The following is a 57,671-nucleotide window of genomic DNA, read 5'->3' as shown; positions in this document are numbered from 1 at the left end:
GGCGCCTCAGTACGGCCAGCAGCAGTACGGCCAGCAGCAGTACGGCCAGCAGCAGTACGGCCAGCCTGGCTACGGCGCCGGCGCCCCCCTGGGCGGCGGCCCTCCCTACGCGGCTGCGAGCAAGCCCGGCATCGTCCCGCTGCGCCCGCTCACGCTCGGCGAGATCTACGACGGCGCGTTCGGGGCGATCCGCTCGAACCCACGGGTGATGCTGGGGCTGAGCGCGGTCGTCATCGCCGCCGCGACGGTCGTCGGGATCGCTCTCGGCTGGCTGCTCTCGGGTATCGCCGCTCCGTACCTCGTCGAGCTCGACGAGGCCCTGGCCATGGCCGGTGAGCTGAACACCGCCACCACGCTCCTGGTCACCGCCCTCACCACCAGCGTGACGCTCGGTCTCGCGATCCCGATCGTCAACGGCCTCCTCATGGTGTCGGTCAGCCAGTCGGTGATCGGTCGACGGATCAGCCCGAGCGACGTGTGGACCCAGGTCCGCTCCAAGGTGTGGCCGCTCATCGGGTTCTCGCTGCTGACGACGCTGCTCGTCTTCGTGGCGCTGGGCGCCTACGTCGGCCTCGTCGTGCTCGCAGCGACGGCTGACGGCGGGCTGGCCGTCCTCGTCGGGATCCTCGGGTTCTTCGCTCTCATCGCCGGAGTTTTCTGGTTCTACACGCGCATCCTGCTGATCCCGCCGGCACTGGTCCTCGAGGGACAAGGGCTGTTGGCGGCCGTCCGTCGAGGCTGGCGCCTGACCCGCGGCACGTTCTGGCGCCTGCTCGGCATCTACCTGCTGACGTCCCTGCTGCTCGCGGTGATCAGCGGCCTGGTGAGCGTCCCCTTCGAGTTCGTGTCCATGTTCATGGTGTCCGTGACGACGTCCGAGGTCGCCTACCTCGCGCTCATGGCGCTGAGCCAGATCGTCACCGGCGTCATCACGACCGTCTTCCTCGGCGGCGTGGTCGCGCTGCTCTACATCGACGTGCGCATGCGCCGAGAGGGTCTCGACGTCGAGCTGGCCGCCGCGGCGAGCGAGCAGCCCACCCCGTGAGCCCCACGCTCCTCGCGTCCCTCGGGACGTCGGCCCCTGCGCTGCGCGGTGAGGTACCGGTCGACCCGGACGCCTCGACCGCCCGGCGGTGGCTGCTCGAGGAGCTCGCGCTGCCGGAGTACTCCACCGGCCCGTCGCTTCTCGAGCGGTTCCTGAAATGGCTCGGGGACCTGTTCGACGGCGCACCCAGCCTGGACATGGACCCCCTGACCGCCGCGGTGGTCATCGTCGTCGCGCTCCTCGTCGTCGGCGCGATCGCCTACTACGTCGCGGGGCCGGTACGTCTGTCGCGTCGGACCCGTATCGCAGGCGCTGTCTTCGAGGACGACGAGCGGGACGCCGCCGAGCTGCGAGCGGCCGCCGACGCCGCGGCCGCGGCGGGCGACTGGGCGACGGCCGTCGTCGAGCGGTTCCGCGCCGTCGTCCGGTCCCTCGAGGAGCGTGTCGTGCTGGAACCGCAGCCCGGGCGGACCGCGCACGAGGCGGCGGCGTCGGCCGCCCAGCGGATCCCCGGCCTGACGGCCGAGCTGGAGCAGGGCGCTCGCCTCTTCGACGACGTGCTGTACGGCAAGGTCACCGTCGGCCCCGACGCCGACCAGGTCCTGCGGCACCTGGACTCCCGTGCGCTCGCCGCACGCCCCGAGCCCGCCGCGACGGGTCTCGCGGGAGCCGGCCGATGAGCGTACCCGCACCGCCCACCGCACCGTCGGCGGGCACCGCGCTCGGCTCCGGCCTCGGGCCGGGAGCCGGCGGTCGGGTGGTCTCCACGGTCCACGAACCGGTGACCGGCGACGGGACGACGTTCGCGTCCCGGTCCCGGTCGCGGTGGCGCTCTGCCCGCTGGCCTCTTGTCGTCCTCCTGTCGATCGTCGTCGTCGCGGTGCTGGCAGCCCTCTCGCGCCCGCCCGTCTCGAGCATCCCCCTCGCCCCTGACAACCCGTCCCCCCAGGGCGCGCAGGCGCTGGCCCGTGTCCTCGAGGACCAGGGGGTGCGCGTCGACCACGTCCAACGCGTGTCCGCAGCGGTCTCGAAGGCAGGGCCCGGGACGACGCTCCTCGTCACGTCGGACGTCGAGCTGCTGCCGGAGCAGGTCGACGTCCTCGTCGCGACCGGCGCCGACCTCGTGCTCGTGGCGCCCGACCAGTACACGCTCGACTCGGCGACCGGCGGCGCAGCAGACGTCGCGTACTCGTGGGGCGGTGGGGACGCCGTGCGTCCAGCAGGCTGCACCGACGTGGACGCGGTCGCGGCGGAGGGCATCCGCAGCAGCGGATCCGGCTTCGTCGCAGACTCCCCGGACGCGATGGTCTGCTTCCCGCACCCCGACGAGCCGGGGTCGGGTGCCTACCTCGTCGTCCAGGACGGAGACCGTCGCGTCGTCGCCCTCGACGACTCCCGGACGCTCGCGAACCAGACCATCGGCCAGGACGGGCACGCAGCGCTCGCCCTGCGCGCTCTTGGCCACCACGAGGACCTCGTGTGGCTCGTCCCCGACTACCGGGACTTCTCGACCGGCGCCGACGGCGTCGGCACCGGCATCGCGGCGCTGCTCCCTCCGTGGGTCGGTGTGGTGGGCCTCCAGCTGCTCGTCGTGACGATCGCCGTCGCGCTGTGGCGAGGCCGCCGTCTCGGGCCGCTCGTCACCGAGGACCTGCCGGTCGTCGTCCGCGCCTCGGAGACCACCCGCGGACGCGGCCGGCTGTACCGGCGTGCCCGGTCCCGGGGCCACGCGGCCGCCGGCCTGCGGGCCGCGTGCGCGGACCGGGTCGCCGGGCGGCTCGGCATCCCCCGATCCGCCGCGGCACCGGCCCTGGTCGACGCCGTGGTCCGCGCCACCGGCCGCCCTGCGGACCAGGTCGCCCACCTGCTGTACGGTCCACCACCAGCCGACGACGCGGCACTGCTCGAGCTCGCGCGTCACCTCGACCAGATGGAGAGCGAGGTCTACCACCCGTGACGCAGCACCCCGAAGGCCCCACGCCCGTGCCGCAGCCGGCAGCCGACCGGTTCGCCCCGCGCGACCACGACGCGGCACCCGCCCCGCACCAGGGCGTCCCGGCACCCGAGCGGCCGGCACCGGGCGCCCCGCCCGTGCCGCAACCCACGGCACCGCAGCCCGCAGGCCAGCAGCCCGCCGACGCGCCGCCCGCACCGTCGCCCGAGCTGCGCCACGCCCTGGCGGCGGTCCGGACCGAGGTCGGCAAGGCCGTCGTCGGGCAGGACGCCGCCGTGACGAGCCTGCTCATCGCGCTGCTGTGCAAGGGGCACGTCCTGCTGGAGGGTGTGCCGGGTGTCGCGAAGACGCTCCTGGTGCGCACCCTCGCCGCGGCGCTCGACCTGGACACCAAGCGCGTCCAGTTCACCCCCGACCTCATGCCCGGCGACGTGACGGGCTCGCTCGTGTACGACGCCCGCACGGCCGAGTTCTCGTTCCGCGAGGGCCCGGTGTTCACGAACCTCCTGCTCGCGGACGAGATCAACCGCACACCGCCCAAGACGCAGGCGTCCCTCCTCGAGGCCATGGAGGAGCGCCAGGTCTCCGTCGACGGCACACCCCGGATGCTGCCCGACCCGTTCCTCGTCATCGCGACGCAGAACCCCGTCGAGTACGAGGGCACCTATCCCCTGCCCGAGGCGCAGCTCGACCGGTTCCTGCTCAAGCTCGTCCTCCCCCTGCCCGAGCGCGAGCAGGAGATCGAGGTCCTCGCCCGGCATGCGGCCGGGTTCAACCCGCGCGACCTCGCCGCCGCGGGCGTGCGGCCCGTCGCCGCACGCGAGGTGCTCGACCAGGCCCGCGCCGAGGTGGCGCGCGTCCAGGTGGCGCGCGAGGTGCTCGGGTACGCGGTCGACGTCTGCCGCGCGACGCGCCACTCGCCGTCCCTGTCCCTCGGCGTCTCGCCGCGAGGCGCGACCGCGCTGCTGGCGACCGCACGGGCCTGGGCGTGGCTGTCCGGGCGCTCGTACGTCACGCCGGACGACGTCAAGGCCCTCGCCCACCCGACGCTGCGTCACCGGGTACAGCTGCGGCCCGAGGCCGAGCTCGAGGGTGTCACCGCCGAGAGCGTGCTCGACACGGTGCTCGCCTCCGTGCCCGTCCCCCGCTGAGCGAGGGGCTGACCGCATGGTGGTGACCTGGCGCACGGCGGCGCTCACGGCCCTGGGGCTCGTCCCGGTGCTCGTCGTGCCGACGCCCGGGACCGTGCTGCTGTGGACCCTCGTCGTCGTCGCGCTCTGCGGGATCGACGTCGCCCTCGCTGCCTCCCCACGGCAGGTGGCCGTCGAGCGGCGGGTTCCCGGGTCGGTGCGGCTGAGCGAACGCACGACCTCGCAGCTCGTCCTGACCAACGTCGCGCGCCGGCGCCTGCGCGGCCTGGTGCGGGACGCCTGGCCGCCGTCCGCGGGCGCCGACGCGAACCGGTACGAGATCGACCTGCCCCCGGGCGAGGCGACCCGGCTGACGACACGGCTCGTCCCGACGCGCCGCGGCGACAGGGTCGCCGACCGCGTGACCATCCGCTCGTTCGGGCCGCTGCGGCTCGCGGCACGCCAGGTCTCGCTGCAGGTGCCCGGGCGGCTGCGCGTGCTCCCGGAGTTCGCCTCGCGGCGCCACCTGCCCAGCCGGCTGGCCCGGCTGCGGGAGATGGACGGCCGGGCCGCCGTGCAGGTGCGCGGCGAGGGCACCGAGTTCGACTCCCTGCGCGAGTACGTCATCGGTGACGACGTGCGCTCCATCGATTGGCGGGCGTCGGCGCGACGCGCGGACATGGTGGTGCGGACGTGGCGTCCCGAGCGGGACCGACGGGTCCTCATCGTCATCGACACCGCGCGCACCTCGGCGGCCCGGCTCGGCGACGAGCCGCGGCTCGACGCGAGCATCGAGGCCGCGCTGCTGCTCGCTGCGCTGGCGGGCAGGGCCGGCGACCGGGTCGAGCTCATCGCCTACGACCGCACCGTGCGAGCCCGCGTCGCCGGAGCCGCCGGACCGCGGCTGATGCCCGCGATGGCGGACGCGCTCGCACCGCTGACCCCCACCCTGCTCGAGACGGACTGGCCAGGCCTCGTGGGCGCCGTCCACGAGCGCCTCTCGCAGCGTGCGCTGGTCGTGCTGCTGTCGACGCTGGACCCGGCAGCCGTCGAGTCGGGGCTCCTGCCCGTCGTCGGGCAGCTCACGCAGTCGCACCAGGTGGTCCTCGCCGCGGCGCACGACCCCCAGGTCGCCGACCTGCTCGCCGCGCGAGACAGCGCGCACGAGGTCTACGACGCCGCGGCCGCCGCCCGCACCGAGCTCGAACGGACCGCCGTGACGACGGTGCTGCGCCAGCGCGGAGCCGAGGTGGTCGACGCCCTGCCCGAGGACCTCGCGCCCCGGCTGGCGGACACGTACCTCGCGCTCAAGGCCGCCGGCAGGCTGTGACCGACCAGCGGCCGCTGGCTCAGACCGGCGATCTGTCCTGACCTGGCCCGCTGGTCTGACAGGATGGACGACCGACGTCGCACCACCTGGAGGCATGACCTGTGAGCTGGCCACCGACCCGTCCCGGCGACCGCGAGCGCCGCAACCGGCGCATCGCGATCATCGTCATCTGCGCCCTCGCCGCGACGTTCGTCATCCCGGTCCTCGGCCTGCTGCTCTTCTCCTGAGCGCACGGGACTGAGCATGGACCGGGAGGACCTGGGTCGCGCTCTGCTGGCGCGCCAGCACCTGCTCACCCCGCACGACGGCGGCGTCCTGGAGACGACCGACCACCTGGTGGGCCTGCAGTCGCAGGTGCCGACCAGCCCGTACGTGGGCCTGTGGACGCGGCTGTCGGCGTTCGACCCGGACGACCTCGGCGACCGGTTGCTCGACCGCAGCCTCGTACGGGTCGCCACCGTGCGCAGCACCGTGCACCTGGTGACGGCCGACGACGCGTTCACCTTCCACGCGCTCATGCGCGAGCACAACCTGCGGTTCCTGCGGTCGCGCAACACGCACGGGATCGCCCTGGCGGGCGTCGACCTGCCGGATCTGGAGCGCGTCGCCGAGGAGCTCCTCACCGCGTCTGCGTTGACCTCCGTCGAGCTGGGGCGACGCCTCGCCGAGACCTGGGACGACGTCGACCCCACGCACCTCGCGTACGGCGCACGCTGTCTGCTCCCCCTCGTGCAGGTGCCCCCGCGGGGTCTGTGGGATGCGAACGGTGCCGGCACGCGGACGACGTGGACGACGGCGGACGCCTGGTCCGGTCGTGCGCGGTTCCTCCTCGAGGACCCTGCCGAGATGCTCGCGGCCCGGGCCCGGATGCTGCGGCGGTACCTCGCGGCGTTCGGCCCGGCGACGGTGGCTGACGCGCAGCGCTGGTCCGGCCTGACCGGCCTGCAGGCGGCGGCACGCCTCCTGGCGGACGAGGTCGTGACGTTCGCGGGTCCCGTAGGCACCACGCTGCTCGACCTGCCGGACGCACCGCGGCCCGGGCGGGAGGCCGCTGCGCCGCTGCGCCTGGTCGGCGACTTCGACAACCTGATCATCGGGCACGCCGACCGGACCCGCGTCATCTCCGACGAGCGCCGACGGCGTGTGTTCTCGGTGAACGGCCAGGTGGCCGCGACGGTGCTCGTAGACGGCCAGGTCGTGGCCCGCTGGGCGGTGCGTCGCGCGGGCCGGCGACCGGATGCGACGGCGCACCTCGAGGTCGAGCCGCTGGGCTTCACGTTCACGGCAGGGCAGCGTGCCGAGCTGGAGGAACGCGGCCACGAGCTCCTCGCGTTCGTCGCGCCACAGGCCCCCACGCACACCATCACCCTCTCCACCCCCTGACCCACCTCCACCCAGAACGCCGAACAGGCGATCTCTCGGCAGGATCGTGATCCTGTGCCGAGAGATCGCCTGTTCGACGACGCGGGGTGACGCCGGGGCGGCGCCGGGTGTCAGGCTCCGATGGCCTTGTTGTTCACGCGGATGAACCTGGGGTTCGACTGCCAGATCTGTCGGACCTGGATCGTCTTCCCCGGGCGAGGGGCGTCGACCTGCTTGTTGCCCCCGAGGTAGATCGAGACGTGACCCGGGGTCCAGATGAGGTCGCCCGGCTTCGCCTTCGACTTGGACACCTTGGTGCCGACGCTGCCCTGAGCGGACGACGTCCTCGGCAACGTCTTCACACCGGCCTTCTTGTAGACGTAGGAGGTGAAGCCGGAGCAGTCGAAGCCGCTCGGAGTCGTGCCGCCGTACCGGTACGGGGTGCCGACGTGCTTGAGCGCTTCCTTGACGACGGGTGAGCCGGCCGACTTCACGGTGAGCCAGCTCGCCTTCCAGGAGCCCGCGACCGACGACGAGCCCGACCGGTAGACCACGGAGACCTTGCGCTTGCCTGCGCTGAGGTTCGGGAAGCGCGCGGTGGCGACCCCGTTCTTCAGTGCGACGGTGCGCACGACCTTGTTGTCGATCTTGAAGAGAATCTTGCCGGTCGCGGCCTTGCCGCCGACCTTCACCGCTGCCCGGAGGCTCGCGGGCGCCTGGCCGACGGTCTGCGTGGTGCGCGAGTACTTCACCGAGAGTGTGGACGGCTGCTTCCAGGTTGTGGCCGTCATGCTCGGCACGGCCGATGTGGCGGCCGGGCCGACAGGAGTGGCACTGGCGGGTGCCGTCGTCACGACGGTGCTGGCGCCGGTGATCAGAGTCGCGGCGAGCAGGGACGACAGGAGGACTCGGGTCCGGCGGCGAGCGCTGCGCGCGGGGGCGTCGGGCTCAGGGCAGAGTCCACCCTGGGACGGGGTGTGGTTCATCTGAAGTTTCTCCGGACGCCTGCGAGGTGAGCTGTCGGGTTCGGGCGGGAGGTGGCCCGGTCGACGTGAGTCGACTTCACCCCGAGGACGACGTGTGGTGCACGTCGCCCGAAAAGTGGTTCCCCCGTCACTGCCTGAGGTCATGGATCCTTCGTCGGCGGCAGTGCTCGGCGGTCCGACGCAGGAGCGGCCCCGCACGGGGACGCTTCCTCACGGTAAGCGCCATCCCCTGTAGATCACAATTGCGTAACGCATGTTCGCCACAGGATCTTGTGAAGGTGTTCTACGTGTCGGATATGACTCCTATGTCATCACAGACCGCTCAAACCCGCACGAACCTGCAGCCGTCTCACCCCGCGACCGGTGCCACGTCCCCGGTGTGGTCGGATGACAGGTCGCCGGTCTCGCCGGCCGCCACGGCGCGTCGGCCGAGCAGGATCGTATAGGTCCAGAAGCCCGCCAGGGTGATCGCGCCGATGATGATCTTCAGCCACCAGGCCATCCCCGAGCCGGTGACGAAGCCCTCGACGAGCCCCGAGACCGCGAGCACGAGGACGAGCCCGATCGCGACGGTGAACAGCGCACGCGCCTCCTCGGCGACCGCACGGCCTCGAGGTCGTGGACCCGGGTCGACGACGGTCCAGAAGATCCGCAGCCCGGCGGCTCCCGCCACGAAGATCGCCGTGAGCTCGAGCAGGCCGTGCGGTGCGATGAGGGTGAGGAAGACGTCGAGGCGGTCGTAGGCCGCCATCATGCCGCCGGTCGCGCCGATCATGGCGGCGTTCTGGAAGAGCACGTACACGGGCCAGATCCCCGTGATGCCCAGCCCCACGCACTGCGCGGCGATCCAGGCGTTGTTCGTCCACACGACCGTGGCGAACTGCACCCCGGGGTCGTAGTAGGCCTCGAAGGCCTCCTCGACGTACGCCTCCCGCTGCGACGGCGGACCCATCGCCGCCAGGCCCTCCGGCGTCGTCGCCACCCACACGCCCGCCACGACCGCGATGACGAGGAACGCGAAGGTCACCCCGTGCGTCCACCACCGGATGCGGTACAGCGCGGCGGGCAGCGACACGGTGAGGAAGCGCACCACGTCTCGCCAGGCCGGCTCGTGCGCGCCGGCGATACGCGTGCGGGCACGACCGAGGACGTCGGACAGCCGGGTGATGAGCACCGGGTCCGGTGCGACGGACCGCACCGTGGACAGGTGCGTCGCGACGGCCTGGTACAGCCGGACGAGCTCGTCCGCCTCGGCGCCGTCGAGCGAGCGCTGCTTCGTGAGCACCTCGAGGCGGTCCCACTGCTCGCGGTGCACGTCGGTGAAGGCATCGAGGTCCACGCCCGCTACCCTGCCATATACCGGCGCGAGACCGGCATCTCCCCACGACCAGCACCGACCAGCACCGACCAGCAGCCGAGCACCGCCCGGCACACCACACCACGGAGGAGCACCCGTGCGAGACGGCATCCTGATCGGCGAGGGCGTCATCCTCGACGCCCGCCCGGCGTCCTTCGCGACCCGGACCCTCGGCGCGCTGCTGGACCTGCTGGCGGTGGGCGTGCTCACCCTGCTGATCATCCTTGCGCTGTTCGGCGCCCTCGATCAGGTCGACCCCGGCTACGCACCGGTGATCTTCATCGTGCTCGCCGTGACGATCATGGTCGTCATCCCGACCACGGTGGAGACGCTCACGCGAGGCCGGTCGCTGGGCAAGCTGGCGACGGGCACCCGGATCGTGCGCGACGACGGCGGCCCGGTCCGCTTCCGGCACGCCTTCATCCGCGCGCTGGTCGGCGTGGGCGAGCTCTGGCTGACCCTCGGGTCCGTCGCGCTCATCACGTCGCTGTCGAACGACAAGGGCAAGCGTCTCGGCGACATCGCGGCAGGGACGTACGCGATCCGCATCCGCGGTGGCCGTCCGACCCTGGCGCCGATCAGCATGCCGCCGTACCTCGCGTCGTGGGCCACGCACGCGGACATGCGCCGGCTCCCGGACGGCCTCGCCCTCGCCGCCCGCCAGTTCCTGGCGCGTGCCGATCGCCTCAACCCGGCCTCACGGGTGCGCCTCGGCCGTGAGCTCGCCGGCCAGATGGAGCGCTACGTCGCGCCCGGGCCGCCCCCGGGCACTCCCCCGGAGATCTTCCTGGTGGCCGTGCTCGCCGAGCGCCGCAACCGCGACTGGGTCACGGCACGGCGCGGACACGCCGCCGAGGGCGAGCAGGCTGCGATGCTCCACCGCCTGCCGTACTCGATCCCGGACCCTTCGCAGTAGTGCCCGGCGCCGTCAGGCCTTGAGGTAGCGCAGCACCGCGAGCACCCGGCGGTGGTCCCCTGCGTCCTGCGGGAGGCCGAGCTTGCCGAAGATCGAGGTCACGTTCTTCTCGACGGCCCCGTAGGACAGGAACAGCGTCTCCGCGATGGCGGTGTTGGACCGGCCCTGCGCCATGAGCTCGAGCACCTCCGTCTCGCGGGGGGTGAGTCGGCCGAGCCCGTCGTCGGACCGGGAGGCGCCCATGAGCTGGCTCACGACCTCCGGGTCCAGGACGGTCTGACCGGCGGCGATCCTCGTCAGCGCGTCGACGAACTCGCGGACGTCCGCGACGCGGTCCTTGAGCAGGTAACCCACTCCGCGCGCACCGCCGGTGAGCAGCTCGGTCGCGAACCGCGTCTCGACGTACTGCGAGAACAGCAGCACCCCGAGGTCGGGGTACGCGGCGCGCAGTGCCAGCGCGGCACGCAGCCCCTCGTCGGTGTATGTCGGCGGCATCCGGATGTCGATCACCGCGACGTCGGGCAAGGCGTCCGCGGCCGCGAGCCGGTCGACCTCCACGACGAGATCTCTCCCGTCACCGACGGCCGCGACCACCTCGTGATCGCGCCGGGTGATGAGGGCGACGAGCCCGTCACGCAGGATGGCGGAGTCCTCCGCGATCACGAGCCGCATGGTCGTCAGGTGCCTTTCGTCGAGGGACAGGTCGCGCGCACTCGTGCCCGACGCCGTCCGCTCGCCCGCTGCCACCGGGCTCATACCCGCACGGGCAGGGTCACGGTGACCACCGTAGGCCCTCCGAGGGGGCTCACGAGGTCGAACGACCCGTCCACGGACCGAACCCGCTCCGAGAGCCCGGCCAAGCCGGTCCGCTGTCCTGAGGCATCCGGCTCGGAGAGCCGCGCGCCCCCGTGCCCGTCGTCGCGCACCCGCAGCCGAAGCTTGCCCGCCACCTCCTCGACGAGGACGTAGACGCCGGTCGCGCGCGCGTGCTTCGCGGCGTTCGTGATGAGCTCCGCGACGCAGTAGTAGGCGATGGTCTCGACCGCTGGTGCGGGGTCGACTCGCGGGTCCACGTCGACCGTGACCGGGAGCGGGGAGCGGGCGGCGAGCGTCTCGAGTGCCAGGGCCAGACCGTTGTCGAGGGCGGGCGGGTGGATGCCGCGCGCGAGCTCACGCAGCTCGACCAGGGCCTCCTTCGTCGAGGCGTGCGCGTTCTCCACGAGGCTCAGCGCCTCGGTGGTGCTCCCTCCGGCCGCGAGCTGCTCCTTCGCCTCGCCGAGCTGCATCGCGACCGCGACCAGTCGTGCCTGCGTGCCGTCGTGCAGGTCGCGCTCGATCCGGCGCAGCCTGGAGTCGGCGTCCTGCACCGTGCGGCCGCGCGACCGTTCGAGGGACGCGACGCGCAGGCTCGCCCGGGTGGGACCGAGCAGGTTGACGGTGAGCACGCGGAAGAGCTGCGCGAACCCGTGCGTGACGGCGGCCCAGAACCACAGGAGGACGAAGGAGATGACGACGAGCCCGATGTGACGGGACGGCGTGTCGACGAACCAGTCGGTCCCGAGCTGCGCGCCCTGGTGCAACGTCCCGTCGCTCGCCTGCTGGACCGGCAGCCAGCGGAACCACAACCAGTGCGTCATCCCGCCGAGGGACACGGCGAGGACCGTCGTGGACACGACGAACGAGAAGATCGCGAGGGGGAACGTGACGAGCAGGAAGGACAGCGCGCGCCAGCCCGGCCCGTCCGAGAGCCCGCCCCAGAGGGAGCGCCAGAACCCGGTGGGGCGGTCGTACGGCGTCGGGGGCGCGACGTCGATGTCGAGGAGGTAGCGCGCCATCTGGCGGTACATCCCGCCCCAACCACGCCCGCCGAGCGCGAGCGCACCGGACACGAAGAGACCCACCACCGTGACGAGCACGGCTGCGGTGAACGAGACCGTGAAGACCACGTAGGCGAAGCCGAACGGGGCGAGGATCACCGCGAGCCACAGGTAGCCGAACTCGCGCCAGGTCCGACGGTCGAACGGGGTGCGGACCAGCGAGACCCCCTCGCGGTGGTCGACGAACCGTGGGTCGGGCCGCGTGCCGGTGAACACCGGGATCACCGCACGCGCAGGAGCGCGGTCGGGTACCCCCGACGTCCCGGGGTCACCCGGTGGCGAGGCACCGGTCTGTTCGGAGGGCGTCACGATGGCCATGCTCCCAGTCTGGCCGGACGAGTCCCGTCCGCCCAGGGTGCGCACCGCCCGGCCGGGGTGGGGCAGACCCCCCGGCCGGACGATCCTGCTCAGTAGCGGTAGTGCTCGGGCTTGTACGGCCCCGCGACGTCGACGCCGAGGTACTCGGCCTGACTCTTCGAGAGCTCGGTGAGCCGGACCCCGAGCGCATCGAGGTGCAGGCGGGCGACCTTCTCGTCGAGCACCTTCGGCAGGCGGTACACCTGACGCTCGTAGGCACGCTCGTCCGCGGGGCGCGCGGCGTCGCCGTAGAGCTCGATCTGCCCGATGACCTGGTTCGAGAACGAGTTGCTCATGACGAAGGACGGGTGCCCCGTCGCGTTGCCGAGGTTGAGCAGCCGACCCTCGGAGAGCACGATGATCGACCGGGTCGCGCCCTCGCCGTCCGCGGGGAACGTCCACTCGTGGACCTGCGGCTTGATCTCGGTGCGGGTGATCCCCGGCGTCGCGGCGAGCCCCGCCATGTCGATCTCGTTGTCGAAGTGACCGATGTTGCCCACGACGGCCTTGTCCTTCATCGAGGCCATGTGCTCGGCCGTGATGACGTCCTTGTTGCCGGTCGTGGTGATGAAGAAGTCCGCCTCGCCGAGGACGTCCTCGATCCGGGCGACCTGGTAGCCGTCCATGGCGGCCTGCAGGGCGCAGATGGGGTCGACCTCGGAGACGATGACACGCGAGCCCTGCCCACGGAATGCCTCGGCCGCACCCTTGCCGACGTCGCCGTACCCGGCGACGAACGCGACCTTGCCGCCCATGAGCACGTCCGTGGCGCGGTTGATGCCGTCGGGCAACGAGTGGCGGATCCCGTACTTGTTGTCGAACTTCGACTTGGTGACCGAGTCGTTGACGTTGATCGCCGGGAACAGCAGCTCACCGGCCTCGGCGAGCTGGTACAGACGGTGGACCCCGGTCGTCGTCTCCTCGGTGACGCCGACGATGCCCTGGGCGACACCGGTCCAGCGCAGCGGGTCCGCCTCGAGCGCACGGCGCAGCACGCTGCGCACGACGTTCATCTCGTGCGTGTGGTCCGGCTCGCCCGGCAGCGTGTCCGGGGGCACGATGCCCGCACGCTCGTACTGCAGTCCGAGGTGGACGAGCATCGTCGCGTCGCCGCCGTCGTCGAGGATGAGGTTCGGCCCGGACTCGGCGCCCTCACCCGGCCACAGGAGGATCTGCTCGGTGCAGTCCCAGTACTCCTCGAGGGACTCACCCTTCCAGGCGAAGACCGGCACACCCTGCGGGTCCGCGGGCGTCCCCTGGCCGACGACGATCGCCGCTGCCGCCTCGTCCTGCGTCGAGAAGATGTTGCAGCTCGCCCAGCGCACCTCGGCGCCGAGCGCCGTGAGGGTCTCGATGAGCACGGCGGTCTGGACCGTCATGTGCAGGGAGCCGGCGATGCGCGCGCCCGCGAGCGGCTGCGCGGCGCCGTACTCTGCGCGCAAGGCCATCAGGCCCGGCATCTCGTGCTCGGCGAGGCGGATCTGGTGGCGGCCGGCCTCGGCGAGCGTGAGGTCGCGGACCTTGTAGCGACCGGGGACCTCGTCGAACGAGGCCCTCTCCTGGTCGGCGGTCGATGCTGCGGTGGTGGCTGAGGACATGGTGCTCCGAACCGAGATCTGTAGGTGTCGACCCAGCCTACCGTCGGCACGCCGACGGTGGCCGCTTCGTCCGGCGCGCGCCCGCGCGTTAACACGATTCCTTGACCATCTCAAGATCACAAGAGGGTAACGATTCGCCAGGGCCCCGAATCCGCAGGCCAGCCCGGGAATCCGGGTCAAGAACACGTCCTCGAACACCCCCGCCGGACGAGGGGTCGGTAGAAGTTCGGCCTGGAATAGGGCAGGGTTCATCAGTACCGATTGACTTCGGACCAGCCTGAGGTCTCATGTGCCGCCCTGCGGCACTGGTTCGGGAACGGGTGCCGCGATCTGCGACACCGCCCCCGGAGCCTCGCTCCTTGCTCCCCTCTCTGGCGACGTCGCCGCCGGCATCCGCTGGCGCCGTCCGCCGGGGAGCGCGTGAGCATGGTCCCCGAACGGAAGGTGGCGAGAACCGCCCGCATGACCACCAGCACCGAGCCCGCACCCGCGGACGGCACGGGCGCCCCGGCCCCCGACCCGTCCACCACTCCCACGGACCGACCCACCGCGGTCAGCGTCCAGGGCGTCTACAAGGTCTTCGGGCGCAAGCCGGCCGAGGCCGCCCGTCGCCTGGAACAGGGCGCCGGCCGTGACGCGGTCAAGGCGCTCGGCACGGCCGCCGTCATCGACGCGTCGTTCGACGTGAAGCAAGGCGAGATCTTCGTCGTCATGGGCCTCTCCGGCTCGGGCAAGTCGACGCTCATCCGCATGCTCAACGGGCTGTGGAAGCCGACGGCCGGCCACGTCCTGCTCGGCGACGCCGACCTCGCGACCGTCAGCGCGACCCGGCTGCGCGAGCTGCGCCGGACCAGGGTGAGCATGGTCTTCCAGCACTTCGCTCTGCTGCCGCACCGCACCGTCCTCGACAACGCGGCGTACCCGCTCGAGATCCAGGGCATGGGCAAGGCCGAGCGACGCCAGAAGGCCCAGACAGCCCTCGACCTCGTCGGCCTCGGCGGCTGGCAGGACTCGCTCCCGTCCCAGCTGTCCGGTGGCATGCGTCAGCGCGTGGGCCTCGCCCGTGCGCTGGCCGCCGACACCGACGTCCTGCTCATGGACGAGGCGTTCTCCGCGCTCGACCCGCTGATCCGTCGCGAGATGCAGGAGCAGCTGCTCGAGCTCCAGCAGAAGCTCGGCAAGACCATCATCTTCATCACGCACGACCTCAACGAGGCCATGCACCTCGGCGACCGGATCGCGGTCATGCGTGACGGTCGCATCGTGCAGATCGGGACGGCCGAGCAGATCCTGTCGGACCCTGCGAACGACTACGTCGCCCAGTTCGTCGCCGACGTCGACCGCACCCGCGTCCTGACCGCCTCCTCGGTGATGGTCCGGCCGACCGCCGTCGTCCCGCTCGCCAGCGGGCCACGCGTGGCGAGCCGCACCATGCGCGAGGCACAGGTCTCCGCCGCGTACGTCGTCGACCGCCAGCGGGTGCTCCAGGGCGTCGTCCGGGACGACGACGCCGTGGCAGCTCTCAAGGCCGGCCAGGAGACCCTGGACGGGATCGTCCACGACGGGGTCGCGCCCGTGAGCGTCGACACGCCGCTCGCCGAGCTCTTCGCGCCCGCCGCCGAGTCGTCGCTGCCGGTCGCGGTGACCGACGACGACGGCCGGCTCGTCGGTGTCATCCCCCGCGTCACGCTCCTCGAGGCGATGGTCCCACCGGAGCAGGTCACCACCAGCGATCTCCCGGTGGACGCCGAGGACCAGCTCGTCACCGAAGGAGCACGCCCATGACCGACACGATGATCCCCCGGGTCCAGCTCGGCGACTGGGTCGCGACGTTCGTCGACTGGCTCACCAGCACCTTCCGGCCGGTGTTCGACGTCATCAAGACTGTCCTGCTGGCCGTCTACGACGCCCTCGAGACGGTTCTCCACGCTCCGCCGTTCTGGGTGGTCGCAGTCCTGCTCGCCGCCCTCGCGTACGCCGCGAAGGGCTGGCGGCTCGGCCTCGGCACGCTCGTCGGGTTCGTGGTCATCGCGAGCGTCAACCAGTGGGGCAACGCCATGGACACCCTGGCACTGGTCCTCCTCGCATCCGCGATCGCGCTGGCCATCGCGATCCCGCTCGGCATCTGGGCAGCACGCAACGACCGGGTGTCGGCGGTCGTGCGCCCCGTCCTGGACTTCATGCAGACCATGCCGGCGTTCGTCTACCTCATCCCTGTCGTGACCATCTTCCTCACCGGAGCAGTCCCCGGGATCGTCGCCACGGTGGTCTTCGCGCTCGCCCCCGGCGTCCGGTTCACCGAGCTGGGCATCCGCCAGGTCGACAAGGAGGTCGTCGAGGCGGGCCACGCGTTCGGCTCGACCCCCGGCCGCATCCTGCGCCAGATCCAGCTGCCGCTCGCGATGCCGACCATTATGGCCGGCGTCAACCAGGTGATCATGCTCTCGCTGTCGATGGTCGTGATCTCCGGACTCGTCGGCGCCGGCGGACTGGGCGGCGACGTCGTCGCGGCCCTGCAGCGGATCAACATCTCGCTCGGCTTCGAGGCCGGCCTCTCGGTCGTCATCCTCGCCATGTACCTCGACCGCGTGACGTCCGCGCTGAGCTCGCGCTCGCCGGTCGCCAAGGCGCTCGCCACCACGTCGGCATGACGCCCGGGCCGCCGTCGGCGGCGTCGGGCCTCATCGCCCTCTGCAGCACCAGCACGACCCCAACCCAGGCGAGCACCCTTGCCCGCCGCAGGAAGGAACACATGTCCCCCGCACGCAAGCACACCTCCGCCGGGCGCCGCACGGCTTTCGTCGCCGCGACCCTCGCCCTCGGACTCGGTCTGAGCGCCTGCGCCTCGGACGACACCGACGCCGGCGGCGACGCGACGACCACCGAGGGTGGAGAGTCGCAGGAGCTCAGCATCGCCATCCACTCGGGCTGGGACGAGGGCATCGCCGTCTCCCACCTGTTCAAGGTCATGCTCGAGGACGAGGGCTACACGGTCACGACCGAGACGGCCGACCCGGGCATCGTCTACACCGGCCTCGCCGGCGGGAACTTCGACGTGAACTTCGACATGTGGCTGCCCGCCACCCACGCCGACTACCTCGAGCAGTACGGCGACGACCTCGAGCAGCTCGGCGTCTGGTACGACGACGCCAAGCTCACCATCGCGGTGAACGAGGACGCCCCCATCGACTCGCTCGCCGAGCTCGCGGACAACGCCGACGTGTTCGGCAACCGCATCGTCGGTATCGAGTCCGGCGCGGGCCTGACCCGCATCACGCAGGACGAGGCCATCCCGGCCTACGGCCTGGAGGACATGGACTTCGTCATCTCCTCGACGCCGGCCATGCTCGCCGAGCTCAAGGGCGCGACCGACGCCGGCGACGACGTCCTGGTCACGCTGTGGCGCCCGCACTGGGCCTACGACGAGTTCCCCATCAAGGACCTCGAGGACCCCGAGAACGCCATGGGTGACGCCGAGGAGATCCACACGGTCGGCCGCACCGGCTTCGGCGAGGACTTCCCCGAGGTCGCGTCGTGGATCGCCGCCTTCGAGCTGACCGACGAGCAGCTCTTCTCCCTCGAGAACATCATGTTCAACGAGAACGAGGGCTCGGACAACGACGGCTCGGTGCGCGAGTGGCTCGAGCAGAACCCGACGTTCGTCGACGACCTCAAGGCTGCTGCCGGGGCCTGATCGCTCGCACCCGCCCGATGGCGATGGCCGGCTCCCCTCGGGGGCCGGCCATCGCCGTGCACAGGGCCATCAATATCCGGGAGAATTCGCCCCCGGGCTGCGGAATTCACCCGGCAGCGACGGCCCGACCACCCTCCGGTGGGCTCTAGTCTTCTGATCTGTCTGACCACGGGGGTCAGCGATGACGTCGAGGAGCCACCATGGCCCTGACCACATCGGCGGGGGCCACGACTCTCCCGCCGCGCCGCCCGGCCGCACACGCGGCCCGACGCACGACCACGGCGCTGGTCGCAGCGTTCGCTCTCGTCGTCGCCGGCCTCGGTTCGGCGCTGCCTGCCGCTGCAGACGACGACCCGCCCGCCGAGACGCTGACGGTGCTCGCCCCAGACGATCTGGCGATCACCGGCGAGCTGCGTGTCGGGAAGACCGTCATGGCGACGAGCTCGGCCTGGGACCCCGTCGACGCCGAACTCAGCTACGCATGGTTCGCCGACGACACCGAGATCGACGGCGAGACCGCTCCGGAGCTCACGCTCGCCCCCACGCACGTCGGGGCCACGATCGCGGTCGAGGTCACCGGGACCGCGCCGGAGCACACCTCAGCCACGACCCGGGCGACCAGCGAGGAACCCGTCGCGCCCGCACCGTTCACCTCGGCACCGACACCGAGCATCTCGGGAACGGTCCGGGTCGGCAACGCCGTCTCCGCGAAGGCCGGGACCTGGTCGCCCGATGCGACTCTGAGCTACCAGTGGAAGCTCGACGGCACTCCGCTCTCGGGAGCGACGACGTCCACCTACACCCCGACCGCCGCTGCCCACGGCAAGAAGCTCACGGTCACCGTGACCGGCAAGCGCACCGGCTACTCGACGGTCTCGACGACCAGCACCGCCACGACCGTCGCTGCCGGGAAGTTCTCCGGCACCCCCGCGCCGACGGTCTCGGGAACGGTCCGGGTCGGGAACAAGGTCACCGCGAAGCCGGGGACCTGGTCGCCCTCGGCGACGCTGACCTACCAGTGGAAGCTCGACGGCAAGGCGCTCTCCGGAGCGACGACGTCCACCTACACCCCGACCGCGGCGACCCACGGCAAGAAGCTCACGGTCACCGTGACCGGCAAGCGCACCGGCTACTCGACGGTCTCGACGACCAGCACCGCCACGACCGTCGCCGCCGGCACCTTCACCGTGGTGCCCACACCCAAGATCTCCGGGACGGCCCACGTCGGGAAGACCCTCAAGGCCTCCCCCGGCACCTGGTCACCCGCTGCAAAGGCGTCTTACCAGTGGAAGGCGAACGGCAAGGCCATCAAGGGGGCCACGTCGTCGACCTACACGCTCAGGGTGACCGACCACGCCAAGACGATCACCGTGACCGTCAAGGGCACGAGGACCGCCTACGCCTCGACGTCCGTCACGAGCAAGGCCACCGCCAAGATCGCCAAGCCGTTCACCAAGACCGTCGCACCGAGGATCAGCGGCACCGCACGTGTCGGCTCCACCCTCAAGGCCACCACCGGTGCCTGGTCGCCGAACGCCACGATCTCCTACCAGTGGAAGCGCAACGGCACGAACATCACCGGCGCCACGAAGTCCAGCTACAGGGTGGCGGCGGCAGACTACGGCAAGACCATCACCGTCGTGGCGACCGGCAAGCGGGCGGCGTACATCACGAAGTCGCACACGAGTGCAAAGACGGCGACCGTGGCAAAGCCCTCTCCGGCGATCACGAAGTCAGGCACGTACGCTGTGGGCAGCGGGATCGCCCCGGGTACCTACGTCTCCAGCGGCGGCGACTTCTGCTACTGGGAGCGGCGCAGCAGTGCGGGATCGTCCTTCTCCGGCATCATCGCCAACGACATCGGCGACGGGCAGCGCATCGTGACCATCAAGTCGACCGATCGCTACTTCATGACTGACGACTGCGGATCGTGGACGAGGCTGGTCGCGCTCGGAAGCCCGAGGACGACGATGCCCGGCGATGGGATCCAGGCGGTAGGAATCCACATCCGGCCGGGCCTCTACACCACGGCAGGTAGTTCCGACGGCTGCTACTGGGCCGTGCTCAGTGGCTTCAGCGGCTCGTTCAACGACATTCTCGAGAACGACTTCGCCTACGGTCGTCAGTACGTGGAGATCTTCTCCAGCGACGTCGGCTTCGAGTCCAGCGGATGCGGCACCTGGACTCGCGTGGGCTGACGAAGTACAGCTGTGGGCCGGCACTTCACCGAGGGCCGGCCCACAGTGCAACAGACCGGAGCGCGGGCCCCTTCGACCGCCCGACCTGCGCTCCGGGGAGTCGAGCGGTACGTTCACCCTGCGACGGGCGCTCACAAGGGCTTCCCGGGCACGGAACGTGGGGGCACGGATGAGGCATCGTCGATCTCGGGTACGGCTGGCACGGAGCGCCGTCGCCGCATTGGTCGCCTCGACCCTCGCGCTTGCCGTTCCCGGGGTCTCGGCGTCAGCGTCCGTCGGCGCCACGCCGGTGGCCACGCACCCTGACACCCCAGTCATCGACGACGAGCCGGTCCGCTACGACTCGCCGCTGGCCGACGAGGCGCCGTCCGGCTCCCTGCGACGGATGTCCGCGCCCGGCACGCACACCGCGCACGTCGTGGTGGTCGCCCCGGGATGGACGTCCACCTCGCAGGTCGAGGGCTGGGTGTCGGACGAGGCGGTCCACGATCTCGTCGACGAGGTCTCGTCCTTCTGGTCCGACCAGACGGGCGGCGCCGTGTCCTACGAGACGGGCAGCATCGAGCGGATCTCCCTGCCGAACGCGTCGTGCTCCACGACGAACAACATCCTGTCGTTGTGGGAGAAGGCCGGGGAGAGCCGCTACGGCACGGGCTGGTACAGCAACCGGACGTCGGGCCCTCGCCAGCGCGAGCACCTCGTGGTGCTCTCGCCGTACCGGGGCACGGACCTCGGCCGCACGACCTGTGGCGGCACCCTCGGTCTGGGGACGCTTCCGTCGACGCCGAGCACATCGAGCGGCGGCGTCGTGTTCGCGCTCCACGGCGGTGCGAACGCTTCGCAGTTCGACGACGGTGCCCACACCCTCGCGCACGAGCTCGGCCACAACAAGGGGCTCGAGCACTCGGGCTCGTTGTGGTGCTCCGGCAGCACGAACGACGCATCTCTGCGACCGCTCCCGTCGAGCTGCGGCTACCTGCCGTACGTCGACTCGTTCGACGTCATGGGTACCGCCTTGGCGCCAGGGGCCACGATCCCTGCACTGTCGACACCGGGCCGGGCCCGGCTCGGTGTCCTCGGCTCGGCCGGCACGACGGCAGGGGCGGGGGTCCGCACGGTCGACCTGTCACCCGTCGGCGGCTCCGGCAGCCGGCAGAGCGTGACCGTCATCGACCCGAAGACCAAAGACCGCTACTACGTCGAGTACCGCTCTGCCTCGACGCCGTGGCCCGGGCACCGCGTGAACCTCGCGACCGGTGGGCTCCCGCTCCGCTTCGACCACGGCGTCCGGATCCTGCGCCTTGCGCCGGCCACGACCTCGACGTTCTACCAGGGCGAGCAGGTCGTCCTCCCGCACGGCCCGTCGTCGGGCAGGACGTCGTACCTGCCGGTCGGGTCGACGTTCACCACCCGTTCGAAGGCCGTCTCGGTGACGACGCGATCCGTCGGCGCAACCGCCAAGGTCGACATAGCGGTCCGGAGCACGCCTGCGGTGACGGTCGCGGCAAGCCGCACCGGCACGCAGGTGCACCAGGACCCGAACGTGCTCACGATGACGGCGACCGTCGCCACGGTCGGCGGGGTCGTCCCGGCCGGGACGATGACGTTCACACGAGGATCGATGGCGCTCGGCCGCGTCACGGTCTCCTCGACGGGCACGGCGACGGTCCGGCTGCCCCGGTCGCTCAAAGTGGGCTCGCACACCGTCACCGCGACGTTCGTCCCGAGCAGCTCGTCGTCGACCACGGTGATGTCAGCCTCCGGCACCAGGTCCGTGCGCGTGACCAAGGCGACGCCGACGGTCACGGCCAAGCTCGCGAAGAGCACCGTCCGGACCTGGGAGAAGCCGAAGGTCACCGTCACCGTGCGGGCCACCGGGATCTCCCGACCGACGGGGAAGGTCTCCGTGTACGTCGGCAGCAGGAAGGTCCGGACCGCGACGCTCAGGGCGTCGGACCAGGGACGACTGACGATCACGCTGCCGGCCAGCACGACGCGGGGCAACCAGCGGATCAAGGCCCACTTCTCCGGGAACGACGTGCTCGTCGCGAGGTGGAGCCCTCGCGTGGACCTTCGCGTCGTCTGACGCCCCACCTGTCAGCGATCGGTCCTCATCGCCTCGTCGACGGCAGCCGCCACCTCCGGGCTCAGGCTCTCGGCGTAGGTCCTGGACAGGTGCCCGTGATCGAAGAACACGATCGCGCCACCCACCACCGGGTAGCACTCGTCGTCCGTGCACAGCATGTCGTTGAGGTCCGCCACGGTCACGAGGCCGCTCACGTCCTGGGCGCCCGCCTCGGCGAGCGGGTCACGCTCGAGCGCGAGACCGGTCGGGACCGCGCACTCCAGCGGGTCGTACGCGTGCTCCGCGACGCAGTCCGGCACGCTCTCCGGCCACGCGGGCGTGTCACGCAGCACGAGGACGGGGGTCCCGCCCGCCGTGACCTCCGCCAGGACGCGGGCGTAGGCCTCCTTGGCGACGTCACCGCGATCGTCGGGGTCCACACCCTCGATCTCCCGGAAGGTCCGGTTCGACATCACCACGAGGTCGTAGCCGCTCGACACCTCGTCCGTCACCCAGTCGTTCCACCCCAGGCAGTTGTCCGTCGCCTCGTCGGTCCCCATGTCGAGCGGCACGTCCACGGTGTAGCACTCCGAGACGAGATAGGTCGTCAGGGACCAGTCCCGCTCCTCGACGAGCTCGGTGAGCGGTGGCTGCCAGTGCCCCGCGTGCGAGTTCCCGACGAGCGCGACCCGGGTCTGTGCCACGTCGAGGCCGTAGGTGCACGTCCGGCGGGAGTCGAACGGGGTGTTGTTCCAGCACCCGTCGGCGTACACGTCGGGCTGGTCGTCCTGCACCGACAGCGGCGGCGTCACGAGGTCGTCACCCGGGAAGGTGCACTCCGGGTCGCGCGCCGCCGCGGCGGCGAAGCACGACGGCGGGTCCTCCAGCGCGGACTGCATCGCCACGTCCGCCGCGCGCTCGTCCGCCGCGGCCTTGGCCGACATCGCGCTCGCACCCACCACGACGACCAGCGCGCACCCGACTAGCACACCGAACGTGGCGAGGCGGCGGCGCGTGAGCAGCCGGCTGCGCCGCACCGGGTCCTCCACGAATCGCTTGCTCGCCCCGGCCAGCGCGCACGCGACCACCAGGAGCACGAGCTTGTCCGCCCATCCCAGCCCTCGCCCGAGGACGAAGGGCGTGATGACGATCAGCGGCCAGTGCCACAGGTAGAGCGAGTACGAGACGTCGCCGAGCCACGCGACCGGGCGTGCGCCGAGCGCCGCGCCCGGTCCGCCCCGCAGCCCGTCCGACGCGGCCACGAGGACGAGCAGCGTCCCCACGACCGGGACGGCCGCGGCCACCCCGGGGAAGGCGGTCGAGGCGTCGAACGTCGCGACGGCGTACGCGATCGCCCCCAGACCGGCCCATGCGAGCGCGGCACGGGCCGCGGACGGCATACGCGCCACACCGAGCGTCCCGACCGCGGCGAGCAGCCCGCCCGCGGCCAGCTCCCACACGCGCGTCGTCGACACGAAGTACGCCCGCGCGGGATCGGTCGCAGTGAGGTGCGCCGACCACGCGAGCGACACCGCGACGACCACAGCGATACCGACGGCCGGGTGGAGCACGCGGGTCCGGCGTCGGGCCGCGAGCCAGACGAGGACGGCGAGCAGCAACGGCCACACGACGTAGAACTGCTCCTCGACGGACAACGACCAGTAGTGCTGGACGGGGGTGTGCAGCTGGTCTGCGGCCAGGTAGTCGGTGGCGGACTCCGCGAGCGCCCAGTTCTCCACGTAGAGCGCGGCCGCCGTGACCTCCCGGGCGACGGCGCTCAGCACCGTGGCGGGCAACCAGATCGCGCTCGCGGCGAGCGTGGCGACGAGCACCACGGTGGCCGCCGGGATGAGCCGCCGGACGCGCCGCGCCCAGAAGGTCAGCAGGTCGCCGACCGACCGGACCGGGGTGCGCAGGAGGTGGCTCGTGATGAGGAAGCCCGAGATGACGAAGAAGACGTCGACACCCACGTACCCGCCGGTGAGGCGGTCAGGCCACAGGTGGTAGACGAGGACCGCGACCACGGCGACGGCCCGCAGGCCCTGGATGTCGGCACGTGCCGGAGTACCCGGTCGGGGCTCAGGACGCGATACCACCGCGGGGACGCCGAGCTCCGCTCCAGTGCGCTGGGTCATCCGATCCTCTCGTGCGGCGTGTGAGCAGGCCGGGCTCACCCTTCTACGGTACCGGCGCCCGTGCTGCTTGCCCGCCGACGAGCGATCGTCCCCGCGCCGACGCGTGCGGGACGGAGCGCTACCCCTCGAACGGGCCTGTCACCGTCGGACCCGGAGCCCGAACGACGGACGCGGCCGGTACCGCCGCACGCTCCGCGGAGCCCGCCTCGGGGACGGGCAGGTCCACGGGCATCCGGGTCCCGTAGGCGTAGCCGACCGGCTCGTCCCCGCGCAGCAGCGGGCCGGCCTGCTCCGGCACGACCTCGTGGTGCTCGGCCGCGACCTCGGCGACGATCCTGGCGGCCTGCGCGCGTGGTAGGTCGATCGCGGCGCGGACGATCGTCTCGACTGCAGGGAAGGAGGTCGTGCCGTAGGCGCCACGCAGGACGACGAGACGCTTGAGCACGCGGGAGTCCACCCGGTCGACGAGCAGTGAAGGATCGAGGTGGTGCAGCGCGTGGCACATGGACGCGAAGTGCGTCGGGGTGCCGACACGAGGAGACCACAGCGCGAGCCCGGTCCGCTCGTCACGAGGCGCGGTCTTCGCGTGCTTGTGCAGGCCGGTGGTGTAGCGAGCCGTGAACATCGTCTGGTAGTCGAAAGAACCGTCGACGTAGCCGCGGGAGAGCCCGAACACCGCGTACTCGAAGCACTTCTTGCAGTCGTAGCACCAGCGTCGGCCCGGCTGCGGCTCTCGCATACACATCACCACGCCGTCCAACGCCGCGGGATAACGCTCGAGGAGGGTCGCGAAGGAGAGGTACTCCGAGACGGCGTAGTGCGTCGTCGACAGCTCCAACGGACGGCCGAGGCGTACCTCGTAGTAGTCGCTGAGCGTCTCGAGCCACTCGGGCCGCAGCCGACGGTTGCCCCACATCGCCGGTTTGCCCACTCGGTCCTTCACCCAGTACCCGCCGGCCGTGTGACTGACCGTCGCGGCCGCGCAGTCTGCGGCGATCAGGCCGGCCAGCGCGGCACCGAAGTACAGCAGGACACCAGGCCGGACCTTGGCATGCGCCCGCAGGTTGGCGATGAAGTCGGTGCGGACGACCTTGATCTCGGCCCCGCGGCGACGCAGCGGTGCCAGGATCTGCCGTTCGGCACGACGCTGGGCCTGCGACGACGCACCGCGTCGTGCCGAGAACGGGTGCACCATGTGCACGAGCAGGACGCGGTCCGCGCCGAGCTTCTCCGCGAGAGCTTCGTAGGCCAGCGTCGAGTCCTTGCCGCCGCCGAACATCACCGCGGTCCGGCCTGCAGACGATCCACGACGAGGCAAGCCCTCGAGCGTGACGGGAGCGTCGTCGCTCAGCGGCCCGACCGTCATCGTGTCGAGTCGGTGGTAGGCGAGCCACCACTCCACGACGGCTCGAGGCATCGACATCGGCAGGCGGACCGTCGCGGCCGGGTCCTGCACGGCCCACACCGGGAGCTGCAACGCGAGGAAGTTCTCGAGCAGCAGCTCGCGCGGGATGCCACGCAGGGAGGTCCCGGGGAACGAGACCGACCAGCGGTTGCGGCGCTGCGTCGTCGTCGGCTCGGACAGCTCGAACCTGAAGTGGACACGGTGCCCCCACACACGCGGCGGTGCGACGACGACGTCCATACGACTGCTCCTGCTGTACGACGGGACCGGGGTCCCTCGAGATCGTTGGGGGCGCAGCCTAACACCCCACCTGCGGGGTCACAGTGCCCGCGCGTCGCCCTCCAGCAGCACGGGGATCCCGTCCCGCAGAGGATAGGCGAGCGGCCGCTCGGTGTCGGTCGAGTGCAGCTCGGGCTCGCCGTCCGGACCGGTGGCGTCGACGAGGATCGCGCCGGTGACGGGGCACCGCAGCGCGGCCCGCACCCAGGGGTCGATGGTCAGCTCTGCGCTCATGATGCACTCTCCTCGGTACCGTCGGTCGCACCGGCGTCGGCCGGTGCCTCGCGCACGAGCGACAGGACGTCGTCGCGCACCTTCTCCATGATGTCGACGTCGGCCGCCTCGACGTTGAGCCGCAGCAGCGGCTCGGTGTTGGACGCCCGGAGGTTGAACCACCACTGGGGGTGGGCGTCCCAGTGCGAGACGGTCAGGCCGTCGAGCTCGTCGACGTCGACGGGCCCGGCGCCCTGCTCGGTCACGTACGCGGTCACGACCCGCTCGCGCGCCGCCGCGACGTCCCGCACCCGCGAGTTGATCTCGCCGCTCGAGACGTACGGCTCGTACATCTCCGCGAGCGCCGACAGCGGGTGGGGCTGCGTGCCGAGGGCGGCGAGCACGTGCATCGCCGCGAGCATGCCGGTGTCGGCGTAGAAGAAGTCGCGGAAGTAGTAGTGGGCGCTGTGCTCGCCGCCGAAGACGGCGCCGTGCTCGGCCATCTGCGCTTTGATGAACGAGTGCCCGACGCGGGTGCGCACGGTCCTCGCGCCCGCGCCGCCGAGGAGGTCCGGGACGGCGCGCGACGTGATGAGGTTGTGGATCACGGTCGGTGTGCGGCCTGCGGCGAGCTCGGTGGCGACCTCCCGCAGCCCCACGAGCGCCGTGATCGCGGACGGGGAGACGGGGTCGCCGTGCTCGTCGACGACGAAGCACCGGTCGGCGTCCCCGTCGAACGCGAGGCCGAGGTCGGCGTCGTGCTCGACGACCGCGGCCTGCAGGTCGCGCAGGTTCTCCGGGTCGAGCGGGTTCGCCTCGTGGTTCGGAAAGGTGCCGTCGAGCTCGAAGTACAGCGGCACGATGTCCAGGGGCAGGTGCGCGAGGCCCGCGCCCGTGCCGAGCACGGCAGGCACGGTGTACCCGCCCATCCCGTTGCCGGCGTCGATGACGACCTTGAGCGGGCGGATCGCGGACAGGTCGACGAGCGACCGCAGGAACGCGGCGTAGTCGGTGAGCATGTCGCGTTCCGTCACCGTGCCCGGCGTGCCCGCGACGGGCGGGAAGTCCTCGCCGAGGTACTGCTCGGCGAGCCGGCGGACCTCGGTGAGGCCCGAGTCCTGACCGACGGGCCGTGCGCCCGCGCGGCACAGCTTGATGCCGTTGTACTCGGCCGGGTTGTGGCTCGCGGTGAACATCGCCCCCGGGACGCCGAGGGCGCCCGAGGCGTAGTACAGGCCGTCCGTGGAGCACAGCCCGATACGGACGACGTCGACCCCGGCGTCGGCCAGGCCCTGGGCGAACGCGTCCACGAGCGCCGGGCCGGAGTCCCGCATGTCCTGCCCGACGACGGCACGCGCACGGCCGTCCGCCCCGGCCTCGGTGCCCACGCCGTCGGGCACCTGACCGACCTCGGGGAGGACGACGGCGTGGGCGAAGGCCACGCCGATCGCGTGGGCGACGTCAGGGCCGAGCTGGTCCGGGACGGTGCCGCGGACGTCGTAGGCCTTGATGAGGTGCGAGAGGTCGATGGTCACGCGGGCCAGCCTAGCCGCGGGGTCGCTACTGCGCGTTCGCGGCGTACCGGGCCTCGGTGGCGGCCTTCGCCGGGCGCCACCACGGCTCGTTGTCGCGGTACCAGGCGACCGTGCGTTCGAGCCCGTCGCGGAACCGGGTGTACCGCGGGCGCCAGCCGAGCTCGTCGCGCAACCGGGTGGCGTCGATGGCATAGCGCAGGTCGTGGCCGACGCGGTCGGCGACGAGGTCGAGGTCGTCGGCGGGGCGGCCGAAGATCTCGAGGAGGTCGGCCACGACCTCGCGGTTGCTGCGCTCGCCGTCGGCACCGATGAGGTAGGTCTCCCCCGGTGTGCCGTGGTCGATGACGGTCCAGACGGCGTCGTTGTGGTCGGCGACGTGGATCCAGTCCCGCACGTTCGCCCCGGTGCCGTAGAGCCGCGGTCGCACCCCGTCGACGAGGTTGGTGATCTGCCGGGGGATGAACTTCTCGACGTGCTGGTAGGGCCCGTAGTTGTTGGAGCAGTTCGTCAGGGTCGCCCGGACGCCGAAGGACCGCACCCAGGCACGCACGAGCAGGTCGCTCGAGGCCTTGGTCGACGAGTAGGGCGAGGACGGGTTGTAGGGGGTGTCCTCGGTGAACCGTGCCGGGTCGTCGAGCTCGAGGTCGCCGTAGACCTCGTCGGTCGAGACGTGGTGGAGCCGCACGCCGTGGCGGCGCACGGCCTCGAGCAGCGTGAACGTCCCGACGACGTTGGTCCGGACGAACGGCGACGGGTCGGTCAACGAGTTGTCGTTGTGCGACTCCGCCGCGAAGTGCACGACCAGGTCGGTCTCCGCGACCAGGCGGTCCACGAGGTCGGCGTCGGCGACGTCGCCCACGTGCAGGGTGACCTGGTCGCGCACGGGCGCGAGCGACGACGCGTCGCCCGCGTACGTGAGGGCGTCGAGGACGGCGACCTGCACGTCGGGTCGCTGGGCGACCGTGGCGTGGACGAAGTTCGAGCCGATGAAGCCCGCACCACCGGTGACCAGGACGCGCACTCGGACCTCCTCGGCCGACAGGGTCGACCCATGGCTGCAGGGACCTGCCGAGTCTATCGACGGGAAGTCTCCGGGGCGCCGCCCTGCGGCGACCGCGACGCTCTCCTCCCGGGTTTCACCCGCCGTCGAGGGGTCGCCGTGTGAGAACCTGCCAGGATGAAAGGGATCATCCTGGCAGGCGGCTCCGGCTCACGCCTGCACCCGATCACGCTGGGTGTGAGCAAGCAGCTCCTGCCCGTGTACGACAAGCCGATGATCTACTACCCGTTGTCGACCCTGCTGCTCGCCGGCGTCCGGGACGTGCTCGTCGTGACGACCCCCCACGACGCCGATGCCTTCACCCGGCTCCTGGGCGACGGGTCTCGGTTCGGCATCTCGATCTCCTACACCGTCCAGCACGCGCCCGACGGTCTGGCACAGGCGTTCGTCCTCGGCGCGGACTTCCTCGGGACCGAGCGGGCCGCGCTCGTCCTGGGCGACAACATCTTCTACGGCCCCGGTCTCGGCGACCGGCTGCAACGCTTCAACGACGTCGACGGCGGTGCGATCTTCGCCTACCGCGTCAAGGACCCGACGGCGTACGGCGTCGTGGAGTTCGACGAGGCCGGCCGTGCGCTGAGCATCGAGGAGAAGCCGCAGCACCCGCGCAGCCGCTTCGCGGTCCCCGGCCTGTACTTCTACGACAACGACGTCGTGGAGATCGCGCGCAGCCTGAGGCCGTCGGCACGCGGCGAGTACGAGATCACCGACGTCAACCGGCACTACCTCGCCGCGGGTCGGTTGCAGGTCGAGGTGCTGCCCCGCGGTACGGCCTGGCTTGACACCGGCACGCACGACTCCCTGCTCGAGGCGAGCGACTACGTGCGCACGATCGAGAACCGGCAGGGCCTGAAGATCGGGTCTCCCGAGGAGGTCGCCTGGCGGCGCGGGTTCCTCTCGGACGACGAGCTCCGCGAGCGCGCCGAGCCGCTGCGCACGTCCGGCTACGGCACCTACCTGCTCGAGCTCCTGGAGCAGTAGACGCCCCCGAGCAGCCCCCGGCGCACCGGACTGCTCAGAGGTCGTGCAGCACGTCGCTCGCGGCGAGCTCCCAGCGCTCGCGCCAGTCGCCGATCGGTGCGAGACCGACCGCGCGCAGGGCGTCGTGCCCGAGAACCGAGAACGGGGGGCGCCGGGCGGGCCGTACGAACGCGTCGCTCGTCGTCGGGTGCACGGCGGCGAGCGACGTGCTCGTGCGGCCCTCGGACGCCACGACCGCCCGGGCCAGGTCGAACCAGCTCCCACGGCCCGACGACGTCGCGTGGTACGTCCCGGCCGGCGCCCGCGCGGCGACGAGGCGCACCATCAGGTCGGCGACGTCCCGCGCCCACGTGGGCTGGCCCACCTGGTCGTCGACAACGTCGAGACGATCACGCGTCGCGGCGGCGCGGGCGATCGTCCGGGGGAAGCACGCTCCGTGGCGGCCGTAGAGCCAGGCGGTGCGGAGGACAAGGGCGTCCGGGTGCTCCGCCCGCACCGCCCACTCCCCCGCGAGCTTGCTCCGCCCGTAGGCGGTCCGAGGCGCCGCGAGGTCCGTCTCGGCATAGCCGGGGCGCGCGCGCCCCTCGCCGTCGGGCTCGCTGCCATCGAGATCCCCACCGTCGAAGACGTAGTCCGTGGACACCTGCACGAGCCGGGCGCCCGTCCGCGCGGTCGCCCGCGCGAGGACCTGCGGCCCGACGGCGTTGACGGCGAACGCGTCGGCCTCGTGGGCTTCCGCGCCGTCCACGTCGGTGTACGCGGCGCAGTTCACGACGACGTCAGCCCCCGCGACCGCGCGCGCGACCGCTGGGGCGTCGGTGATGTCGACCGCCGACCGCGTCAGCGCCTCGTGGGACGCCCCGCGGGCAGCGAGCAACCCGACCAGCTCGGTGCCCAGCAGGCCCCCGGCGCCCGTCACCACCCAGTGCACGCGGCCTCCCCTGATGCCTGTCCAGCGGACCTCTGTCCGGCGGACGTCCGGTCCGGTCGCCGTGTCCGCTCGCGGGTATCGTCCCACGTGGCGCCCGACCCGCGGGCGAGGTTGGCCCGACCAGCCGTATCGAAGGAGCGCACGTGCAGATCCGCGAGCTGACCGTCCCCGGCGCGTGGGAGATCCTCCCGCGCCAGCGTCCCGACGACCGCGGCACCTTCCTCGAGTGGTTCAAGGACGCCGCATTCGTCGCCGCGACCGGGCGCCCGCTCGACCTGCGGCAGGCCAACGCGTCCGTCTCGCACGCCGGCGTGGTCCGCGGCGTGCACTTCGCCGACGTCCCGCCCGGACAGGCCAAGTACGTCACGTGCGTGCGCGGCGCGGTGCTGGACGTCGTGGTCGACGTGCGGGTCGGGTCCCCCACGTTCGGGACCTGGGACTCGGTCCTGCTCGACACCACCGACCGCCGCGCCGTCTTCCTCGGTGAAGGGCTCGGGCACGCCTTCATGGCGCTCGAGGACGACTCGACGGTCGTCTACCTGTGCTCGACCGGCTACGCCCCGGAGCGCGAGCACGGCATCGACCCGACCGACCCGGAGCTCGGCATCGACTGGCCGACGACGGACCTCGCCGGACGACCCCTCGTCCCGAGCTTCTCCCCGAAGGACGCGCAGGCGCCGACGCTGCGGCAGGCGGGGCACGACGGCGTCCTGCCGCGCTGGGCGGACGTGCGGGAGTACGTCAGCGGGCTGGGTCCCGCGAACGGGAAGGACTGAGCCTCAGTCGCCCTCGACGCGCAGGACCCGCAGGTGACCCCGGCGACCGACCTCCGTGACGTCGGCCGGCTCGGCCTCAGGACGTGACCTGCCCGCCTCGCGGACGGCGTCGGCGAGGGCCGAGAGGTCGTCGTCGCTCGGACCGGTCTCCACGAAGTGCGGCGAGAGGCGGACGACCTCCCAGCCACGGGGCGCCGTGAGCCGCTCGGCGTGCTCCGCGCACAGGTCGTAGCTGTGGGGCTCCGCAAAGTGCGCGAGCGGCCCGAGCACGGCGGTGGAGTCCGCATAGACGTACGTCAGAGTCGCGACGGACGCGTTGGTGCACGCCGTCCGGGAGCACTGCCTGACCGATCTCACGTGGTGACCCTACGCCCTCGCCGCGCCGGCGCGTCCCCGCACACGCCGTCGTCTACCGTGGGTGGCATGCCAGGCTTCCCCGTCTCGCCCCCCGGTGGCCCGTCCTCCCGCCGCCCGCGCGCCGTGCGGGCCGGTGTGCCCGCCGCGCTCGCGAGCCTCGAGATCCCTCCCCGCGGGCCCGACGGCGGCGACGGGCCACGGCGCCGCGACCGTCGCGGGCGCGGCATCCGCGGACCCCTCCTGCCGCCCTCGGCACCCGCGAACCGCACCCGCGCCGAACGGTTCGACGAGCACGTGCTCGCCGCCGTCGAGAAGCTCGAGCGCACCTGGGGACGCGCCCTGCGGGGGACCGAGTTCGCCGTCGAGGACGTCCCGCCGTCCGACCCTGCGCCGTGGGAGGACGCCGGGGTGCCGCTCGGCCGGTTCTTTCCTGCGGAGGCCGGTCAGCCGGCGCGGATCGTCGTCTACCGCCGCCCGGTGGAGCAGCGGGCGCTCGACGCGGAAGACACGAGCGACCTGGTCCGCGACGTCGTCGTCGAGCAGGTCGGTCACATGCTCGGGCGCAGCCCCGAGGAGATCGACCCGGGGTACCTCGGCGGGCACTGACCCTGCCACTCGGCTGCCACTCGGCTGCCGGTCGGCTGCCGGTCGGGTCAGCCCAGACCGGCCGTCTCCGTCGCCCGCACGTCCACCGTGTCGAGGCCCGGCGCACCGGGCACGGGCAGCAGGACCGAGATCAGGCCGCGACCCGGCCCGTCCGCGGCGTCGGACTCGTCGGCAGTCTCGTCGGCCTCTTCACCACCGGTGTCACCGGAGGTGTCGTCCGGCGCGTCGCCCCGGTCCACAGGCTGAGTGACCTCCGGACCCGCCTCGGCGACCACCGACCACACCGCCCGCACCGCGCCCGCGCCGGTGGCAGCGCCCGGCCCGGTGACCTCGAGCGTCACGGTCGCCGGCTCGTCGCCGTCGGCCAGGTCGGCGGCGAGCACCGTCGAGGTCGTGCCCGCGGGAACCGCGAGGTCCCGCGTGCCGACGACCTCACCCGCCTCGTCGTACGCGCGCAGCGTGCCGCGCAGGGTACCGGCCGCGCCAATCCCGGACTCGTCCGTCCCAGCCCCGTCAACCCCGGCAGCCCCATCGACCTCCGCACCGTCGGGAGGACCGGTCGGGAGCGGCACCGCGCCCACGACCACCTCGGACCTGGTCCCCGGCAGCAGGGCGACCTGGCTCCGGCCGACGGTCTGCTCGGCGTCGCCGCCGGTCTCGACCGCGGTGGACGCGATCCACGCCCGGTCGACGGGTCGCCCGTCCACCAGCACTTCGGGGTCCTGGTCACCCACGCGGGAGACGACCGCCCCCGCGACGACGGGGACCGCCGATTCCACGGCGACGGTATAGCGACCAGGCGGCAGCCCGCCGAGCGAGACGTCGGAGACCACACCCGGGGTGAGCTCGACGACCTCCGCACCACGCAGCCGCACGAGCCCGTCCGCACCGTACACGCTGATCGTCACCGCCTCGCGGCCCTCCGCGCTCGACGCGTCGGTATCTCTCGGGTCAAGATCGCTCGGGCCGGGACCGCTCTCGCCCGCTGCGTCCTGATCAGTACCGCGCTCGTCACTGCTCGCACCGTCGTCAGCGTCACCCACGCCGGCTGCTCCCTCGTCCACCACGGCGTCGTGTCCCGCAGCGTCGTCCGCCGCGCCGTCGTCGTCAGTCGCTGCGTCGTCGTCCGTCGGCGCGAGCAGCCGGAGCTGGGGTGCGTCGGCGTCGTCGACGCCTTCCCCCGTGCTCACGACACCGGGCACCGCGAGGCTCGTCGTGGGCGCGGCACCGGGGACGACGAGGTCGACGCCGAGGGGCCGCAGACCGTCGAGCGTGGAGTGCTGTAGGTAGGCCGCCACGAGGCCACCCTCCGCCTCGAGGTTCACCACGAGGCGACGCTGCTCAGGGGCGGAGGCCTCGACGAGCACGACGATCTCCTCACCGGGCGCCACGAGGTACTGCCCGCCACCGGTCAGGGTCACGGGACCGCCGGGACCCCACATCGACGCGCGCACCGTCGCGGGTGTCCGGCCGGGGTTCTGCAGCACCAGCTGCGTGCTGCTGCCGATCTCGGTGCTCCCGCCCACGAGCCAGTGGCTGATCCGCGGTGCGGCGCAGCTCGCCGCTGCCAGCCCTCGCAGGTCGCCGTCCGTGGTGATCGAGCCGGCCGCCGCCGCCGCGAGCACCTCCGGCGCGGTCCCGGGCCGCGTGCGCAGCACCGATCCGGCGGTCACCTCGTCCTCGGTCAGAACGGCCGCGTCCGGGCCGTCGGCGAGGTCGCGCGGCCCGTCCCCCAGAAGGTCGGACAGCGCGGCCGTCGCGCCGCCGCCGACCAGCATGGCGGCGCGCAGGCTCGTCTCGGTCTCCACCGGCGCGGCCTCGAACTCGTCGTCCCCCACGGTGGCCGGGTCGGTGAGGCGTGCCGGGCCCGGGCACACGAGAAGCTGGTCCGCGGGAGGCACGGTCACCTGCCGGACGTCGGACCCGGTCGCGGCCGTGAGCCCGGCCGTGACACCGGCCGGCACGGGCAGCGCGCCCCCGACCGCCGCCAGGGCACCCGTCACGGCCACCGCGAGGACACCGACGCCGATACCGGCGATCCGTCGGGCGACGGGGCGGCCCGTGCTCTTCCTGCGCGTCACCACTACCTCGTTCCGGCCCTGCGACGCCCTGCGGGCACCGCGAGCAGCACGTAGATCATCAGGGTCACGCCGGCGGTGACCAGCCAGGGGGTGCGCAGCGGCTCGGTGTACTGCACGGCGAGGTGCCCGCCGTCGGCCCCGAGCTCGAAGGCCTGGAGTCCACCGGCCTCGACGCGCGGCAGCGACCTGCCGTCCAGCGTGGCGCGCCAGCCGGGCGCGGCGGTCTCCGCGAGGACGACCACCCGTCCCGCGGCCCCCGCCTCCACGGACGTCGAGACACGCTGGCCCGCTGCCGGGAGCGTCTCGACCGTCGTGACGTCGCGCGTCACCGAGCCGGCCGGCGCATCTCCGGGCGCGGCGGCGAGCACCCGTGCCCAGGCGGGCTGGTCGGTGTCCGTCCCGTCGGTGAGGCTCTCGGGCGCGACCCGCCAGATGACGCCGGACTGACCCTCGGTGACGCGCTCGAGCCCGGCGACCATGTCGAGGCGTGCGACCAGCTCGGCGCGCTGCTGCGTGTCCTCGCCGGCCGGGACGAGCACCGCGCCCACCGCGAGGTCACCGAGCCGGGGGGTGACGTCGTCCGCCGCGCCGGTCGTCAGCTCCGCGACGAGGGACGGCAGGGCTTCCTGGTCGGACCCGTCGTCCGTCAGCTCGCCGACCTGCACCGCGACCGCCGAGTCGAGGAGCTGAGGGCCGTCCCCTCGCAGGAGCGCGTACTCGACGACCGGGCCGTCGAGCTCCAGCGAGAGCACCCGCACGGCCCGGGGCGAGCCCTGCATCTGCTGGCCGACCGGGGGCACCACAGGCTCGGCCGTGACCCGAACGTCACCGACCGTCCCGCGCCCGCGGTCGAGACCGTCCAGGGCCCACGCGGTGACGGCGCCCACGGGGAGCGCGAGGACCAGGGCCGCGGCACCGGCGACGAGCGCAGCGCGGGCGCGCCCCTGCGGACCTGGCAGCAGGCCCTCGGCGACCCGGGCGCCCAGGAGGGCCGCGCCACCCAGCGCGAGCAGCACGAGGGAGAGGGCGGCGCCCGGCCATGCGGTGACAGCGCCCTCCCCGGTGGTCGACACCGTCGTCCGGCTCGCCAGCACGGCTGCGGCCAGCCCGACGGCCGCCACGCACCAGGCGACGGGAGCGCCTGGTCGGGGGCCGACGAGCGCCGCGAGCGCAAGCAGCACGACCGCGACGCCGAGGACGTACGGCAGGGCGGAGAGCACCGCACCGAGGACGTCACCGAGTGCCCCGTCGACGGGCTGCGCGTCCGTGAACCACGCGGCGGGGGCCACCGGTTGGCCGAGCAGCATCTGCCACGGAGCGGCGGGCACCTGGGCGAGCGGTGCACCGGGTTCGGCGAGCAGCGCCCGCCACCCGTCGTCGGTGCGCAGGGCGTGGACCCAGAAGGGTGCGAACGCCACGAGCGAAGGGATCAGCACGAGGACGAGGTAGCGGCGGTGCCTGCGCACCCCGAGCACGAGGAGCAGCACCACGACGACTGCCACGGGGAGCAGAACGGGCGCGCCCGCCACCGCCAGCGCGAGCGCGAGCCCGGACGCGGCGGCCGCGCCGAGCGAGCCGGGCTGCCGTGAGACGCGTGAACGTACCGGCTGCAGGTCGCCGTCCCCGGATGGCTGGTACGCGGGGGCGACGACGTCGACCCGGTGCACCCCGAGCGCGCGGAGGAGGCCGAGGGCGACCCAGGGCAGGGTCGCGTGCGCCACGAGTGCGCCGAGTCGCCCGCCGTCGAGAGCGAGCAGGAGCGGCGGCGCCGCGACCCACACGACCACGGCCCACGCACGCAGACCGACCGAGCGCGTCACCGCACCGGCCGCGAACCATGCTCCGAGACCGGCGGCGAGAAGGCTCGTCACGACGAGCGCGTTCACCGCGGTCTGGAGCGAACCACCCACGAGGAGGACCGCGGGCAGCAGGCCCGTCACGAGGGGGTCCGCCGGCGCAGGGACACCGAGCCCGTTCGTGACCCAGCCGCTCGTCGCGGCCTGCCACACGTCGCCCAGCGTGCCGCCCGCCACCAACAGCGCCCCGCCGACGAACCGACCGCCGTCGCCGACGGCCCCGGCAACGGTGCCGAAGACCAAGGTGGTGAGCCCGACCAGCGCGAGGGTGAGGGCGGCGAGCACCGCGCGGCGGCGCAGGGCCAGGCTCCGCAGCTCGGCCCGCTCGATCTGCGTCGGGGCGACGTACGTGCGTCGGCGCTCGGCGCGGGCCAGCCGGCGGTCGCGACGTTCGGACAGCACCTGACGCCACGTCCCGCGCAACGGTCGCAGCGTCCGGCGCGGCAGGGTGCTCGTCCGGCGCACCGACCGGCGCGCACGCAGCACGGCACGGGGCCGCAGCAGCGCCCATACGGGGGCCCACAGCTCGTCGCGCGCCTGGCCAGGTCGCTTCATCACGAGCCGGTACATGGCCTGGAACGGTGCCCAGAGCAGCGTCGCGACGACGACGACGGGCAGCAGCGCGCCCGGCACCGCGACGAGACGGGCGTGCAGCGCACTGCGGCGACGGACACCGTACGAGGCATCGGGGTCCGGGTCCGGGCCGGAGGAGCCGGCGTGCGCCCGCTCGCGCAGCCCGAGGAACGATGCCTGCGCATGGTAGACGACCGCGCTCGGCACCACGACGACCCGGTGGCCTGCGAGCCGTGCACGCCGGGAGAGGTCGAGGCCGTCGCCGAACGCACCGAGCTCGGGGTCCGTCCCGCCGAGGGCGTCCCAGACCGACCGGCGCACCAGCGCCCCCGCGAGGCCGACCGCCAGGACGTCCTCGCGAGCGTCGTGCTGACCCTGGTCGATCTCGTCCTCGTCGATGCCGGTCATCCGTCGCCCGAGGGGAGACGTCGTGTACCCGACGGACACGAGGACACCACCGCTGTCCGGCGGGCCCTCCGACAGGTCCCAGCGGCGCTGCTTGGCGCCGGCGACGGCGACGGCGCTCGTGTGCTCGACGGCGCGCAGGAGCTCGGCGAGCGCGTCCGGGGCGGGGGCGGAGTCGTCGTGCAGGAGCCACAGCCACGTGCTGGGCGCCTCGCCCGCGAGGCCGGCCCCGACGGCGTCACCAAAGGAGCGGGCCCGCGGGGCGGCGATGAAGCGGGCGGCCCCGAGCGGGAGCCCGTCGTGGTCGCCCGACGCACCGGACGTCGAGACGTCGACGACCGTGACCGAGTCGGGGGCGACGGACTGGGCGCGGAGCGCCGCCAACGTCTCGGCCAGGTAGGGCGAGCTCCCGCGGGTCACGACGACGGCGGCGACCGTCACCACGACGGGCAGCGCCCCCGTGACGGAGGCGACGACGTCGGGCACGTCCGCGCGCGCGGCGGGGCGGGGCGCGCCGGGCGCCGCGAGCCGCGAGGGGCTGGTGGTGTCTGAAGAAGTCATCCTGCGACGATCATGCGCCCCGGAAGGCGCGGCACCCGGGATTTGCGATCCCGGGCGTGTGCGGCCCGCAGCCGCGTCGTCAGACCACGCGCCGCTTCAGCTTGCGCCGCTCGCGCTCCGACAGCCCGCCCCAGATCCCGAAGCGCTCGTCGTTCTCGAGCGCGTACTCGAGGCACTCCGAGCGCACCTCGCACCCGGTGCAGACCTTCTTCGCCTCACGCGTCGAGCCGCCCTTCTCGGGGAAGAACGCCTCCGGGTCGGTCTGAGCGCACAGCGCCCGTTCCTGCCAGCCCATGAGCGAGTCGTCGATCGCGTCGCCGAAGAGCGGCAGCACCGGCGCCACCTTCTCCGGTTGACGGTCCATCTCCGAGGGGAAGGTCCCCTCGTCGTCCAGTATGTTCCACATAGCGCGCCCCTTCATGCCGTTTCAAGAAACTGCATTAGAGAAATTACACGCGTGTCATCCGCGTCCGTCAAGCCGAAATGTGCTAGCCGCGTGTGCATGGCGGGTGAAATCCGTGCGCACCTCGGCGCGGTGAGGTGACATGCACAGGCCTAGGCTGGGCGCCATGGTGACAACTCCCCATCTGCCCACCCACGTCTCTGACCTGCTACGTCTCCTCGGCAAGGACCCCGGCCGCCCACGCCTGACGTGGTACGGGGACGACGCCGAACGCATCGAGCTCTCGGGCGCGGTGCTTGAAAACTGGATCAATAAGACGACGAACCTCCTCGTGCAGGAATTCGACGCCGAACCCGGCGTGAGGATCGTCATAGACCTCCCCGTGCACTGGCGATCCGTCGTGTGGACGCTCGCTTCCTGGCGCACCGGGGCGACCGTCGTCCTCGCCGCCGGTCCGCCGCACGAGGATGGTGCGGCGGGCGACGTGCTCGTGACCGACCAGCCGTCTCGTGGTGCAGCGTACGACGCCCTGGTGGCGGTCGCACTCCCAGCGCTCGCCCGCAGGTTCGACGGCGACCTGCCTCCCGGCGCGGTCGACGCAGCGGCCGCCGTCATGACCTACGGGGACCAGATCGACTGGGCGCCGGAGCCCGACGGCGCGCTGCCCGCGCTCGAGCAGACGGGGAGCGACCTTCGCGTCGCGCACGCCGACCTCGTCACCTGGGCGCTGACCGACGACGAGCCGTCGCCCGGCTCGCCCTCGCCCGCCGCCCCGCGCGCGCTCGTCGCCGGGGACCAAGGGCTGGTTCCCGTCCTCGTCCGTGCCCTGGGGCTGTGGGCGGCCGACGGATCCGTCGTGCTGACGTCAGCCGCCACCGCCGGTGAGCTCGCCGACGACCCGGCACGCCGTCGACGCCTGGTGGAGGGCGAACGCATCAGCACCGGCGGCTGATGCCGCCGGTGCTGAGTGCCGGAGCTGCGGGGGCGGCCGTGGCGGGTGGCCGCGGGTGCTAGGGGAAGTCTGGCTACGGGCGACCCAGAGCGCGATACACCCAGCCGGCGGCCCGCCACTGCACCGGGTCCAGGACGTTACGACCGTCCAGGATGCGCTTGCCCGCGACGCGCGCACCGAGCTCCTCGGGGTCCAGCTCGCGGTACACCTGCCACTCGGTGAGCAGGAGAACGATCTCCGCGCCCTCGACGGCCTCCTCCCAGGAGGTCGTCACGTTCAGCTCGGGGTGGACCCGGCGGGCGTTCTCCACGGCCTCGGGGTCCGTCACCACGACGTCTGCTCCCTGGCGCGCGAGCTGTGCCGCGACGTCCAGCGCGGGCGAGTCCCGGACGTCATCGCTGTTGGGCTTGAAAGCAGCGCCGAGCACTGCGATGCGCTTGCCCGTGATCGAACCGTCCGCCACCTGACGGGTGAGGTCGACCATCCGGACGCGGCGACGCTCGTTGATCGCGTCGATCTCCTTGAGGAAGGCGACCGCCTGGTCCGCACCGAGCTCACCAGCCCGCGCCATGAACGCCCGGATGTCCTTCGGCAGGCACCCGCCGCCGAAGCCGAGGCCGGCGTTGAGGAACTTGCGGCCGATGCGGTCGTCGTGACCGATCGCGTCCGCGAGCTGCGTGACGTCGGCCCCGGTCTCCTCGCAGAGCTCGGCCATCGCGTTGATGAACGAGATCTTCGTCGCCAGGAAGGAGTTCGCCGCGACCTTGACGAGCTCGGCGGTCGCGTAGTCCGTGACGATGCGCGGCGTGTGCTGGGCGAGCGGGTCGGCGTAGATCACGTCGAGCTGGGTCCGTGCATGCTCCCCCTGGTCGCCCTGCGGGACGCCGTAGACCAGGCGGTCCGGGTGGAGCGTGTCCTTGACGGCGAAGCCCTCGCGCAAGAACTCCGGGTTCCAGGCCAGAGTCGTACCCGGCGCCTCGGTGGCAAGTCGGTCGGCGATGCGTGCAGCAGTGCCGACCGGGACGGTCGACTTGCCGACGACGACGTCGCCGACGGACAGGTGAGGCAGCAAGCCCTCGACGGCTGCGTCGACGTACCGCATGTCCGCGGCGTACTCCCCCTGGCGCTGCGGGGTACCGACACAGACGAAGTGCACCTCCGCGCCCGCCACGTCGGCCAGGTCCGTCGTGAACCGCAGCCGACCGCTCGCGACGCCTTCCTTCAGGAGCTCCGGCAGACCCGGTTCGTAGAACGGGGCGCGCCCCACGGACAGCGCGTCGATCTTCGCGGCATCGACGTCGACACCGATCACGTCGTGGCCCAGCTTCGCCATGCAGGCAGCATGGACGGCACCGAGGTACCCGCACCCAATCACGGAGATTCGCACATCTATCCTTCGTCGTCGGAACGTTGTCTGAACTGCTGGCGATCGCGCGCGGAGGACGCGGCAAACGCCTCGAGAGTATCCAGAAAGCTCGTGGCGTCACGATTCCAGTCGTACCGCTCGCGGGCGGCCGCGTGACCCCGGCGCGCCATCGCCGCACGGCCCGCCGGGTCGGCACGCAGCCCGTCGATCGCCTCCACCACCGCCGCGACGTCGTCGAAGCCCACGACGACGCCCGCCTGCGCGCTCTCGACGACGTCCACCGAGGTCGCGTTCGGAGTGGTGACCACCGGCAGGCCGTGCGCCATGTACTCGAGCACCTTGGTGGGCTGGGAGTGCGCGTAGTTCGGCTCGTCGTGCAGCAGGGACAGACCGGCGAGCGCACCGTCCAACCGGGCCGTGGCGACGTCGTTGGGGACGAACCCGCGCCAGTCGAGGACTCCCTCGTCGTCCGCAGCACGCAGTGCGGCGGCGACGTCGTCGGTCGCCGGCCCGATCAGCTCGACGCGCACGTCCCGCAGGCGACGGGCGACGTCGATCATCTCGAGCGCTCCGCGCGCGGCGGTCAGCTTCCCGAGGTAGACGACTCGTGGCTCGACGGGCTCTGCCGGCATCTCCGGCGGCACCCGGACCGAGTTGGGCACCACCGGGTGCGGCCGGGCGAACCTTTCGACGTACCCCGGCTCGGCGAGGATCAGGTGGAGGCGTCGTTCCGCCCACGCCTCGGCCAGCCGGACCGCGCGCGCCGCGACGACGCGCAGGACGCGAGGGATCCAGGAGCGCATGCCGACCGCGGCCGCGGTGTCCTCGTGGACGTCCCACACGACCGCGGTGCCCGCGCGGCGCGCGCGGGACGTCGACGGGACAGCGAGCAGCAGGTCGGGGTCGTGCAGGAGCACGACGTCGAACAGCGAGGACCGGGACCGCAGGAACGAGCGTGCTGCCCGTAGCGCTCGGACTCGACGACGACCGAGCGCGCGCGGCAGGTCGATGCTCCGGACCCCGGGCTGAGGGGCCCGTCCGTAGGCGGAGAAGGGTGCCGCGTACGTGACCGCGTAGCCCGCATCGAGCATCGCCCGGATCTGCCGGTGCCAGATCCGGGCGTCGAAGGGGTCGTGCACGACCGTCACGACCAGGACCTCCAGGCGGTCCCGTGGCACCATCAGCGCCGACCCGACCGCTTGCGGACCGCGGCCTTGTAGGCAGAGATCACCTCGTCCGACGGACCGTCCATGACGAGCCGTCCCTCGTCGAGCCACAGCGTCCGGTCGCACATCCGCTGGATGGTCGCTGCCGAGTGGCTGACGAGGAAGACCGTGCCCGCCTGCCCGCGGATCTCCTCGATCTTCTTCTGGCTCCTCGCCCTGAACTCCGCGTCACCCGTCGCCAGCGCCTCGTCGATCATCAGCACGTCCGGGACGGCTGCGGTCGAGATGGCGAACCGCAGCCGCGCGGACATCCCCGAGCTGTAGGCAGACATCGGGAGATCGACGAAGTCGCCGATCCCGGCGAACTCGACGACCGAGTCCATACGGTCCCTGACCTGCTGCGGGGTGAGCCCGAGGGCAAGGCCACCGATCATGATGTTGCGCTCACCGGTCAACGAGCTCATCAGCGCGGCGTTGACGCCGAGGAGCGAGCTGGTGCCATCGACGTAGACCTTGCCCGAGGCGGTGGGGATGAGCCCGGCCAGCGCACGCAGGAGCGTGCTCTTGCCGGCACCGTTGCGTCCCACGATCCCGATCGACTCACCGTGGTGCGCCACGAACGACACACCCTTGACCGCGTGCACCTCCGTGACCGCGCCCACGTGCCGCTGGCTCCGGTTGAAGGCGCGACGCAGCCGACCTCCGGGCTCGGTGTGGGCCCTGCGCTTGCCACCGAACACCCGGTACTTCACGTGGACGTCGTCGGCGATGAGCGAGGGGCGTCGCTCATCCGCGGCGACGGGACGTGGCCCGGTGTCGTCGATGCCGTCCTCGGCGTCGTCCAGGTCGTCGATGGCTGCGTTCTCCTCAGTCACGTCCGTAGCGCTCCTCGGCCTTCCAGAAGACGACGTAGCCCACCACGAGCAGCACGAACGCCCACGCCACACCTGCGATCCACAGCGTGAGATCGGCATCGAACTGCTCGAGCAGCGCCGAGCGCACCAGGTTCAGGTAGACCGCCACCGGCTGGTAGTACATGATCGCGCCGAGCACGCCCTCGTCGACGTACGTCGCGATCGAGTAGAAGACTCCCGAGACGTAGCGCAGGAGACGGATCGCGACCGGGATGAGGTTGCGCAGGTCCCGGGCCGAGACGACGACCCGCGCCAGGATGAAGGACGCCCCGCTCGTGAAGATCTGCGTGAGGAGGACCGCCGGGATCAACGTCAGCCACTGCCACGACAGGGGTTCCCCGGTGAAGAGCACGATGACGACCATCACACCCAGCGCGGGCAGGAGCGTGACGAGCTCGGCGAGCGTGACCGACAAGGGCAGGACCGCCCGCGGGAACTTCAGGGCACGGACGAGACCCGTGTTGGACAGGACGCTGTTGGCGCCCGCCTGCAACGACGAGCCGATGAAGGTGAAGATGAAGATCCCGATGACCAGGAACCCGGCAAAGTTGTCCACGCCGGCCGTCGTCGACAGCAGCACGCCGAAGACGAGGTAGTAGACGATGGCCAGCAGCAGCGGGTTCAGCACGCTCCACAGCTGTCCCAGGTAGTTGTTCTGGTTGCGGCTGTAGGCACGCGAGCTGGCGAGCGTCCAGACGAACGCGCGCCGGCGCCACAGCTCTCGGGTGTAGGTGCTGAGCTTGTCCCGCTCGCCCAGCGGGCGCAGGCCGTAGGACGTGGCGAGCTCGGCGAGCTCGCGAGATCCGTCCTGCGTCGGACCGTCGGAGGTCACAGACGGTGTGCCTGTGTCGAGGTCGTGACCCCCCGGGTGTCGAAGAAGCGCTGAGCACGCCCGGCGATCTCGTCCGCCGCGTACGACGCGTGGCTCTGGACGAGGATGACGAGGTCCGCGGACTCGACCGCGCGGTCGAGGTCCTCGACCCGCTGGAGGACGGAGTCCCCGAGTCGCCACTGCTCGACGTTCGGGTCGTGGAACGACAGGTCCGCCCCGTGCGAGCGGAGCGCCTGGGCGAGGGGCATGGCGGGCGACTCGCGCTGGTCGGCGATGTCCGCCTTGTAGGTCACCCCGAGCAGCAGCACCTTCGCGCCGTTCATCGCGAGGGCGTCGGCGTTGAGGATGTCCTGCGCGCGGCGCGCCACGTACGTGGGCATCGTGGCGTTGATCTCCTGCGCCAGCTCGACGAACCGGAAGGGGTAGCCGAGGCGTGAGCGCACGTTGTAGCTGAGGTAGTTCGGGTCGATCGGGATGCAGTGACCGCCGACGCCCGGGCCCGGGTAGAAGGCCTGGAAGCCGAAGGGCTTGGTCTTCGCGAGCCGGATGACGTCCCACAGGTCGATGTCGAGCTCGTGGCAGAACCGCGCCATCTCGTTGACGAGGGCGATGTTGATGTGCCGGTAGGTGTTCTCGAGCAGCTTCGCGGTCTCGGCCTCGCGCGTGCCCTTGGCCGGCACGACCGTGTCGACGAACCGCTCGTAGAAGTCGACCGCCACCTGCGTGCACGCGGGGGTGAGGCCACCGACGACCTTGGGCGTGTTCTTCATGCCGTAGACGGCGTTGCCCGGGTCGATGCGCTCCGGGGAGAAGGCGAGGTGGAAGTCCTGCCCGGCGACGAGGCCGCTCTCCTCGAGGATCGGGCGCAGCTCTTCCTCGGTCGTGCCCGGGTAGGTCGTGGACTCGAGCACCACGAGCGTTCCGGGGGTGAGCTGGCGGGCGACCGCACGCGTCGCGGAGAGCACGGCGCCGAGGTCCGGGCCGCCGTCCTCCGAGAGCGGCGTCGGCACGCAGATCACGGCGGCGCGGGCGCTGCTGATCTCCGACTCGTCGCTCGTCGCGCGGAACCCCTTGCCGAGCATCTCGCCGATGCTCTCGTCCGACAGGTCGTCGACGTGGGACTTGCCGGCGTTCAGTCCTTCGATGACGCGAGGGCTCACGTCGAAACCGAGGACCGTCAGGCCGGAGCGGATTGCTTCTTGTGCGAGCGGAAGCCCGACGTACCCGAGACCGAGCACGACAACATCAACGGACACAGTGGTGACTCCTCTAGGTGATGGCTCCGGAAAGCATAGCGCCAGGCGGTGCGGGCGCAGTCGTCCGCGCGCGGTGCTCGACCACGGTCCGCCAGGCTCGTCACGCAGGTGCGGTGTGACCCCTAGCCGGCGCCGCCTGCGGCACGGTACACCGTTTCGTAGGCCGATGCGGCGCGCCCCCAGGTCCGCTTCTCGAGCACCCACTCCCGGGCGCGTCGGCCGACCGCGGCCGCGGCGTCGGGATCCCCCAGGGCCGCCGACAGGACGCGCGCGAGGCCCTCGGGGTCGCCGGGCTCCGCGAACCAGCCCGTCACACCGTCGGTGACGATCTCCCGCAGCGGCGGCAGGTCGCTCGCCACGACCGGACGACCCGTGGCCATGGCCTCGAGGGGCTTGATCGGCGTGACCTTCGACGTCACCGGGAGGTCGAGCCGCGGGACGCAGAACACGTCGATGGCGGCGAAGTACTCCCGCACGGCGGCGTGCGGCACCCGCCCCACGACGTGGGCACGGTCACCCAGGACGTCGCGGGCCCGCTGCGCGAGCGCAGCTCGCTCGGGACCGTCGCCCACCAGCAGCAGGTGCGGCGTCCGCGGGCCGGCGGCCAACCGGCCCAGGGCGTCGACGAGGACGTCGACCCCTTCGTAGCGGTTCAACGTGGAGACGATCCCGGCGACAGGTGCGTCGTCCGGGATGCCGAGCCGACGGCGCAGGTGCCCCGGGTCGGGTGCCTCGGCGAGGAACGCGTCCGAGACGGAGTTGGGGACGACCGTCACCCGGGAGGCAGGTACCCCCCGAGCCCGGATGTCCTGCGCCATGCCCTCGGAGATCGTCACGACCTGGTCGGCGCGGAGCATCGCCTGCGTCTCGCTGCTGCGGGCGAGCCGGTACCGGTCGGAGGCCGGATCTCCCCCACGGCTGACCCAGGTCTCCTCGAGAAATCCACGGACCTCGTACACCACCGGCACACCGGTGCGCGCGCGAACCCCCAACGCCACCCGTGCGTTCAGGTACGACGAGTGCGCGTGCAGCACCCGCGGACCCAGGGTGCGCACCGTGCGGGTCAGCGTGTCGATCTCGGCGGCGAGCTGCTCGTCGGACCGCGCGGGCAGCGAGGTCGGCAGGTCACGCAGCACCCGGACGCCGTCGACGACAACTTCACAGGGCGCGTCGAGCCGGCCGGACGTCACGGGGAAACCTCGTCGGGGCGACACGACGACGGCCGACCCGCCCCGGACCTGCGCCGCCGCGATCCCCTGCGTCCGCACCGTGTACCCGGCCTGCACCTCCGGTAGTGCGTTGGTGACGACGTGGAGGACTGGCCCCGGTGTCTCTGCGCGCCGGTCGTCGACCGGTCCTTGCGCCACGTCCTCGTCGCGCGCCGGGCTGAGCACGGCGAGATCTCCGGCGAGTGCCCGGCGGACAGCCCTCTCTCCCCGACGCGGCGGATCGGTCAGCAGGTCGAGCGCGGCGACGACTGCACCCTCTGCGGCCAGCACGCGTGCTCCGGTAACACGACCTCGCGCGACGCTGCCCGGGTGGCGGACGAGGTCCCACGACGCCCGCGCTCCGGGCAGGTCGTGCAGGGCCAGCGCCACGCGCGTCGCCCGCACCGCGCCGACGTCGGAGCGCCGTGCCGAGCGGTCCAGCCGCCGTACGAGCTCGTCGTCCGTCCCGACCACACCGCTCGCCATCGCTCCGAGCGAACCCGGCGCCGACGCCAGCCGCCGGACGACCCGGGCAGGGAGCGTGCGCAGCACGCGCACCGCGGCGACGTACGGGTCCTCCTGCCACTGGTGCGCAGCGACCGAGCACGTGAGCGGCAGGTTGCGTGCGACACGCACCATCCGCTCGGGGAGCAACGACATCTCGTGACTATCCTCTCGACGTTCGGGGGGCGGCCGTTGCTCGGCGGAGCCCGTCGTCCGACTACCATCTCCGCAGGGAATCCTGCACAGGACCCTCTCGCTGCGTGCCCGGAAGACCGACGAACCCTCTGGCATCATGGCGACGACACCGCGATCCTAACGACGAAGGATGAGTATGGCCCCGACAGTCCTGCACGTGACCGGCGCACGCCCGAACTTCCCGAAGGCCGCACCGGTCGTCCGCGCACTCGCGGAGCAGGGGGTCGACCAGATCCTTGTCCACACGGGCCAGCACTACGACGACAAGATGTCCGAGGTGTTCTTCCGCGAGCTCGAGCTCCCGCGCCCCGACCTGAACCTCGGGGTCGGCTCCGGGTCGCACGGCGAGCAGACGGCACGCATCATGACCGCGCTCGAGGAGGTCTTCACCGAGCGCCGACCGGACCTCGTCGTCGTCTACGGAGACGTGAACTCCACGGTCGCAGCGAGCCTCGTCGCCTCCAAGATGCTCATCCCGACAGCGCACGTCGAGGCCGGGTTGCGTAGCTTCGACCTCACGATGCCGGAGGAGATCAACCGCCTGGTCACCGACCGGCTCTCGACGCTCCTGCTCGCCACGAGCCCCGACGCCGTCGCGCACCTGGGCAACGAAGGCGTCGACCCCGACAAGATCCACCTCGTCGGCAACCCCATGATCGACACGCTGCTGTCCCAGCTCGACCGGCTGGACGTGGACAAGGCACGCGCCGCGTTCTCCCTCGACGGGCCGTACGCGGTCGCGACGCTCCACCGACCTGGCAACGTCGACGACCCGCAGGACGTCAAGGAGATGGTGGCCTCGCTGCACGCCGTCGCGGACCTCGCCCCGATCGTGCTGCCGCTGCACCCCCGCGGGCGCGCCCGCCTGGAGGACGCCGGCCTGCTGGCCCACCCCGCGCTCAAGGTCGTCGAGCCCCTCGGGTACGTCGACTTCATGGGCCTCGTCCGTGGTGCGGCCTTCGTCGTGACCGACTCGGGCGGTGTGCAGGAGGAGACCACGATCCTCGGTGTGCCGTGCCTGACCCTGCGTCCGAACACCGAGCGTCCCGTGACGATCACCCACGGGACGAACCGCCTCGTCACACGCGAGAACCTGCCGCAGGTGGCGGCCGAGGTTCTCGCGGACGGGCGTCCGGAGACCTGGCCGGTACCGCCGCTGTGGGACGGCGCCGCCGGTGAGCGGATCGCCCGGGTTCTCGTGTCGTTCCTGGAGAAGCGTTGAACGTCTCCCGCCTCTCCTCCGTCGCCCGCACCACCGCGAGCCTCGCCGTCCACCCGCGCCGCTGGCCGGACGCGCGCAAGCACATCGGCCGCGCATGGCGTGGCCCGTCGGGGTCGGGGTCGGCCGGTGCGCCCCTCGTGGTGACCGACGGTCCCGTCCGCCGATCGGTGCGCGCGGTCGTGCTGCTCGACACCGCGCTCGTCGACGCCTTCGCGGTGGAGTGGCAGCAGACGTCGTGGCAGCCGGAGACCGACCTCACGGGGTTCGACGTCGCCGTCGTCCAGTGGCCCGCCGCACCCGGGACCTCGCCCGAGGACCTGGCGGCTGCCGCCCTGGCCGCGGACGTCCCCCTCGTTGTGTGGGACGTGGACGCCCCGGGACGGCCGACACACTCCCTCGCGGGGGCGAGCGTCGTCGTCAGGTCGGCGGGCCGCGCCGCCGACTACCCGGGAGCCGAGGTCGCCGGGGGGTACTTCCAGCCGCGCGCGAAGAACCCCGTCCGCGCCAAGGGACGCGCGGCGCGCTCCGTCACGCTCGACGTCACGCCCGACTCGACGACGCCCGGAGCGTTGCCCCGCACCGTCCAGCGGCGGGCCGACACCGTCGTGCTCACCGGGCCCGAGGACCGCTTCCTCCCGGCCGCCGCCGCAGCCGCTGCGACGGGGGCGATCGTCCTCGCCCCCGGCGCGCGGACCGACCTCCCGGCGGACCTCGTCGTCGTCGACGAGGACGAGCACCTGCCGGACGCGCTGGCCCGGCACACCGAGCTGCGGCGTCGGTATGCCCACAAGTGCCTGCGCGCGGCGCTCCGGGACCACTCGACGGTGGTCGCAGCGCACCGGTTGCTCGACGCGGCGAACGTTCCCGACCCCTACGCCGACGGCTCCGTCAGCGCGATCGTCCCGACGATGCGGCCCGCCCAGATCGGCCATGTGGTCGACTTCCTCGCGCGCCAGTCCCACCCCTCCGTCCAGCTCGTGCTCGTCGCCCACGGCTTCGAGGCCACCGAGACCACGCAGCGCCTGGCCGCCGAGCGCGGACTGGAGAACACCGTCGTCATCGAGGCAGACGCGTCGCTCTCCCTCGGGGCGCTCATGAACCTCGGCGTCGACGCGGCCGACGGTCGCTACGTCGCGAAGATGGACGACGACAACTTCTATGGTCGCGACTACCTCGCCGACCTGGTGCGCACGTTCGACTTCAGCGGCGCACAGGTCACGGGCAAGTGGGCACACTTCACGTACCTCGAAGGCTCGGGCGCCACGTTCCTGCGCTTCCCCGCGTCCGAGAACAAGTTCGTCAAGCTCGTCCAGGGCGGCACGCTCCTGATGCCGCGCGACGTCGCGGCAGAAGTCCGGTTCGAGGACCTCCCCCGTCGCGTCGACACGACGTTCCTCCAGAAGATCGAGGCTGCGGACGGTCGCGTGTACTCGGCCGACCGCTACAACTTCGTCTCGGTACGGGCGTCGTCCACCGATGGCCACACGTGGAAGATCAGCGACTCGGAGCTCCTCGCGAAGCCCTCCGAGCAGCTCTTCTTCGGTGAGCCCTGGGCTCACGTGGAGCTGTAGAGGACACCATGACCAGTACTGATACACGCAGCGCGGTCCCCGCCGGTGCCGCTGGCGGCTCGCGTCCGGGCGGGTTCCGGCCTGACATCGAGGGACTTCGAGCTCTCGCGATCGGTCTTGTGCTGGTCTACCACGCCGGGATCACGTTCGTCCCCGGAGGCTTCATCGGCGTCGACGTCTTCTTCGTCGTCTCCGGGTTCCTCATCACCGGGCTCCTCGTCCGCGAGGTGGAGCGGACGGGACGCATCTCGCTCTCGCGCTTCTACGCCCGCCGGGCAAAGCGGCTCCTGCCCGCCTCGGCACTGGTCCTGACCGCCACAGCGGTGCTCACCTGGCTCACCGCGTCCGTCGTCGAGTGGCGGACCATCGGCGGCGACATCGTCAGCGCGTCCCTGTACGTCGTAAATTGGCGTCTTGCCGATCGCGCGGTCGACTACCTCGCCGAGGGCACCGGCGCCTCTCCCGTGCAGCACTTCTGGTCGCTCGCGGTCGAGGAGCAGTTCTATATCGTCTGGCCGCTCCTGCTGCTCGTCGTCGCGGCGATCGTGCGGCGGCGCAAGGTGGCCGTCCGCCCGCTGATGGCGATCGCCCTGACGTTGATCGTCGTGCCGTCGCTCGTCTACTCGGTGATCGCGACCGCTTCCAACCCGGCCACGGCGTTCTTCATCACCCCGACGCGGCTCTGGGAGCTCGGGATCGGCGCGCTGGTGGCCGTGGGGGCCAGTCTCTGGCTCCGCATCCCCCGGCCGGTCGCACTGGCTCTCGGCTGGCTGGGGTTCGGCACGATCCTCGTCGCGGCGCTCATGCTGGACGGCACGACGCCATGGCCCAGCGCCTGGGCCCTCGTTCCCACCCTGGCCACCGCCGCGATCATCATCGCGGGCGCGCACGTGGTCGGTGGGACCTCACGCTTCCTGGCATGGCGCCCGTTCGTCTGGATCGGTGGGCTCTCCTACTCCCTGTATCTCTGGCACTGGCCGCTGCTCATCGCCGCGACGAACATCTGGGGCGAGCTCGGGCAGAAGCAGGGGTTGCTGGTCATGGCGGCGTCGTTCGTCCCCGCGTGGCTCTCCTACAAGTTCGTCGAGAACCCGGCACGCTTCTCACGTCGGCTGAGCGAGTCCAACGGGCTGACGCTGTCGTTCGGTGCGAACCTCACCGCGGTCGGCGCGATCGCCGGGATCGTCCTGATGTTCGCCGTCCCCTCCGTCGGCACGGCGGGCGCGACAACCACGAGCGACCCTGATCGCCTGGGCGCCAACAAGCTGGAGCGCGAGAAGGACACCGCCTCCGGTGAGGACACCGTCACGGGTATCGAGGTGGTCGACACGGTGGCGTCTCTCGTCCCTCAGCCGCAGGACGCCGTCGACGACGTCCCCGCCGCGTACTCCGAGGGCTGCCAGGCTGAACCGGCAGCCACAGAACCCGTGTACTGCGAGTTCGGGGACCCTGACGGTGAAGTGACCGTCGTCCTGACAGGGGACTCGAAGATGATCCAGTGGGTCGACCTGTTCGACCGGATCGGAGTCGACGAGGGGTGGCGCGTCCTGACCGCCACAAAGTCCTCGTGCAGCTTCTCGGGTGCCCTGGGCACGGCGTTCGACGAGCCGTACGTCGAGTGCGTGGAGCACAGCGAGCGCCTCATGGCCGACATGCTCGAGATGCGGCCCGACGTCATCGTGACGTCTCAACGACACAAGGAAGGCGCCGACGACGACGGCACGATGCGCCGGGGGCCGATGATCGACGCGCTGAGAAGCACCTGGCAAGAGCTCGAGGAAGCCGGGATCGACGTCATCGCTCTGATGGACAATCCGAGCCCCTTCGGCATCGATGCTGCCGAAGGACAGGTGTACGCGTGCGTTGCTGACCATGCCGAGGAGTTGAGTCGTTGCGCGTTCGACCGTGACGGCGGCATTGAACGCAGCGGACAGCCAGTGTTCGTCGAGGCAGCTCGAGAGGTCGATGAGGTCGACGTGCTCGACCTCACGGACACACTCTGCAACGACAGCATGTGCCCGCCTGTCATCGGGGATGTCCTCGTCTATCGTCAAGGTTCACACGTCACGAACACCTACGTGGCAACGCTCGAAGACGTCATGGCCGCGCGACTGGTTCCGCTCGTGGATCAAGCCGTCAGAGCGTCCGCAGGGGAATGAGAGGGACCACACGTATGGGGATCAAGGACGTACCAGCGCGCCTCGGGCGAGTCGTCGACCGGGTTCCGGCGACGATCGTTCCCGGACCGGTGGGTCGACGCCGCGCAGAGGCGCACCGCGCCACGATGCGAGGCGCCCGGCACCGCGGGAAGCTCCCTGCTCTTCAACGCTCAGCGGAGATGGTGCTTCGGTACGAGCCGAAGGATCAGGCCGCTCACGATGCACTGCTCTACGCGCGGGACGGGTTGGCTCTGGCCGCGGCCGGCTTCCCCCTGCCCGCGCGGGCGGCTTCGACCCCGTACGAGCCAGCGTCGCAGTCCGTCCTGTCCGTCCTGTCGCAGTCCCTGCCGATCCGCTCCGGCGGATACGCGACCCGCACCCACGGAATCTTGTCGGCGCTCGCCTCGCGCGGGTGGGACGTCGCCGCGATCACCCGCCGCGGTTTCCCCTACGACAAGTGGCCCGCCGACGACACGCGTGAGGTGCCCGAGGTCGACACCGTCGGACCCATCGCGTACCACCGCTCACTGGAAGAAGGTCGCCGGCAGTACCCCCAGCACCCGCTGACCGACTACGTGAACTCCTTCGCGGACGACGTAGAGGCCCTCGCCCGTGACCGACGCGCCAGCGTCATCCACGCGTCGAGCTTCTACGCGACAGGTCTGGGAGCGGCGGTCGCCGCCCGCCGCCTCGGGCTGCCGTTCGTCTATGAGCTCCGCGGGCTCGAGGACCTCATGCGCGGCGCGAAGGTGCCGACCTTCCGCAAGAGCAGCGGGTTCGACTTCATCTCCCGCATGGAACTGGACGTGTGCCACGCCGCGGATGCGGTGCTGGTCATCACCCATGCTCTGCGGGACGAGATGATCGCCCGCGGCGTCCCTGCGGAGAAGATCGCGGTGCTGCCCAACGGCGTGCACGTCGACGAGTTCATTCCGCGCGAGCGCGACATCGCGCTGGCGGAACAACTCGGGATCGTCGGCAAGACCGTGATCGGGTACGCGGGGAGCATCGTCCACTACGAAGGGCTGACCCTCCTGATGGACGCCGTCGCCGAGCTGGCGGAGGTACGGGAGGACTTCGCCGTGGTGATCGTCGGCGACGGCGCGGACGGAGAGCGAGTGCGGGAGCGTGCCGAGCGCCGTGGCCTCGACGGGATCGTGCACTTCACCGGCCGGGTCCCTCACGACGAGGTGGGTCGCTACCTGTCGTTGTTCGACATCGCACCCTTCCCTCGCAGGCCCCTGCCCGTCTGCGAGCTGATCTCGCCCATGAAGCCGTTCGAGGCCATGGCGACCGAGACTGCCGTGGTCGTCTCCTCGGTCGCGGCGTTGACTGAGATCGTCACGGACGACGAGACAGGACTCGTCTTCACGGCGGGTAGCCGCAAGTCGCTGGTCGAAGTGCTGGCACGGATGCTCGACGACGAACAGCTGCGCAGCAGGCTCGGTCGGTCGGGTCGAGCGTGGGTCACTGCCGAGCGTGACTGGAGCACCGTGTCGGAGGTCGTCGACTCGACCTATCGAGCGCTGCTCGGCGCGGAGGACCTGCTCGCAGAGAGGCCGCAGCGCACCTGAAGCGCTGACGGTGAGGAGAGATGGCACGTGGGCACTCTGGTGTGCTCACGAGGAGAGGAATGGCGATCGTGAGCGAGACCCCTACCGTGGGGGAGGGACGCACCTGGTTTGAGGAGCGACCCGACAACGCGGTGATCGTCGACCATGCGGCGATGCTGCGGAGCAAGCGGCGCACGGCCTTGACGAACACGGCCGTCCGCACGCGGTCCTTCCCCCTGCGTCACGTCCTGGTCGAGGGCATGAGCCCCGGCCTCGACTACGACGACCTGATCCGCGCCGCGCGGACGTCACCGGAAGCGGCCGCTGAGCTCGTCCCGCGCGACAGCATCACCTGGCTGTTGTCCCTCGCGCGGGTGGTGGCATCGCAGATGCTGCGCGCCGAGGACCTTGGCGACGCACTGCTCCTCTATCAGGCAGGCGCGCTCCTGCGCGACCCGGGACGGTGGGCGGCCGAACACCAGCTGCTCTACGGTCAGCTCCTGTTCGACCACCAGCACTACGACCTGCTCCGCACCGTTGTGGCGTCCTTCGGTAACCTGCGGGACGAGGACCGCGCGTTCCTCGAGATCGACCTTCTCGCCGCGGAGCACGGTCACTCCACGTCGTGGACCGCAGCCCTCAACGCCACGTTGGGACGCTACAACGCCGCGCCTGTCCACGTCCGGGGTGACGCGACGACGCCGTTCGACGGACTCGAGGCGAGCGTCGAGCCCAGTTCCGTCGACGGGCCGCTCATCTCCGTCATCATGTCCGCGTACCGCCCCGGGCAAGAGATCTTCACAGCGGTCCGGTCGATCCTGCGCCAGACATGGTCCCGGCTCGAACTGATCATCGTCGACGACGCATCAGGCGTCGAGTACGCATCGATCTTCCGCCAGGTGGCTCGTCTCGACGACCGGATCCGCCTGATCCGGCGCGAGCACAACCAGGGCACCTACGTCGCACGCAACGCCGGGCTTCGAGAAGCCACCGGCTTTCTCGTGACCTTCCAGGACTCGGACGACTGGTCACACCCGGAACGACTGGAAAGGCAGTCGAGACCGCTGCTCGACGACACGTCCGTGCACTCGACCCTCAGTCGCTCCATCAGGTGCACGCCCGACCTCGTCTTCCAGCGGCTCGGTAGCCGGACGAGTCGCCGGAACGCCTCGTCGCTGATGTTCCGTCGAGAAGAGACGATCTCTCGGGTCGGCTACTTCGACTCGGTGCGCAAGAGCGCAGACTCCGAGTTCAACGAACGCCTCGTCGCAGCAAGCCCCGGACGGCAGGTCATCGTCGAGGACCAGCTCGCGTTCGTCCGCCTCGTCGACGGCTCGTTGTCCCGGTCCGACTTCGTGGCCGGTTGGGCACACGCTGCACGAACCTCGTACAGGCAGAGCTACCGACACTGGCACGGGCTGATCCGAAGCGGCGCGTCACCCGTAGTCGGGCTGGAGGACGATCCACGTCCGTTCCCCGCGCCGCACCCCTTCCGCCGGAGCATCGGCCCAGCTCCTCAGCTCACCTACGACGTCGTCTTCGCCGGTGACTGGCGCCGGTACGGTGGGCCGCAACGGTCCATGATCGAAGAGATCCGCGCGCTCATGGGGCAAGGACTACGCATCGGCGTGCTACAGATCGAAGCACTGCGGTTCGCCGAGGTCGCGCACCGCGACATGTGCGTCGCGGTGCGCGATCTGGTGCATGACGGAACCGTCGATCTCGTCGTCCTCGACGAGCCCGTCCATGTCGAGCTAGTGATCCTGCGCTACCCGCCCGTCCTCGAGTTCCCTCCGTCACTCCCGTCGAGGATGACCGTCGGTCGACTTGTCGTCGTCGCCAACCAGGTGCCGGTCGAGATCGACGGATCGGACACGCGGTACACGATCGAAGACTGCGTACGTTCGTCGCGCCACCTCTTCTCTGTCGACCCGCTATGGGTTCCGCAAGGACCGCTCGTCCGGGAGGCGATCATGCACGACGTCTCGCCGACGCGCCTCGCGCCGTTCGACAGTCCCGGCATCCTGGCGGTCGAGGAGTGGTCGATGCCACGCGATCGCTTCCGGTCCGACCAACCGATCATCGGTCGCCTCTCACGCGATGCGGAGCTCAAGTGGCCTGACGATCCGGAAGACATGACAGCGGCCTATCCGGTCGACGGGCGGTGCGACGTCAGAGTGATGGGTGGGCGCCGTGCGGTGCGGCGAGTGCTCGGTGAAGTACCGGCAACCTGGCTGGTCTACGACCAAGGAGAGATCGATCCACGGGCGTTCCTCCACCAGGTCGACTTCTTCGTCTACTTCCATCACCCCGTTCTTCGCGAGGCGTTCGGCCGCGTCATCCTCGAAGCGCTCGCAACCGGGTGCGTCGTCATCCTTCCTGAGCACTTTCGCCCCGTTTTCGGGGACGCCGCGCTCTACTGCCGCCCTCAGGAGGTCTGGTCGATCGTCTCCGCGCTCTACGCGGACACGGATGCCTACCAGGAGCAGTCCGCGCGAGGGCTGCGCGCCGTCCAGGACGACTACAGTCACGACGCGTACAGGCGTCTGGTCGGCAGTTTGCTGCCGTCTCGGCCGGCCTTGAGCGTTCAGAGGAGCTAACGGTGGAAGAGCAGGCAGACGACGGGCGTCCTCCCGCAACTCCGCCTCGGGAGAAGGTGCTGCGAGAGATCGCAGAGCACCTCCGGGAGCAGCAGGTCAGCCCGACGGGCGTCGTCCGCGCGGCCCAACGCACGCGTTCGCGGAGGTTTCGCGACCTTATCGCCCTGGCTGCGTCCGACGGTGCCGCCACGTATGCGGACATCGTCCGCGCGAGCTCGACGCACGATGGGCGAGGCCCCACCTTTCACCTCTCCCGCACGTGGAGCGCAGCCCTCGCCGAGGTGCTGGTGTCGCAGCGGTCGGAGCCGGACGACCTCGATCACGCCGAGTACCTACTCCGCAGAGCGGCGAAGAACCGTGGGCTTCGCTCACTGAAGCCTGGAGCCCAGCGGCTGCTCGCCGAAGTACTGCTCGACCAGGGCGCGAACGCGGACCTCCGAGCCTTCCTGCCGCGCCTGACGGCTCTCGGAGCGGCCCCCCGCACCATGCTCACCGCTGACCTCGACAACCCTTGGGCATCGCCCGGAGGGTCCGTCGCGGCCTGGTACGCCACTGTCGACACGCTGCTGGCAGGGCTGGCTCCGGTCCGACTGCGGGACTCGAGCCGAGAGGAAGCGCCCTTCGACCGACTCGACGCACCCACCGACGTCACCATCGACGAGGGGCCGCTGGTCTCCGTCCTCATCAGTTCCTTCCGGCCGTCGACCGGGCTGCTCACGTCAGTACGCTCTGTCGCCGCGCAGACATGGTCGAACCTCGAGATCCTCGTGGTGGACGACGCCTCCGGCCCGGACTACTCCAAGATCTACGAGCAGGCGAAGGCCATCGACCCGCGGGTGAACATCCTCACGCAGGCACGCAACCAGGGCACCTACGGGGCGCGTAACCTCGCCCTCGACGTCGCGCGGGGACAGTACCTCACCTTCCAGGACTCCGACGACTGGTCACATCCCGAACGCATCGAGCGACAGGTCGCTCTGCTCGAAGCCGACCCGTTGGTCGACTCCGTGCGTACCCACGCCTACCGTGTGAACGACGATCTCGTCTTCACTCGGGTGGGCAACCCGTCCGAGATCGTGGCGGCTCCGACACTGATGTTCCGCCGAGCGAAGACGCGGGCGAAGATCGGCTACTACGACCGTGTCCGGAAGGCGGCGGACACCGAGTACCACCGCCGGATGGGCCTAGCCCTCACCGGACGGTCGGTCGACCTCGCCCTCCCGCTCCTGTTCATGCGGATGGGGGACGGATCTCTCTCTCGCGATGAGTTCGGGCCTGGGTGGCGTCATCCTGCGCGCCTCGTCTACGAGTCCGCCTATGCGCACTGGCACCAACGGATCCGTTCGGGCGCTTCCCCGTACCTTCCGCCGGATGGCGATCGTCGTTTCGGAGCGCCCCGTCGCTACCAGGTCGCGCCGTCCGGACCGACACAGTTCGATGTCGTCTTCGCCGCAGACTGGCGTCATGACGGTCCGCTCGAGCGAGAGGCCGCCGACTGGCTGGCCGAGCTCGCGGACCAATCGCTGACGATCGGGATCCTTCACGTCGAGAAGCTCGGACTCGACGTGCGACGCCCGCGATCCTATATCGACCCGGTCAGCGCGCTCGCCGACCGCGGTACGGTCGAGATCCTCAGCTACGACGACACGGTCGAGACCGGCCTCACCGTCGTCGTCGACCCCAGCTGTCTGAGCTTCCTGCCTGCGTCGCCCGCGGGGCTCAGGTCACGTCGAACCGTCATCCTGGCGAGCCGGCCCCCCGTGAGCCGCGAGGGGGTCCTTCGCGCCTACGACCCGCAGGAGGTCGTCGACAACGCGCGGCGGGGGTTCCGTGGCGACGTCCGCTGGAGTGTGCGCGGCGAGGGTACGCGCAGGGCTCTGGTCGAGGCCGCAACAGCGCCCGTCCTCGCTCACGACCTTCCGCTCGCGATCGCTCCGGGGAGCGCATCACCGAGGCTGCACAGACCCGACACACCAGTGGTGGTCGTGGTGCTCACCGAAGAATCGCCAGAGAGCGTAGCGCAGGCGGCGCGGATCGCGCGCGTGTGCAGCGACGCCGGGACGGACGTCCGCGTCCGGACGAGCGAGGTCGTCCGGTCGCGCCTAACGACACTGCTCGACGGTGCGACGAGTGTTCTCCTCCTGCGA

The 57,671-nt window shown here is 71.5% G+C and carries 44 protein-coding genes and 1 riboswitch (2 of these 45 cut by a window edge); of the genes, 23 read left to right on the top strand and 21 right to left on the bottom strand.

The genetic code is table 11. From position 1 onward, the window contains the following. From OHL10_RS08895 to OHL10_RS08865, 7 genes are all read left to right on the top strand, one after another. A protein-coding gene (locus OHL10_RS08895) for a DUF7847 domain-containing protein (protein ID WP_265521844.1) crosses the window boundary here: on the top strand, nt 1–1,045 show its 3' portion. It extends 254 nt beyond the left edge of the window; the window shows 1,045 of its 1,299 coding nt (coding positions 255–1,299); its start codon lies off the left edge, out of view; it ends in the stop codon at nt 1,043–1,045. Then, nucleotides 1,042–1,725: a DUF4129 domain-containing protein gene (locus OHL10_RS08890; RefSeq protein WP_265521843.1), complete on the top strand. Its 684-nt coding sequence runs from the start codon at nt 1,042–1,044 to the stop codon at nt 1,723–1,725. Before OHL10_RS08895 ends, OHL10_RS08890 begins: the two co-directional genes overlap by 4 nt. Beyond that, nucleotides 1,722–3,002: a DUF4350 domain-containing protein gene (locus OHL10_RS08885; RefSeq protein ID WP_265521842.1), complete on the top strand. Its 1,281-nt coding sequence runs from the start codon at nt 1,722–1,724 to the stop codon at nt 3,000–3,002. The genes OHL10_RS08890 and OHL10_RS08885 overlap by 4 nt, the downstream gene beginning before the upstream one ends. Beyond that, nucleotides 2,999–4,150: an AAA family ATPase gene (locus tag OHL10_RS08880; protein WP_425498981.1), complete on the top strand. Its 1,152-nt coding sequence runs from the start codon at nt 2,999–3,001 to the stop codon at nt 4,148–4,150. The genes OHL10_RS08885 and OHL10_RS08880 overlap by 4 nt, the downstream gene beginning before the upstream one ends. Nucleotides 4,151–4,166: 16 nt before the next feature. Beyond that, nucleotides 4,167–5,459 carry a DUF58 domain-containing protein gene (locus tag OHL10_RS08875; protein WP_265521841.1) on the top strand — a complete coding sequence of 431 codons (1,293 nt, stop codon included), beginning with the start codon at nt 4,167–4,169 and terminating at the stop codon, nt 5,457–5,459. Between the two features lie 101 nt (nt 5,460–5,560). Next, nucleotides 5,561–5,686: a hypothetical protein gene (locus OHL10_RS08870; protein WP_265521840.1), complete on the top strand. Its 126-nt coding sequence runs from the start codon at nt 5,561–5,563 to the stop codon at nt 5,684–5,686. Nucleotides 5,687–5,702: 16 nt separating this feature from the next. Continuing rightward, nucleotides 5,703–6,842, top strand: coding sequence for a winged helix DNA-binding domain-containing protein (locus OHL10_RS08865; protein WP_265521839.1), 1,140 nt, complete (start codon nt 5,703–5,705; stop codon nt 6,840–6,842). 110 nt (nt 6,843–6,952) lie between these two features. Here the strand turns inward: OHL10_RS08865 and OHL10_RS08860 are convergent, their stop codons facing one another. Together OHL10_RS08860 and OHL10_RS08855 are read right to left on the bottom strand one after the other, a co-directional pair. Next, on the bottom strand, nt 6,953–7,612 hold the full coding sequence (locus OHL10_RS08860) for a C40 family peptidase (RefSeq protein ID WP_265521838.1): 660 nt from the start codon (nt 7,610–7,612) through the stop codon (nt 6,953–6,955). A gap of 197 nt (nt 7,613–7,809) precedes the next feature. Next, nucleotides 7,810–7,977: riboswitch (cyclic di-AMP (ydaO/yuaA leader) on the bottom strand. 179 nt (nt 7,978–8,156) lie between these two features. Continuing rightward, on the bottom strand, nt 8,157–9,146 hold the full coding sequence (locus OHL10_RS08855) for a stage II sporulation protein M (RefSeq protein WP_265521837.1): 990 nt from the start codon (nt 9,144–9,146) through the stop codon (nt 8,157–8,159). Between the two features lie 115 nt (nt 9,147–9,261). On the opposite strand from OHL10_RS08855, the gene OHL10_RS08850 reads away from it, so the two are divergent. Further along, complete coding sequence (locus OHL10_RS08850) at nt 9,262–10,080, top strand: RDD family protein (RefSeq protein ID WP_265521836.1); 819 nt, start codon at nt 9,262–9,264, stop codon at nt 10,078–10,080. A 12-nt stretch (nt 10,081–10,092) separates the two neighbouring features. Here OHL10_RS08850 and OHL10_RS08845 read toward each other — a convergent pair whose 3' ends face one another. The 3 genes from OHL10_RS08845 to ahcY form a co-directional block, all read right to left on the bottom strand. Next, complete coding sequence (locus tag OHL10_RS08845; protein ID WP_265521984.1) at nt 10,093–10,752, bottom strand: response regulator transcription factor; 660 nt, start codon at nt 10,750–10,752, stop codon at nt 10,093–10,095. 80 nt (nt 10,753–10,832) lie between these two features. Beyond that, nucleotides 10,833–12,275 (bottom strand): sensor histidine kinase, encoded by a 1,443-nt coding sequence (locus OHL10_RS08840; protein ID WP_265521835.1) that lies wholly within the window; start codon nt 12,273–12,275, stop codon nt 10,833–10,835. A gap of 89 nt (nt 12,276–12,364) precedes the next feature. Next, the gene (gene ahcY, locus OHL10_RS08835; protein ID WP_265521834.1) at nt 12,365–13,912 is read right to left on the bottom strand and encodes an adenosylhomocysteinase; all 1,548 of its coding nucleotides are present in this window, start codon (nt 13,910–13,912) and stop codon (nt 12,365–12,367) included. A 462-nt stretch (nt 13,913–14,374) separates the two neighbouring features. On the opposite strand from ahcY, the gene OHL10_RS08830 reads away from it, so the two are divergent. From OHL10_RS08830 to OHL10_RS08810, 5 genes are all read left to right on the top strand, one after another. Next, nucleotides 14,375–15,697: a quaternary amine ABC transporter ATP-binding protein gene (locus OHL10_RS08830; protein WP_265521833.1), complete on the top strand. Its 1,323-nt coding sequence runs from the start codon at nt 14,375–14,377 to the stop codon at nt 15,695–15,697. Beyond that, nucleotides 15,694–16,563, top strand: coding sequence for an ABC transporter permease (locus OHL10_RS08825; RefSeq protein WP_265521832.1), 870 nt, complete (start codon nt 15,694–15,696; stop codon nt 16,561–16,563). The genes OHL10_RS08830 and OHL10_RS08825 overlap by 4 nt, the downstream gene beginning before the upstream one ends. 101 nt (nt 16,564–16,664) lie before the next feature. Continuing rightward, on the top strand, nt 16,665–17,606 hold the full coding sequence (locus tag OHL10_RS08820) for a glycine betaine ABC transporter substrate-binding protein (protein ID WP_265521831.1): 942 nt from the start codon (nt 16,665–16,667) through the stop codon (nt 17,604–17,606). Between the two features lie 200 nt (nt 17,607–17,806). After that, nucleotides 17,807–19,804 carry an Rv1352/Rv1906c domain-containing protein gene (locus tag OHL10_RS08815; RefSeq protein ID WP_265521830.1) on the top strand — a complete coding sequence of 666 codons (1,998 nt, stop codon included), beginning with the start codon at nt 17,807–17,809 and terminating at the stop codon, nt 19,802–19,804. A gap of 289 nt (nt 19,805–20,093) precedes the next feature. After that, nucleotides 20,094–21,890: an Ig-like domain repeat protein gene (locus OHL10_RS08810; RefSeq protein ID WP_265521829.1), complete on the top strand. Its 1,797-nt coding sequence runs from the start codon at nt 20,094–20,096 to the stop codon at nt 21,888–21,890. Between the two features lie 11 nt (nt 21,891–21,901). On the opposite strand, the gene OHL10_RS08805 is transcribed toward OHL10_RS08810, so the two are convergent. The 5 genes from OHL10_RS08805 to rfbB form a co-directional block, all read right to left on the bottom strand. Continuing rightward, nucleotides 21,902–24,004, bottom strand: coding sequence for an acyltransferase family protein (locus OHL10_RS08805; protein WP_265521828.1), 2,103 nt, complete (start codon nt 24,002–24,004; stop codon nt 21,902–21,904). Between the two features lie 118 nt (nt 24,005–24,122). Then, nucleotides 24,123–25,649, bottom strand: a complete 1,527-nt coding sequence (locus OHL10_RS08800; RefSeq protein WP_265521827.1) for an adenine nucleotide alpha hydrolase family protein — start codon at nt 25,647–25,649, stop codon at nt 24,123–24,125. A gap of 78 nt (nt 25,650–25,727) precedes the next feature. Continuing rightward, nucleotides 25,728–25,922 (bottom strand): Trm112 family protein, encoded by a 195-nt coding sequence (locus OHL10_RS08795; protein ID WP_265521826.1) that lies wholly within the window; start codon nt 25,920–25,922, stop codon nt 25,728–25,730. Next, nucleotides 25,919–27,436, bottom strand: a complete 1,518-nt coding sequence (locus OHL10_RS08790; RefSeq protein ID WP_265521825.1) for a phosphomannomutase/phosphoglucomutase — start codon at nt 27,434–27,436, stop codon at nt 25,919–25,921. Before OHL10_RS08790 ends, OHL10_RS08795 begins: the two co-directional genes overlap by 4 nt. A 25-nt stretch (nt 27,437–27,461) precedes the next feature. Next, nucleotides 27,462–28,457 carry a dTDP-glucose 4,6-dehydratase gene (gene rfbB / locus OHL10_RS08785; protein WP_265521824.1) on the bottom strand — a complete coding sequence of 332 codons (996 nt, stop codon included), beginning with the start codon at nt 28,455–28,457 and terminating at the stop codon, nt 27,462–27,464. Between the two features lie 156 nt (nt 28,458–28,613). Between rfbB and rfbA the strand changes: the two genes are divergently transcribed. Then, nucleotides 28,614–29,477: a glucose-1-phosphate thymidylyltransferase RfbA gene (gene rfbA / locus OHL10_RS08780; RefSeq protein ID WP_265521823.1), complete on the top strand. Its 864-nt coding sequence runs from the start codon at nt 28,614–28,616 to the stop codon at nt 29,475–29,477. Between the two features lie 34 nt (nt 29,478–29,511). Here rfbA and rfbD read toward each other — a convergent pair whose 3' ends face one another. Then, nucleotides 29,512–30,408 carry a dTDP-4-dehydrorhamnose reductase gene (rfbD, locus tag OHL10_RS08775; RefSeq protein ID WP_265521822.1) on the bottom strand — a complete coding sequence of 299 codons (897 nt, stop codon included), beginning with the start codon at nt 30,406–30,408 and terminating at the stop codon, nt 29,512–29,514. Nucleotides 30,409–30,551: 143 nt separating this feature from the next. Between rfbD and OHL10_RS08770 the strand changes: the two genes are divergently transcribed. Further along, on the top strand, nt 30,552–31,184 hold the full coding sequence (locus OHL10_RS08770; RefSeq protein WP_265521821.1) for a dTDP-4-dehydrorhamnose 3,5-epimerase family protein: 633 nt from the start codon (nt 30,552–30,554) through the stop codon (nt 31,182–31,184). A 3-nt stretch (nt 31,185–31,187) separates the two neighbouring features. Here the strand turns inward: OHL10_RS08770 and OHL10_RS08765 are convergent, their stop codons facing one another. After that, entirely contained in the window at nt 31,188–31,541 is a 354-nt protein-coding gene (locus OHL10_RS08765) for a DUF3499 domain-containing protein (RefSeq protein WP_265521820.1), read from the bottom strand. A 66-nt stretch (nt 31,542–31,607) separates the two neighbouring features. Here OHL10_RS08765 and OHL10_RS08760 point away from each other — a divergent pair, with 66 nt between their 5' ends. Then, complete coding sequence (locus OHL10_RS08760; protein ID WP_322645537.1) at nt 31,608–32,147, top strand: metallopeptidase family protein; 540 nt, start codon at nt 31,608–31,610, stop codon at nt 32,145–32,147. A gap of 47 nt (nt 32,148–32,194) precedes the next feature. Here the strand turns inward: OHL10_RS08760 and OHL10_RS08755 are convergent, their stop codons facing one another. From OHL10_RS08755 to OHL10_RS08745, 3 genes are all read right to left on the bottom strand, one after another. Further along, complete coding sequence (locus OHL10_RS08755) at nt 32,195–34,228, bottom strand: DUF5719 family protein (RefSeq protein ID WP_265521819.1); 2,034 nt, start codon at nt 34,226–34,228, stop codon at nt 32,195–32,197. 2 nt (nt 34,229–34,230) lie between these two features. Next, the gene (locus OHL10_RS08750) at nt 34,231–37,623 is read right to left on the bottom strand and encodes a glycosyltransferase (RefSeq protein WP_265521818.1); all 3,393 of its coding nucleotides are present in this window, start codon (nt 37,621–37,623) and stop codon (nt 34,231–34,233) included. Between the two features lie 79 nt (nt 37,624–37,702). Continuing rightward, the gene (locus tag OHL10_RS08745; RefSeq protein ID WP_322645536.1) at nt 37,703–38,029 is read right to left on the bottom strand and encodes a WhiB family transcriptional regulator; all 327 of its coding nucleotides are present in this window, start codon (nt 38,027–38,029) and stop codon (nt 37,703–37,705) included. 163 nt (nt 38,030–38,192) lie between these two features. Here OHL10_RS08745 and OHL10_RS08740 point away from each other — a divergent pair, with 163 nt between their 5' ends. Beyond that, entirely contained in the window at nt 38,193–38,978 is a 786-nt protein-coding gene (locus tag OHL10_RS08740; RefSeq protein ID WP_265521817.1) for a TIGR03089 family protein, read from the top strand. A 73-nt stretch (nt 38,979–39,051) separates the two neighbouring features. Here OHL10_RS08740 and OHL10_RS08735 read toward each other — a convergent pair whose 3' ends face one another. The 6 genes from OHL10_RS08735 to OHL10_RS08710 all read right to left on the bottom strand — a co-directional run bounded on the left by OHL10_RS08735 (nt 39,052) and on the right by OHL10_RS08710 (nt 46,380). Beyond that, nucleotides 39,052–40,365 carry a UDP-glucose dehydrogenase family protein gene (locus tag OHL10_RS08735; protein ID WP_265521816.1) on the bottom strand — a complete coding sequence of 438 codons (1,314 nt, stop codon included), beginning with the start codon at nt 40,363–40,365 and terminating at the stop codon, nt 39,052–39,054. 2 nt (nt 40,366–40,367) lie between these two features. Further along, nucleotides 40,368–41,525, bottom strand: coding sequence for a glycosyltransferase (locus OHL10_RS08730; protein WP_265521815.1), 1,158 nt, complete (start codon nt 41,523–41,525; stop codon nt 40,368–40,370). After that, nucleotides 41,525–42,385: an ABC transporter ATP-binding protein gene (locus OHL10_RS08725; RefSeq protein ID WP_322645535.1), complete on the bottom strand. Its 861-nt coding sequence runs from the start codon at nt 42,383–42,385 to the stop codon at nt 41,525–41,527. The genes OHL10_RS08730 and OHL10_RS08725 overlap by 1 nt, the downstream gene beginning before the upstream one ends. Beyond that, nucleotides 42,378–43,256, bottom strand: a complete 879-nt coding sequence (locus tag OHL10_RS08720; protein WP_265521814.1) for an ABC transporter permease — start codon at nt 43,254–43,256, stop codon at nt 42,378–42,380. Before OHL10_RS08720 ends, OHL10_RS08725 begins: the two co-directional genes overlap by 8 nt. Next, entirely contained in the window at nt 43,253–44,512 is a 1,260-nt protein-coding gene (locus OHL10_RS08715) for a nucleotide sugar dehydrogenase (protein WP_265521813.1), read from the bottom strand. The genes OHL10_RS08720 and OHL10_RS08715 overlap by 4 nt, the downstream gene beginning before the upstream one ends. Nucleotides 44,513–44,634: 122 nt before the next feature. Beyond that, on the bottom strand, nt 44,635–46,380 hold the full coding sequence (locus OHL10_RS08710; protein ID WP_265521812.1) for a glycosyltransferase family 4 protein: 1,746 nt from the start codon (nt 46,378–46,380) through the stop codon (nt 44,635–44,637). Between the two features lie 175 nt (nt 46,381–46,555). Between OHL10_RS08710 and wecB the strand changes: the two genes are divergently transcribed. The 6 genes from wecB to OHL10_RS08680 all read left to right on the top strand — a co-directional run. Further along, the gene (wecB, locus tag OHL10_RS08705) at nt 46,556–47,641 is read left to right on the top strand and encodes a non-hydrolyzing UDP-N-acetylglucosamine 2-epimerase (RefSeq protein ID WP_265521811.1); all 1,086 of its coding nucleotides are present in this window, start codon (nt 46,556–46,558) and stop codon (nt 47,639–47,641) included. Next, nucleotides 47,638–49,212: a glycosyltransferase family 2 protein gene (locus tag OHL10_RS08700; protein WP_265521810.1), complete on the top strand. Its 1,575-nt coding sequence runs from the start codon at nt 47,638–47,640 to the stop codon at nt 49,210–49,212. Before wecB ends, OHL10_RS08700 begins: the two co-directional genes overlap by 4 nt. A gap of 8 nt (nt 49,213–49,220) precedes the next feature. Then, a complete protein-coding gene (locus tag OHL10_RS08695) occupies nt 49,221–51,371 on the top strand; it encodes an acyltransferase family protein (protein WP_265521809.1) in 2,151 nt (716 codons plus the stop codon). A gap of 179 nt (nt 51,372–51,550) precedes the next feature. Beyond that, complete coding sequence (locus OHL10_RS08690; RefSeq protein WP_265521808.1) at nt 51,551–52,945, top strand: glycosyltransferase family 4 protein; 1,395 nt, start codon at nt 51,551–51,553, stop codon at nt 52,943–52,945. A 59-nt stretch (nt 52,946–53,004) separates the two neighbouring features. Next, nucleotides 53,005–55,524: a glycosyltransferase gene (locus OHL10_RS08685; protein WP_265521807.1), complete on the top strand. Its 2,520-nt coding sequence runs from the start codon at nt 53,005–53,007 to the stop codon at nt 55,522–55,524. A 485-nt stretch (nt 55,525–56,009) separates the two neighbouring features. Then, nucleotides 56,010–57,671, top strand: the 5' portion of a protein-coding gene (locus OHL10_RS08680; protein WP_265521806.1) for a glycosyltransferase family 2 protein. It continues 309 nt past the right edge of the window; the window shows 1,662 of its 1,971 coding nt (coding positions 1–1,662); the start codon lies at nt 56,010–56,012; the stop codon falls past the right edge of the window.

The organism is Oerskovia flava (assembly GCF_026163685.1).
Lineage (GTDB): Bacteria > Actinomycetota > Actinomycetes > Actinomycetales > Cellulomonadaceae > Oerskovia_A > Oerskovia_A flava.
This window is presented reverse-complemented; position numbering and strand designations above follow the sequence as displayed.

Coding starts and splice junctions, on each gene's coding strand:
- ahcY (WP_265521834.1), bottom strand. CDS start 13,912: ATGTCCTCAGCCACCACCGCAGCATCGACCGCCGACCAGGAGAGGGCC.
- OHL10_RS08710 (WP_265521812.1), bottom strand. CDS start 46,380: ATGTCGTTGCTCCCCGAGCGGATGGTGCGTGTCGCACGCAACCTGCCG.
- OHL10_RS08825 (WP_265521832.1), top strand. CDS start 15,694: ATGACCGACACGATGATCCCCCGGGTCCAGCTCGGCGACTGGGTCGCG.
- OHL10_RS08805 (WP_265521828.1), bottom strand. CDS start 24,004: ATGACCCAGCGCACTGGAGCGGAGCTCGGCGTCCCCGCGGTGGTATCG.
- OHL10_RS08865 (WP_265521839.1), top strand. CDS start 5,703: ATGGACCGGGAGGACCTGGGTCGCGCTCTGCTGGCGCGCCAGCACCTG.
- OHL10_RS08800 (WP_265521827.1), bottom strand. CDS start 25,649: ATGGACGTCGTCGTCGCACCGCCGCGTGTGTGGGGGCACCGTGTCCAC.
- OHL10_RS08795 (WP_265521826.1), bottom strand. CDS start 25,922: ATGAGCGCAGAGCTGACCATCGACCCCTGGGTGCGGGCCGCGCTGCGG.
- rfbA (WP_265521823.1), top strand. CDS start 28,614: ATGAAAGGGATCATCCTGGCAGGCGGCTCCGGCTCACGCCTGCACCCG.
- OHL10_RS08730 (WP_265521815.1), bottom strand. CDS start 41,525: ATGGTGCCACGGGACCGCCTGGAGGTCCTGGTCGTGACGGTCGTGCAC.
- OHL10_RS08840 (WP_265521835.1), bottom strand. CDS start 12,275: ATGGCCATCGTGACGCCCTCCGAACAGACCGGTGCCTCGCCACCGGGT.
- OHL10_RS08830 (WP_265521833.1), top strand. CDS start 14,375: ATGACCACCAGCACCGAGCCCGCACCCGCGGACGGCACGGGCGCCCCG.
- OHL10_RS08740 (WP_265521817.1), top strand. CDS start 38,193: ATGGTGACAACTCCCCATCTGCCCACCCACGTCTCTGACCTGCTACGT.
- OHL10_RS08690 (WP_265521808.1), top strand. CDS start 51,551: ATGGTGCTTCGGTACGAGCCGAAGGATCAGGCCGCTCACGATGCACTG.
- OHL10_RS08685 (WP_265521807.1), top strand. CDS start 53,005: ATGGCGATCGTGAGCGAGACCCCTACCGTGGGGGAGGGACGCACCTGG.
- OHL10_RS08750 (WP_265521818.1), bottom strand. CDS start 37,623: ATGACTTCTTCAGACACCACCAGCCCCTCGCGGCTCGCGGCGCCCGGC.
- OHL10_RS08815 (WP_265521830.1), top strand. CDS start 17,807: ATGGCCCTGACCACATCGGCGGGGGCCACGACTCTCCCGCCGCGCCGC.
- OHL10_RS08760 (WP_322645537.1), top strand. CDS start 31,608: ATGCCAGGCTTCCCCGTCTCGCCCCCCGGTGGCCCGTCCTCCCGCCGC.
- OHL10_RS08820 (WP_265521831.1), top strand. CDS start 16,665: ATGTCCCCCGCACGCAAGCACACCTCCGCCGGGCGCCGCACGGCTTTC.
- OHL10_RS08695 (WP_265521809.1), top strand. CDS start 49,221: ATGACCAGTACTGATACACGCAGCGCGGTCCCCGCCGGTGCCGCTGGC.
- OHL10_RS08885 (WP_265521842.1), top strand. CDS start 1,722: ATGAGCGTACCCGCACCGCCCACCGCACCGTCGGCGGGCACCGCGCTC.
- wecB (WP_265521811.1), top strand. CDS start 46,556: ATGGCCCCGACAGTCCTGCACGTGACCGGCGCACGCCCGAACTTCCCG.
- OHL10_RS08875 (WP_265521841.1), top strand. CDS start 4,167: ATGGTGGTGACCTGGCGCACGGCGGCGCTCACGGCCCTGGGGCTCGTC.
- OHL10_RS08845 (WP_265521984.1), bottom strand. CDS start 10,752: ATGCGGCTCGTGATCGCGGAGGACTCCGCCATCCTGCGTGACGGGCTC.
- OHL10_RS08860 (WP_265521838.1), bottom strand. CDS start 7,612: ATGACGGCCACAACCTGGAAGCAGCCGTCCACACTCTCGGTGAAGTAC.
- OHL10_RS08745 (WP_322645536.1), bottom strand. CDS start 38,029: ATGTGGAACATACTGGACGACGAGGGGACCTTCCCCTCGGAGATGGAC.